This is a genomic window from Shewanella decolorationis (assembly GCF_004354305.1).
Lineage (GTDB): Bacteria > Pseudomonadota > Gammaproteobacteria > Enterobacterales > Shewanellaceae > Shewanella > Shewanella decolorationis.
In genome coordinates, this window is sequence record NZ_CP037898.1 from 1,614,802 (window position 1) to 1,671,950 (window position 57,149).

General features: G+C 47.0%; 61 protein-coding genes (2 of these 61 only partly in view). 34 read left to right on the top strand and 27 right to left on the bottom strand.

The features are described from left to right. The 12 genes from EYR25_RS07390 to EYR25_RS07450 all read left to right on the top strand — a co-directional run. Positions 1 to 1,037 carry the 3' portion of a DGQHR domain-containing protein gene (locus EYR25_RS07390; RefSeq protein ID WP_243729941.1) on the top strand. Its footprint begins 25 nt before the window's first position, so the window shows 1,037 of its 1,062 coding nt (coding positions 26-1,062); its start codon lies beyond the left edge, outside the window; the stop codon is at positions 1,035 to 1,037. After that, the gene (locus tag EYR25_RS07395) at positions 1,034 to 1,342 is read left to right on the top strand and encodes a hypothetical protein (protein WP_133179040.1); all 309 of its coding nucleotides are present in this window, start codon (positions 1,034 to 1,036) and stop codon (positions 1,340 to 1,342) included. Before EYR25_RS07390 ends, EYR25_RS07395 begins: the two co-directional genes overlap by 4 nt. After that, a complete protein-coding gene (locus EYR25_RS07400; protein ID WP_243729942.1) occupies positions 1,339 to 1,761 on the top strand; it encodes a hypothetical protein in 423 nt (140 codons plus the stop codon). Before EYR25_RS07395 ends, EYR25_RS07400 begins: the two co-directional genes overlap by 4 nt. Continuing rightward, positions 1,758 to 2,681, top strand: coding sequence for an MT-A70 family methyltransferase (locus EYR25_RS07405; RefSeq protein WP_207953682.1), 924 nt, complete (start codon positions 1,758 to 1,760; stop codon positions 2,679 to 2,681). The genes EYR25_RS07400 and EYR25_RS07405 overlap by 4 nt, the downstream gene beginning before the upstream one ends. After that, a complete protein-coding gene (locus tag EYR25_RS07415; protein ID WP_133179042.1) occupies positions 2,663 to 4,279 on the top strand; it encodes a DNA cytosine methyltransferase in 1,617 nt (538 codons plus the stop codon). The genes EYR25_RS07405 and EYR25_RS07415 overlap by 19 nt, the downstream gene beginning before the upstream one ends. Positions 4,280 to 4,287: 8 nt before the next feature. Further along, positions 4,288 to 4,413 (top strand): hypothetical protein, encoded by a 126-nt coding sequence (locus EYR25_RS21485; protein ID WP_133179044.1) that lies wholly within the window; start codon positions 4,288 to 4,290, stop codon positions 4,411 to 4,413. Between the two features lie 217 nt (positions 4,414 to 4,630). Then, positions 4,631 to 5,203: a hypothetical protein gene (locus EYR25_RS21280; protein ID WP_133179048.1), complete on the top strand. Its 573-nt coding sequence runs from the start codon at positions 4,631 to 4,633 to the stop codon at positions 5,201 to 5,203. 9 nt (positions 5,204 to 5,212) lie between these two features. Next, entirely contained in the window at positions 5,213 to 5,689 is a 477-nt protein-coding gene (locus EYR25_RS07435; protein ID WP_133179050.1) for a hypothetical protein, read from the top strand. Then, entirely contained in the window at positions 5,686 to 5,937 is a 252-nt protein-coding gene (locus EYR25_RS07440; protein WP_133179052.1) for a hypothetical protein, read from the top strand. Before EYR25_RS07435 ends, EYR25_RS07440 begins: the two co-directional genes overlap by 4 nt. Further along, positions 5,934 to 6,107 carry a hypothetical protein gene (locus tag EYR25_RS21190; protein ID WP_165953475.1) on the top strand — a complete coding sequence of 58 codons (174 nt, stop codon included), beginning with the start codon at positions 5,934 to 5,936 and terminating at the stop codon, positions 6,105 to 6,107. Before EYR25_RS07440 ends, EYR25_RS21190 begins: the two co-directional genes overlap by 4 nt. Next, entirely contained in the window at positions 6,104 to 6,292 is a 189-nt protein-coding gene (locus EYR25_RS07445) for a hypothetical protein (RefSeq protein WP_133179054.1), read from the top strand. Before EYR25_RS21190 ends, EYR25_RS07445 begins: the two co-directional genes overlap by 4 nt. A gap of 31 nt (positions 6,293 to 6,323) precedes the next feature. Then, positions 6,324 to 6,521: a helix-turn-helix transcriptional regulator gene (locus tag EYR25_RS07450; RefSeq protein WP_088213035.1), complete on the top strand. Its 198-nt coding sequence runs from the start codon at positions 6,324 to 6,326 to the stop codon at positions 6,519 to 6,521. Here EYR25_RS07450 and EYR25_RS07455 read toward each other — a convergent pair. Further along, positions 6,518 to 7,723 (bottom strand): tyrosine-type recombinase/integrase, encoded by a 1,206-nt coding sequence (locus tag EYR25_RS07455; RefSeq protein WP_133179056.1) that lies wholly within the window; start codon positions 7,721 to 7,723, stop codon positions 6,518 to 6,520. The genes EYR25_RS07450 and EYR25_RS07455 overlap by 4 nt on opposite strands. A 177-nt stretch (positions 7,724 to 7,900) precedes the next feature. Between EYR25_RS07455 and sbcB the strand changes: the two genes are divergently transcribed. Together sbcB and cdd are read left to right on the top strand one after the other, a co-directional pair. After that, a complete protein-coding gene (gene sbcB, locus EYR25_RS07460; RefSeq protein WP_133179058.1) occupies positions 7,901 to 9,319 on the top strand; it encodes an exodeoxyribonuclease I in 1,419 nt (472 codons plus the stop codon). Positions 9,320 to 9,531: 212 nt separating this feature from the next. Beyond that, complete coding sequence (gene cdd, locus EYR25_RS07465) at positions 9,532 to 10,422, top strand: cytidine deaminase (RefSeq protein ID WP_133179060.1); 891 nt, start codon at positions 9,532 to 9,534, stop codon at positions 10,420 to 10,422. Positions 10,423 to 10,514: 92 nt separating this feature from the next. Here the strand turns inward: cdd and EYR25_RS07470 are convergent, their stop codons facing one another. The 3 genes from EYR25_RS07470 to EYR25_RS07480 form a co-directional block, all read right to left on the bottom strand. Beyond that, positions 10,515 to 10,721, bottom strand: a complete 207-nt coding sequence (locus EYR25_RS07470) for a DUF1289 domain-containing protein (protein WP_133179062.1) — start codon at positions 10,719 to 10,721, stop codon at positions 10,515 to 10,517. After that, on the bottom strand, positions 10,702 to 11,049 hold the full coding sequence (locus EYR25_RS07475) for a VOC family protein (protein WP_133179064.1): 348 nt from the start codon (positions 11,047 to 11,049) through the stop codon (positions 10,702 to 10,704). Before EYR25_RS07475 ends, EYR25_RS07470 begins: the two co-directional genes overlap by 20 nt. 73 nt (positions 11,050 to 11,122) lie before the next feature. Continuing rightward, on the bottom strand, positions 11,123 to 11,827 hold the full coding sequence (locus EYR25_RS07480) for a DUF445 domain-containing protein (protein ID WP_133179066.1): 705 nt from the start codon (positions 11,825 to 11,827) through the stop codon (positions 11,123 to 11,125). Positions 11,828 to 12,179: 352 nt separating this feature from the next. Between EYR25_RS07480 and EYR25_RS07485 the strand changes: the two genes are divergently transcribed. The 3 genes from EYR25_RS07485 (at position 12,180) to EYR25_RS07495 (ending at position 16,601) form a co-directional block, all read left to right on the top strand. Then, a complete protein-coding gene (locus EYR25_RS07485; protein ID WP_023267833.1) occupies positions 12,180 to 12,560 on the top strand; it encodes a VOC family protein in 381 nt (126 codons plus the stop codon). Between the two features lie 231 nt (positions 12,561 to 12,791). Then, positions 12,792 to 16,010 (top strand): DUF748 domain-containing protein, encoded by a 3,219-nt coding sequence (locus tag EYR25_RS07490; RefSeq protein WP_133179068.1) that lies wholly within the window; start codon positions 12,792 to 12,794, stop codon positions 16,008 to 16,010. Positions 16,011 to 16,244: 234 nt separating this feature from the next. Further along, a complete protein-coding gene (locus tag EYR25_RS07495; RefSeq protein WP_133179070.1) occupies positions 16,245 to 16,601 on the top strand; it encodes a glutathione S-transferase N-terminal domain-containing protein in 357 nt (118 codons plus the stop codon). A 59-nt stretch (positions 16,602 to 16,660) separates the two neighbouring features. Here the strand turns inward: EYR25_RS07495 and EYR25_RS07500 are convergent, their stop codons facing one another. Then, positions 16,661 to 17,350 carry an energy-coupling factor ABC transporter permease gene (locus EYR25_RS07500; RefSeq protein ID WP_133179072.1) on the bottom strand — a complete coding sequence of 230 codons (690 nt, stop codon included), beginning with the start codon at positions 17,348 to 17,350 and terminating at the stop codon, positions 16,661 to 16,663. Between the two features lie 165 nt (positions 17,351 to 17,515). Here EYR25_RS07500 and EYR25_RS07505 point away from each other — a divergent pair, with 165 nt between their 5' ends. Continuing rightward, positions 17,516 to 17,980, top strand: coding sequence for a single stranded DNA-binding domain-containing protein (locus tag EYR25_RS07505; RefSeq protein WP_133179074.1), 465 nt, complete (start codon positions 17,516 to 17,518; stop codon positions 17,978 to 17,980). Between the two features lie 130 nt (positions 17,981 to 18,110). On the opposite strand, the gene EYR25_RS07510 is transcribed toward EYR25_RS07505, so the two are convergent. The 4 genes from EYR25_RS07510 to EYR25_RS07525 are packed head-to-tail and all read right to left on the bottom strand — an operon-like array spanning position 18,111 to position 23,447. Beyond that, entirely contained in the window at positions 18,111 to 18,290 is a 180-nt protein-coding gene (locus EYR25_RS07510; RefSeq protein ID WP_011623174.1) for a Trm112 family protein, read from the bottom strand. Next, complete coding sequence (gene lpxK, locus EYR25_RS07515; RefSeq protein WP_133179076.1) at positions 18,280 to 19,287, bottom strand: tetraacyldisaccharide 4'-kinase; 1,008 nt, start codon at positions 19,285 to 19,287, stop codon at positions 18,280 to 18,282. The genes EYR25_RS07510 and lpxK overlap by 11 nt, the downstream gene beginning before the upstream one ends. Then, on the bottom strand, positions 19,288 to 21,093 hold the full coding sequence (msbA, locus tag EYR25_RS07520) for a lipid A export permease/ATP-binding protein MsbA (protein WP_023267827.1): 1,806 nt from the start codon (positions 21,091 to 21,093) through the stop codon (positions 19,288 to 19,290). It abuts the gene before it with no gap. 32 nt (positions 21,094 to 21,125) lie between these two features. Then, a complete protein-coding gene (locus tag EYR25_RS07525; RefSeq protein ID WP_133179078.1) occupies positions 21,126 to 23,447 on the bottom strand; it encodes a DNA internalization-related competence protein ComEC/Rec2 in 2,322 nt (773 codons plus the stop codon). Between the two features lie 32 nt (positions 23,448 to 23,479). Here EYR25_RS07525 and EYR25_RS07530 point away from each other — a divergent pair, with 32 nt between their 5' ends. The 6 genes from EYR25_RS07530 to EYR25_RS07560 all read left to right on the top strand — a co-directional run bounded on the left by EYR25_RS07530 (position 23,480) and on the right by EYR25_RS07560 (position 27,926). Beyond that, positions 23,480 to 23,989 (top strand): DUF2062 domain-containing protein, encoded by a 510-nt coding sequence (locus EYR25_RS07530; protein ID WP_023267825.1) that lies wholly within the window; start codon positions 23,480 to 23,482, stop codon positions 23,987 to 23,989. A 404-nt stretch (positions 23,990 to 24,393) separates the two neighbouring features. Further along, on the top strand, positions 24,394 to 25,566 hold the full coding sequence (locus EYR25_RS07535) for an NnrS family protein (RefSeq protein WP_133179080.1): 1,173 nt from the start codon (positions 24,394 to 24,396) through the stop codon (positions 25,564 to 25,566). A gap of 430 nt (positions 25,567 to 25,996) precedes the next feature. Next, the gene (locus EYR25_RS07545; protein WP_011623180.1) at positions 25,997 to 26,401 is read left to right on the top strand and encodes a phosphate-starvation-inducible protein PsiE; all 405 of its coding nucleotides are present in this window, start codon (positions 25,997 to 25,999) and stop codon (positions 26,399 to 26,401) included. Between the two features lie 148 nt (positions 26,402 to 26,549). Beyond that, entirely contained in the window at positions 26,550 to 26,852 is a 303-nt protein-coding gene (locus EYR25_RS07550; protein ID WP_023267823.1) for a PilZ domain-containing protein, read from the top strand. A gap of 77 nt (positions 26,853 to 26,929) precedes the next feature. Beyond that, a complete protein-coding gene (locus tag EYR25_RS07555; protein WP_011623182.1) occupies positions 26,930 to 27,598 on the top strand; it encodes an AAA family ATPase in 669 nt (222 codons plus the stop codon). Beyond that, a complete protein-coding gene (locus EYR25_RS07560; protein WP_023267822.1) occupies positions 27,585 to 27,926 on the top strand; it encodes a hypothetical protein in 342 nt (113 codons plus the stop codon). The genes EYR25_RS07555 and EYR25_RS07560 overlap by 14 nt, the downstream gene beginning before the upstream one ends. Positions 27,927 to 28,192: 266 nt before the next feature. On the opposite strand, the gene EYR25_RS07565 is transcribed toward EYR25_RS07560, so the two are convergent. Beyond that, positions 28,193 to 28,444, bottom strand: coding sequence for a YecH family metal-binding protein (locus EYR25_RS07565; RefSeq protein WP_023267821.1), 252 nt, complete (start codon positions 28,442 to 28,444; stop codon positions 28,193 to 28,195). 127 nt (positions 28,445 to 28,571) lie between these two features. Here EYR25_RS07565 and EYR25_RS07570 point away from each other — a divergent pair, with 127 nt between their 5' ends. The 4 genes from EYR25_RS07570 (at position 28,572) to EYR25_RS07585 (ending at position 33,112) form a co-directional block, all read left to right on the top strand. Beyond that, a complete protein-coding gene (locus tag EYR25_RS07570) occupies positions 28,572 to 30,254 on the top strand; it encodes a sensor histidine kinase (protein WP_133179082.1) in 1,683 nt (560 codons plus the stop codon). Then, positions 30,251 to 30,961, top strand: a complete 711-nt coding sequence (btsR, locus tag EYR25_RS07575) for a two-component system response regulator BtsR (protein WP_133179084.1) — start codon at positions 30,251 to 30,253, stop codon at positions 30,959 to 30,961. The genes EYR25_RS07570 and btsR overlap by 4 nt, the downstream gene beginning before the upstream one ends. Positions 30,962 to 31,156: 195 nt before the next feature. Then, complete coding sequence (locus EYR25_RS07580; protein ID WP_023267818.1) at positions 31,157 to 32,605, top strand: carbon starvation CstA family protein; 1,449 nt, start codon at positions 31,157 to 31,159, stop codon at positions 32,603 to 32,605. 138 nt (positions 32,606 to 32,743) lie between these two features. Further along, a complete protein-coding gene (locus EYR25_RS07585) occupies positions 32,744 to 33,112 on the top strand; it encodes a VF530 family protein (protein WP_023267817.1) in 369 nt (122 codons plus the stop codon). Positions 33,113 to 33,243: 131 nt separating this feature from the next. Here EYR25_RS07585 and EYR25_RS07590 read toward each other — a convergent pair whose 3' ends face one another. Next, entirely contained in the window at positions 33,244 to 34,287 is a 1,044-nt protein-coding gene (locus EYR25_RS07590) for a PQQ-dependent sugar dehydrogenase (protein ID WP_425057221.1), read from the bottom strand. 412 nt (positions 34,288 to 34,699) lie between these two features. Here EYR25_RS07590 and EYR25_RS07595 point away from each other — a divergent pair, with 412 nt between their 5' ends. Continuing rightward, a complete protein-coding gene (locus EYR25_RS07595; protein ID WP_133179088.1) occupies positions 34,700 to 35,173 on the top strand; it encodes a FlxA-like family protein in 474 nt (157 codons plus the stop codon). A 63-nt stretch (positions 35,174 to 35,236) separates the two neighbouring features. Here the strand turns inward: EYR25_RS07595 and EYR25_RS07600 are convergent, their stop codons facing one another. The 7 genes from EYR25_RS07600 to rssA all read right to left on the bottom strand — a co-directional run bounded on the left by EYR25_RS07600 (position 35,237) and on the right by rssA (position 42,361). Then, positions 35,237 to 36,106 (bottom strand): hypothetical protein, encoded by an 870-nt coding sequence (locus EYR25_RS07600; protein WP_243729943.1) that lies wholly within the window; start codon positions 36,104 to 36,106, stop codon positions 35,237 to 35,239. 114 nt (positions 36,107 to 36,220) lie between these two features. After that, positions 36,221 to 36,832: a GTP cyclohydrolase II gene (gene ribA, locus EYR25_RS07605; RefSeq protein WP_023267813.1), complete on the bottom strand. Its 612-nt coding sequence runs from the start codon at positions 36,830 to 36,832 to the stop codon at positions 36,221 to 36,223. A gap of 263 nt (positions 36,833 to 37,095) precedes the next feature. Next, a complete protein-coding gene (locus EYR25_RS07610) occupies positions 37,096 to 37,452 on the bottom strand; it encodes a YibL family ribosome-associated protein (RefSeq protein ID WP_011717500.1) in 357 nt (118 codons plus the stop codon). Positions 37,453 to 37,577: 125 nt separating this feature from the next. Continuing rightward, positions 37,578 to 38,039, bottom strand: a complete 462-nt coding sequence (gene nrdG, locus EYR25_RS07615; protein WP_039978477.1) for an anaerobic ribonucleoside-triphosphate reductase-activating protein — start codon at positions 38,037 to 38,039, stop codon at positions 37,578 to 37,580. 105 nt (positions 38,040 to 38,144) lie between these two features. Further along, positions 38,145 to 40,262, bottom strand: coding sequence for an anaerobic ribonucleoside-triphosphate reductase (gene nrdD / locus EYR25_RS07620; protein ID WP_023267810.1), 2,118 nt, complete (start codon positions 40,260 to 40,262; stop codon positions 38,145 to 38,147). Positions 40,263 to 40,568: 306 nt separating this feature from the next. Beyond that, a complete protein-coding gene (locus EYR25_RS07625) occupies positions 40,569 to 41,249 on the bottom strand; it encodes a hypothetical protein (protein WP_133179093.1) in 681 nt (226 codons plus the stop codon). A 164-nt stretch (positions 41,250 to 41,413) separates the two neighbouring features. Further along, positions 41,414 to 42,361 (bottom strand): patatin-like phospholipase RssA, encoded by a 948-nt coding sequence (rssA, locus tag EYR25_RS07630; RefSeq protein ID WP_023267808.1) that lies wholly within the window; start codon positions 42,359 to 42,361, stop codon positions 41,414 to 41,416. 284 nt (positions 42,362 to 42,645) lie between these two features. Between rssA and EYR25_RS07635 the strand changes: the two genes are divergently transcribed. The 4 genes from EYR25_RS07635 to EYR25_RS07650 all read left to right on the top strand — a co-directional run bounded on the left by EYR25_RS07635 (position 42,646) and on the right by EYR25_RS07650 (position 45,684). Next, a complete protein-coding gene (locus EYR25_RS07635; RefSeq protein ID WP_133179095.1) occupies positions 42,646 to 43,995 on the top strand; it encodes a DEAD/DEAH box helicase in 1,350 nt (449 codons plus the stop codon). A gap of 98 nt (positions 43,996 to 44,093) precedes the next feature. Beyond that, positions 44,094 to 44,531: a DUF3010 family protein gene (locus EYR25_RS07640; RefSeq protein ID WP_133179097.1), complete on the top strand. Its 438-nt coding sequence runs from the start codon at positions 44,094 to 44,096 to the stop codon at positions 44,529 to 44,531. 58 nt (positions 44,532 to 44,589) lie between these two features. Beyond that, a complete protein-coding gene (locus tag EYR25_RS07645; protein WP_133179099.1) occupies positions 44,590 to 45,099 on the top strand; it encodes a M48 metallopeptidase family protein in 510 nt (169 codons plus the stop codon). 126 nt (positions 45,100 to 45,225) lie between these two features. After that, positions 45,226 to 45,684, top strand: coding sequence for a hypothetical protein (locus EYR25_RS07650; RefSeq protein WP_133179101.1), 459 nt, complete (start codon positions 45,226 to 45,228; stop codon positions 45,682 to 45,684). Positions 45,685 to 46,034: 350 nt separating this feature from the next. Here EYR25_RS07650 and EYR25_RS07655 read toward each other — a convergent pair whose 3' ends face one another. The 4 genes from EYR25_RS07655 to EYR25_RS07670 form a co-directional block, all read right to left on the bottom strand. Further along, positions 46,035 to 47,330: a peptidoglycan DD-metalloendopeptidase family protein gene (locus tag EYR25_RS07655; protein ID WP_133182788.1), complete on the bottom strand. Its 1,296-nt coding sequence runs from the start codon at positions 47,328 to 47,330 to the stop codon at positions 46,035 to 46,037. Between the two features lie 266 nt (positions 47,331 to 47,596). Then, positions 47,597 to 50,653, bottom strand: coding sequence for an SbcC/MukB-like Walker B domain-containing protein (locus tag EYR25_RS07660; protein ID WP_133179103.1), 3,057 nt, complete (start codon positions 50,651 to 50,653; stop codon positions 47,597 to 47,599). Beyond that, the gene (locus EYR25_RS07665) at positions 50,650 to 51,852 is read right to left on the bottom strand and encodes an exonuclease SbcCD subunit D (RefSeq protein ID WP_133179105.1); all 1,203 of its coding nucleotides are present in this window, start codon (positions 51,850 to 51,852) and stop codon (positions 50,650 to 50,652) included. Before EYR25_RS07665 ends, EYR25_RS07660 begins: the two co-directional genes overlap by 4 nt. Positions 51,853 to 52,134: 282 nt before the next feature. Next, a complete protein-coding gene (locus EYR25_RS07670; protein WP_165953476.1) occupies positions 52,135 to 52,905 on the bottom strand; it encodes a TSUP family transporter in 771 nt (256 codons plus the stop codon). 141 nt (positions 52,906 to 53,046) lie between these two features. Between EYR25_RS07670 and EYR25_RS07675 the strand changes: the two genes are divergently transcribed. Then, on the top strand, positions 53,047 to 53,940 hold the full coding sequence (locus tag EYR25_RS07675; protein WP_133179109.1) for a LysR family transcriptional regulator: 894 nt from the start codon (positions 53,047 to 53,049) through the stop codon (positions 53,938 to 53,940). A gap of 55 nt (positions 53,941 to 53,995) precedes the next feature. Here EYR25_RS07675 and EYR25_RS07680 read toward each other — a convergent pair whose 3' ends face one another. The 5 genes from EYR25_RS07680 to oadA all read right to left on the bottom strand — a co-directional run. Further along, positions 53,996 to 54,391 carry a hypothetical protein gene (locus EYR25_RS07680; protein ID WP_023267798.1) on the bottom strand — a complete coding sequence of 132 codons (396 nt, stop codon included), beginning with the start codon at positions 54,389 to 54,391 and terminating at the stop codon, positions 53,996 to 53,998. A gap of 35 nt (positions 54,392 to 54,426) precedes the next feature. Further along, a complete protein-coding gene (locus EYR25_RS07685) occupies positions 54,427 to 54,891 on the bottom strand; it encodes a GNAT family N-acetyltransferase (RefSeq protein ID WP_023267797.1) in 465 nt (154 codons plus the stop codon). 72 nt (positions 54,892 to 54,963) lie between these two features. After that, on the bottom strand, positions 54,964 to 55,566 hold the full coding sequence (locus tag EYR25_RS07690) for a GNAT family N-acetyltransferase (protein WP_133179111.1): 603 nt from the start codon (positions 55,564 to 55,566) through the stop codon (positions 54,964 to 54,966). Between the two features lie 337 nt (positions 55,567 to 55,903). Beyond that, positions 55,904 to 57,034 (bottom strand): sodium ion-translocating decarboxylase subunit beta, encoded by a 1,131-nt coding sequence (locus EYR25_RS07695; RefSeq protein WP_011717987.1) that lies wholly within the window; start codon positions 57,032 to 57,034, stop codon positions 55,904 to 55,906. Between the two features lie 8 nt (positions 57,035 to 57,042). Continuing rightward, positions 57,043 to 57,149 carry the 3' portion of a sodium-extruding oxaloacetate decarboxylase subunit alpha gene (gene oadA / locus EYR25_RS07700; protein ID WP_133179113.1) on the bottom strand. 1,729 nt of this gene lie beyond the right edge of the window, so the window shows 107 of its 1,836 coding nt (coding positions 1,730-1,836); its start codon lies beyond the right edge, outside the window; the stop codon is at positions 57,043 to 57,045.

Below are 57,149 nucleotides of genomic sequence, written 5' to 3' on the forward strand. Positions count from 1 at the left end.
CGGTGATGGGATCGCAAGGCGGCAAATTGATGTACACCGTGAGCATGTCAATGCGAGTGCTAGTGCGCATGTTACGTATTGACGATGCAGGCAGCGTGCTCGAACGCAGCCAACGCAAAGTCAATCCTGCTCGTGCAAAATCCATCAGCAATTACATGCTCAATAACCCTAAAGGCTACTTCTTGCCTGGCATTATCGGCGTGGTAGAAGTGCCTACAGGTGGTCAAGCTCCTAAGTTTGAAGCATCCGAAGTTAGCGGCAGCGTTGGCGTATTAAAAGTCGGCATGGATTCGATAATCAAGCTGTTCGACGGCCAGCACCGCGCCACGGGTATCGCCAAGGCGCTCGAAAAATCCCCTGAGCTGTCGCAAGACACCATCTCTATCACCCTGTACACCAGCTTATCGCTGCAAGAACGCCAACAAGCGTTTACAGATATCAACCAAAACGCCAGCAAGCCGCCTCAAGGCTTGTCAGATACCTACAATCACCGCGATGAGCTATCCACGCTCACCATGGAGTTAGTTAAAAACATCGACTGGATGCAAGGCCGCGTGGATTTTGCCACCAACAAACCCGCAGCACAGAGCGAGTTCTATTTTTCCTTTAAACAAATTAAAGACGCCACGGCCATTGTGCTCGGCACCAAGAAAAACTTTGAGCCCTACCACGCCACCATTGCCTATGACTTTTGGAGCACCATGGGTACCGCCATGGAGTTGCAATCCCTCGGCAGCAAACACCGCGAAACCAGCTTATTTACCACCACGGTAATGCTTAAAGCACTGGCGAGCGCCGCAAACGAGGCTGAATCCATCGGCCAGCGCCACTGGCGCCACGCTTACCAAAATTTGGTTTGGACCCGTAACAGCCAAGACTTCATAGGCCGTTGCATATGCCCCAAAACAGGCAAGCTACTCGCCAACGCCGATGCAGTAATGCTGGCCTCAAACCTCATCCTTAAAACCATGGGGCAAAAGCTCAACACCACACGCGCCAGCGTTGAAACAACCTACTTCCCAGAGGTGGCAGCATGAAACCACGCAGTGAAAACCAAAAAGACAAAGCAAAACTAGAACTAACAATCAAGATTTGCCAACACCTTTTGACGGGAAAAATCATTTGCTTAGATGACAGCCAAATAAATTGTTGGCCTCATACAAACTTCCCAATAATTTCTCCAACCGAAGCAAAAAAGCGCGGCCTTGTTCTTAAGAATGGTCAAACACCAGTTTGCTCATATTCGTTCACGCTATCAAACGCCAATGGCAGAGGTTCTGGTTATTACTACTTAGTCAGTCAATTTAAACCAAAACCAATTAAAAAGTCGGAGGCAGCATGAGCGCCCATAAATCATCCCGCGAAATGCTTTACTTGCTGGCAGGCTGCGAACCAGAGCCAAAACTCGACTTGCTGCTATCGCTAACGCGCATCCCCTCCGAGCCAACCATTGCCGCCTTAAAGCTGCACTACACCACAGGCTTAGATCCAGAACGCTGCGCCGCTCGCCACTTTATCGAGCTATCAAACCTGATGCGCGCCCAAACCACGCTCAACAGCACCATGGGCGTGATTGAATCCATCAAAGAACTCGACTGGGAAAAGCATCTTGACAAGCTGGCCACAGCCAACGCGCGGATCACCGAGCTTGAGCAGCTAGTTAGCCGCGCCGCCAACTATCTGTATGAAATCGGAATGAATGAAGAACTTGAGCAGCAGCTTAGCGCTGCAATCAGCAATTCAAAGGAGCATGCGGCATGAGCAAAAAATATCAGCTGATATACGCGGATCCGCCATGGGCCTTTAGCAACCAAAACACGGGCGGCTCGATGAAATACAGCGCCCAAGCCAAGTACACCGTGACTAGCACCGAGGACTTAAAACGCCTCGATGTTAACAGCATTGCCGATGACAACTGTGTACTGGTGATGTGGTATGTGGGCGCCATGCCGCAGGATGCCATTGATCTGGTTAAAAGCTGGGGCTTCACCCTTAAAAACATGAACGGCTTTGTCTGGAACAAGCTAACAGTCAATAACAATCCATTCTTTGGCATGGGCTTTTGGACCCGCGCAGGTAGCGAGTCGGCCATTATCGCCATCAAGGGCAAACCAACGCCAGCTTGTCGCAGCGTTCGCGCCGTGGGCAATTACGACCCACAAAGCCTTGATGAAGTTCTAGCCCACCTCTGCTACGTGGGCACCTATCAAAACATTCGCCACAGCCAAAAGCCCGATGAGTTTCGTGATAAATGCGTCGAGCTAATGGGTGACGTCCCTCGCCTTGAAATGTTCGCCAGAACCAAAACCAAAGGCTGGGATGTGTTTGGGAATGAGACCGTTGATTCAATCGATATTCCACTTAAATCAGCTGAGCAAAATGAGCTTCCTAAGCCCAAAAAAACTAGGAAGAAACGAAATTCAGCCGAGCAGCTCGATATCGAGGATCAAATAGCGCGGGACAGCACAGCAACAAACAGCGTATGGCCGATTGAAGTGATGAACATTGCCAAAGAAGTATTCGAGCGTTGCGGCATAACGGAAACCACTGAAATCCAGTTCCAAAAGCTGTGTGAAGAAGCTAACCGCCAGCGGTTAGAAGGTTATCCAACCGACTCAATCATTGACGACTTAGTAATGAATATGCCAACGGAGAAAAAACCATGCGCGGCTTATTTGTAGATAATTATGCGGGTGGTGGCGGTGCCTCCACTGGCATGGGCTGGGCAATTGGTCGCAGCGTTGATATTGCAATCAACCATGATCAAGATGCTATCGCTATGCACTCAGCTAACCACCCTGACACACTGCACTATTGCGAATCGGTGTTTGATGTTGACCCAGTAAAAGCCACTGCAGGTAAGCCAGTTGATGTGGCATGGTTTAGCCCTGACTGCACTCATTTTTCCAAGGCCCGTGGTAATACGCCTGTTAAAAAAGAAATACGCGGGCTGGCGTGGATCACCATTCGTTGGATCTTGAGAACCCGCCCGAAATTAATCCCATTAGAAAATGTTGAGGAATTTAAAACGTGGGGGCCGTTGATTGGTGAAGGTTCACAAAATCAACGCCCCGATCCAGCTCGCAAAGGTGAAACGTTTGAAGCCTTTAAAGCCATGCTTACTACTGGTGTTGATGCTGATCACCCTGCTTTAGCTGAATGCGTTGAAACCTTAGGGTTAAGTCATTCAGATAGAAATAAGTTGATAAAAGGGCTCGGCTATAAAGTAGAGTTTCGTGAGCTACGCGCCCGAGACTATGGCGCCCCCACTATCCGTAAACGCCTATTTATGATTGCCCGTTGCGATGGTCGGGCGATTGTGTGGCCAGAACCGACACATGGCGCCCCGCATGATCCTCGGGTTATTCGCGGCGAATTAAAGCCGTGGGTGACAACGGCTGAAAAAATTGATTTTTCTTTGCCATGCCCAAGCATTTTTATGACCAAAGAAGAAGCGAAACAGCAAGGGCTTAACGTTAAACGCCCTTTAGCTGATGCGACATTAAAACGTGTGGCCATCGGTACGATTAAGCATGTTTTAGAAAACCCTAACCCATTTATTATTGAGATCGCTAACTGGTCAGGTAAAGGCACTAAGAGCGTTAACGAGCCTATTAAAACAATCACCGCCTATCCTAAAGGCGGCGCATTCGCTCTTGCTGCGCCTATTATGGTTCAGGCTAACGGTGGATTTAATACCACCCATGCGTATTCAGTTGAAAACCCCTGCAGCACTATAACCAACACAGGCAGCCAGCAGCAAATAGTCTCGGCCTTTATGGTTCACTTGCGTAAAAACATCAAGCCGACTTCTTTAAGTGACCAGATGCCAACTATTACTGCAGGCGGTACCCACCATGCCGAGGTTAGGTTAACTCTTGTTGCACCAGGCGACAGCGGTTTAACGGCAGAGCAAGAAGCTGGCGCCGTGCAAGTCAGCGCGTTTTTAATGCGTTATTACTCAAACGGTGGCCAATGGAGTTCACTCAACGAGCCATTAGCCACTATCACCACTAAAGAGCGTATTGCGTTAGTCACCGTCACTTGGAATAACAAAACCATGGTGATTGTGGATATTGGCTTAAGGATGCTTACTGCTCGAGAGCTGTTCTGCCTGCAAGGCTTTCCTGATGACTACATCATTGATGGCTATAACGGCAAAACCAATAAAACTCAGCAGGTCGCAAGGTGTGGCAATTCGGTACCGCCGCAATTTGCCGAGGCCATTCTCCGCGCAAATCTTCCTGAGCTTTGCACACAAACCGCCGAAGCAGCATAGGAGGCAGCATGAAGCAATCAACCGCAATCCGCGAAGCGCTTAAACAGTGGTACGCCCTGCCACGCAAACAAGCATGCAGCTGCCAACAGTTTATGAAAAAACTCGCCGAAGAATTAAAGAAGGAAGGTAAGTGATGGTGAATGCACACAATTCTTGCCATCAATGCAAATACCTTGAGTGGGTTGAAGGCGAAACCGAAAGCACCACTGGATGGGCATGCGATAAAAGGCAGGACGCAATTTTTAATTCATCCCCTGACTGGCCATTAATTGAGTCGAAATTTTTATCAAAGCTTGAAGATGAAAAGTACAGGAATCGATACAAAAGATGTTTTGAACAAGGTGGTGAGTAATGACAACCAAACGCAGAGTGTTATTAGACGGCAACGGCTCAAGCCAAATCAACGTAGAAGGCCTTGGGGTTTATGTTCCTGCCAGCGAACTGGCGCAGATTAAGCAAAATCTTGGTGCCGAGATTCAACAATTGAAAGACCAAGTTCAAGCCATGCAGCTGGAACGATCAACGCATTTCGATGATATCGGCATCGACAGATTTACCAATGCTATGCGGGTAAAAATGGCCTACGCCAGAGCTAAAGGCCGCAGTGGTTGGGATGATCCAGCGCAGTGTTCAGGCGAGCAGCTAGCAACATTATTAGTAGAGCGTCTAACTAAAGGTAATGCCGGCACTTTCGAGGACGTTGCCAACTTCGCCATGATGCTGCACCAACGCAAAGAGTCACCAATGCTGTTGGTTGATGCTATCGGAAATTTAAACGCTACAGCAGGCAATAAACTAGAAGCCTTACGTGACTCAATACAAGCGTGTGAAAACCAAGGGTATAGAGTGATGTTCGGTAACTGGCAAGTTACTGGCGCCATTCTTTCTGATTCTGATGGTGTAATTGAATTAGTCCAAGAATAGGGGGGAATTATGGATATAGATATGGAAAATTTCACTTTAGAAGTGTTCATCGCACAGGCTAAAGCCGCGCAACTTAAGAAAGAGGCTAATGCCGAAAAGCTACCCGCTTTATTCGACAAAACTCTAGATGCCTTAGTTGCAGCCTGTAAAAAGCTCGAAGCAATCACCGCAGAGCGTGACCAGTTGGCTGAGAGAGTTAAACAGTTAAATAAAAATATCGAAGATTTCATCATTCATGAGTGGCGTGAAATCGGCGAATCTGAATGGTATAGCGGCACGCTTGATTTTTATTTTATGTGCAAAAACTCTCCTGAACATGACACTAGAGAACGCATTCAATCTTTAAAAGAGATAAAAGCCAAAGCTATCTGTGATTTTAAGGATGAATTATTAGCGGCGACTAGCGTTATGTTTAGGCCGCATATCGAGGGTGTTTGCGCTGTTGTTACTGAAAGAATGCAAGCCGCTAAGGATGGTGCAGCATGAAAACCACACTAACCGCAGTGCTTACCTGCTTTGTTGTATCGCTTCTAATCGCGCTAATAGTGGTGGCTTCGTTTAGCTTTAGCATCGATACGCCGCCGCTAATTTTCGCCTTTATTTGGGGGAATGGTTTTATGTCAGCTTGGTTTTCGGTATTCGCAATCACTAAAACCTGCAAGGTGATAGTGCTAGACGATAAAACCAGAGTGATTGTTGTTGACGAACAAAGCAATAAGGCAGGTGCAGCATGACTCTAACTATAGGTGAAATATACCAGTTCAAAGGTGGGCGCGAAAAAATTATCTATGTCGGTGACTATGGTAAATGGCACCAGTTCGAGCTTGAAGGTAAGGCTGGTGTTATTTGGTGCGAGCTATTAGATAGCGATTTGCATTTAATCGAAAAGGCAGGTGCAGCATGACTCTAAATGACCGCATGAATTTGCTTACCGAAGAAAACCAGCAGCTTAAAGCCAAAGTTGCAGAACTTAAGAATCAAGTGTCAATCCTCAGCCAGCGCCATAAATACGATTTATCGACAATTCAAGGCCGTGAGCAAGCTGTGATTGATAGGCTAAATATCACTTTCTCACAAGATTCTGAATAATTCTATCTAATGTCATACAAGGTAACCCATCATGAACCACCAGCAAGCAACAAACGAACCACTGTTTTTGACCACCAAAGAAGTGCTTGAGCGTTATCGCATCAAGTCAAAGGTAACTCTTTGGAAATGGCGCAAAGAAGCGGGCTTCCCTGAGCCAATCCACAACGGCCGTCATTACGCCAAAGACTCCCTCGACAAGTGGGACGAACAACAAAAGCAAGCCGCTTAAGCTCTCCTTTCTAACACCACCACACTTCTATCCCCAAGTGCCGCAAGTTTTATCTTGCTGGTCCACTGCTCATACGCTTCAGCCTGTTCTTCAAGCCAATCATGCTTGTTGTAAACAGCCATTACCCCACCCAACAAGTGCCCCAGCATCTTCTCGGTGACATGGGGCAATACTCCCGCCTCAGACATTCTGGTTGATAGCGTCCGTCTAAAATCGTGGATCCGCCAGTCAGGAATGCCAACATTATCCTTAATATGCCTCACCAACTTATTCACCGCGGCAATATTCGCCGGCTTAGATAAATCTGCTGCAGGGAAACACCAAGGCGAGCGATACAGGCTCCATTGCTCCTGCAGGATCTCAAGCAAGGCAGCACTAATAGGCCGTCTAATCGGGATATTGGTTTTACTGTACTCAATGGGTACAGTCCAAACCATTGCCTCCAAATCAAAGTCCGCTCGCTGAGATTTTAAAATTTCAGAAACCCGCGCACCAGACAACATACAGGCCTTAATCACGTTAACGACTGTCTTAGTCGCCCTTCGCTTATCCAGTTCCCGCCAAATCTTGCCGCACTCATTAAAGGTTAGTACACGTGATCCAACCTTAGAGTGCGAGCCAACATCAGTCACCCTCAGCTGCAACACATCAACAACCGATATCATTTGCCGACGCACTGCCCAGTTAAGCACCGTTTTTAAATGGCGCAATATCGCCCCCGCAGTGACTCGACTCACAGCCGCTTTTTTATCAAAGAAATCGATCCACTCGCCTAGGGTAATGCTCTCAACTTTGCGGTCGGCAAATGCGTCGCATAGATGGGCCCTAAAGTACGATTTATAGCTTTCAATCGTGCCCTTCTTTAACCCGTCTGCACGTACCTGCAAAAACTTCTCACAGCATTCCTTCACTGTTACCGTGCCACAGGCATTCCGTTGTTTCCAATAGACTCGCGGATCTATATTATTTGAAATTGACCCTCTTAATTCAGGCACCGCTTTTCGAGCGTCCGCGATTTTTAAATCAGGATAACGACCAAGTGTTAACCGACCGGGCTTGTTTTCAAACCTAAAACGATACTGCCATGTTATAGTCCCTGTTGGGGTAACTCTAACGCTTAAGCCGTCTCTGTCTGCTAACTCAGGTTTACCCGTATATGGCTTGCATAGTATTGCTCGTAACTTTGTGTCAGATAAAGACATTTTAGATACCTGTGTACATATTATTTTTGAATATTACGCCACAGAGCGTGACATGTACACAGTAGTGTACTCACATGCACTCACAACAAAATAAACCGTATTAAATAGATTTAAACCAAATTAATGCATATAAACCAATTAAAACATTGTGTTAAGTAGTATAGAGAACCATTTTTAATGAATATGAAACACAATCAAATAGAGTCTATATTCTGGCACGATTATGAAACCTTCGGAGCTAATCCCGCCAAGGATAGACCGGCCCAATTTGCCGGGATCCGCACAGACTTAGATCTCAATATCATCAGTGAACCCGAGACTTTTTACTGTAAACAATCAACGGATTATCTCCCCTCGCCCGAAGCCATTTTAATCACAGGGATCACACCACAATTAGCCAATTTAAAGGGGTTGCCTGAAACCGAGTTTATGGGCCGTATTCATACACTCTTTAGCCAACCGAATACCTGTGTCGCAGGCTATAACTCCTTACGTTTTGACGATGAAGTCACCCGCTACGGTTTCTACCGTAACTTTATCGACCCCTATGCCCGCGAGTGGCAAAATGGCAATACACGCTGGGATATCATTGATTTAGTCAGAGCTTGCTATGCGTTTAGACCAGACGGGATCCATTGGCCATTAAAAGAAGATGGCTCGCCCAGTTTTAAGTTAGAGCACCTGACGCAAGCCAATGGTTTAAGCCATGAAAAAGCCCACGATGCCATGTCCGATGTGTACGCCACCATTGCCATGGCCAAACTGATTAAAGAAAAACAACCCAAGTTATATCAATACTATTTTGAGCTGCGTCGTAAACAGGTCGTGAGTGCCCAAATCGATGTGTTGAATATGCAGCCGCTTGCCCATGTAAGCTCCAAAATCAGTGCGCAACAGGGGTGTACAACTCTTATTGCCCCCGTTGCCCACCATCCAAGCAACAAAAACGCCATTATTTGCGTTAACTTAGCCATGGATTTAAGCCCACTATTTGAGTTAGATGTCGAGCAAATAAAGACTCGCATGTATACGCCAAGAGCCGAACTTGCCGCAGATGAGTTACCTATCCCAGTCAAGCAAGTTCATCTTAACAAATGCCCTTTTATTACCTCGGCCAAGATTTTGGATGATGCCCAAGCAGAAAGACTCAATATCGATAAAGCCTTTGCGAGAGAACAATACAAACGCTTAAAGGCTCACCCAGAATTGCGGGAAAAACTGGCACAACTCTTTGAGCATGAAGGCGAAGTCACAACCACAGATCCTGACTTAATGCTGTATTCGGGTGGTTTTTTCAGCCCCGCCGATAAAGCCAAGATGGAGATCATTCGCCATACCTTGCCACAAAATTTAGCGGCGCTGGATCTGCAGTTTGATGATGGACGCATTCCCGAGATGCTGTTTCGCTATCGGGCACGTAACTATCCTGAGCTGCTGAATGATCAAGAAGCCCAGCGTTGGCGCAGCTTCTGCCAACAACGTTTGAGCGATCAAGATTATTTACTCAAACTTGAAAATCTGCTGCAAGATACCGAGGGTGATGAACACAAACAGAAGTTACTCGCGGCCCTGTGTCACTATCTACGCGGGCTCTAAAGCTACACGCACTCTACAACACTGATAGCGAATCGCTAAGCAGAGAGTTCAATCAGATAAGACAGTTATTTAACGCCAGACATTGATAACTTCTTTCAGTTGTCACTTATCTGGCGTTAAATTGAGGTATAAACGCGAACTAACTCGCATTTATACCGTAACAAAATTACTAGAATGTTCTTCCATGAACTTAACAAACAAGGAGTCGGGAAATGCAAGATAGATTTATCAAAAGCATAACCCAGCTGCCAACCCCATTGGCTGACGCATTAATTCCCCTATTACATCAAAACTTTGCGGGACATATTGATGCGCAGCAACTGGCAGAGTTAGTCCAAAGCAGCAAAATGACTGAAGCCGAAGTATTACTAGCGCTACTGCCTATTGCCGCCGCCTTAGCGAAACCGCCGATCAGCGAGTTTTATGTCGGCGCGATTGCCAAAGGGAAAAGTGGTGACATCTATATGGGCGCCAACCTAGAACTCCCCGGCGAGGCCCTGTTCCACTCTGTACATGCGGAGCAAAGCGCCATCAGTCACGCATGGTTAAGTGGCGAGAGCCAAATTGTCGACATGATAGTCAATGCCAGCCCCTGCGGTCATTGCCGTCAGTTTATGAACGAACTCGTCGAGGGTGGCCAAATCAAGATCCATTTGCCCTCGCAAGACAGCCATTTACTGTCCTATTACCTACCCTATGCGTTTGGGCCGAAGGACTTAAATGTGCAGTCCCCCTTGCTGGTCAAGCAGGAAACAGAATTTGCCCTCGATAGCAGCGATCCTATGGTGTTCGAGGCGTTAGATCATGCGGGCTTAAGCTATGCGCCTTATACCAAGAGTTACGCGGCCGTTGTATTGGAAACCGCCGATGGTGCAACCTATTGTGGTCGCTACGCTGAAAACGCGGCATTTAACCCTTCGATGCTGCCAATGCAAATGGCCCTATCGAATCTCACTCGACATAACCGTGATTTTGGCGAAATTCGCCGAGCGGTGTTGGTTGAATCATCACAGGGAAAAATCAGTTTAGTGGGCGCAGCAATGGATGCTTTACATGCCGTTGCCGCCATTGAGCTGGAACATATTGTGGTTGACCCCGTTTAACCCCCGTTTAACGAAAATCCTACGGCGCTTTAGCTTTATCCCTTCGTATTCACTAACGCGCCGTATTTTTCTCTTACTATTAAGTCACTTAGCTAACGATTAGCGCTTCGTTTTGTCTCGAATGCAACCTTTCGCTCAGCCATTCTGAAATAACAGTCATTGCGCTGCGCCTGCGTCATAGTGCGCCAAGCTAAAATCTCATCCAAATGCCTAAAGCAGCCCATACAGATATCTTGCTCATCAAGGCAGCAATTTCGCACACAGGGATGTTCGAGGTGGTTACTCTGACCAGACCGCATATTCGTTGCCAGCTGGCTCAATAAAATGAAAACGCCGTCCGCCGGGGAAGCTGAAAATACCTGTACTGATAGCGCCGCCCGCTGCCTTCACCGCTGCTTGTGTCTGTTCTAAGTCCTTGCTGTACAACACGATCAACGGACAACCTTTTTCGAGGTTAAAACTCACCTCAGCTTGATAAAAACCACCCGTGATCCCCGCATCAATAAAACAGCTGTACTGCGGGCCGTAATCCTCAAAGCGCCAACCAAATACCGTATTAAAGAAGGCCTTCGAACGACCAATATCTGTGGTGGGGATTTCTAAATAATTAATACTGTGATGATCCATAATCTTCCCTGCTCATGATTAATCAAACAAAAAGGGAGCCAATGCTCCCTTTAGTATGCTGGCTATTGCCAGATTAACCTTGTACTAAGGCGGCCACAAGTCCGATGGCGCCACCAAATACCCCGCCCCACACTACGAGCCAGCCTAAATGTGTTTGGATCATCTCCTGCACGATTTGCTTAACCATTTGCGGCGTTAATTCATTTAGGCGTTGTTCAACGATATTGGCGATCTTCGTTTGTAGATCGGCCATTACATTCGGCTGTTCAATTTCTTGTTTCAATAGGTTGCGGAACTGCTCACTCTCGGACATTTCCACCAAAGAGGCTTTCATCTTCTCGATAAAGGGTTCCTTTAACGGCATTAACGCCTCTGTACCGCCAAACATGGATAACATGCCCCCGAAGGAAGATTGTGCCACAGTGTTAACTAAGGCATCAAAGGATGGCGCTAAGTCCACTTTATCAATCACTGGCGCTAAATCGATTTGGCTAATTCCCTCTTTTTCCGACAGAAAACGGTCAATATTCTCATTGGTGAAGAACTGCTTCATCATAAGATGTGCAATCCCCGCTTTGAACTCTTCAAAACGCGATGGCACGACGCCAGAACCGTATAAACCAGGGACCTTCTCAAACAGCATATACACCGCAAGCCAGTTAGTAATGGCGCCAGATAAAGCAAATAAACCTACATTAAACAGAATGGGTTGGTTCAATCCGTATCCCAAAGTAACGCAAATGGCCGCTAGCACATTTGTCACTAAACTCTTATTCAATCTTACTCCCCTCTTAAGCTATCGATGCGATTGCAAATGGCGCTAGTTTAACAAGCGAAGGGGATGTAGGTCTAATGCTGAAAAAGGATGAGAAATGGAGCCGAATACCGATAAAACATCGCGCAAACCCAGCTAACTCAAGCACTAGCTGGGTTAGCCTTACATCGCTAACAGCGAGTGGGGTCAATGAGGTTATTTCATTAATTAACATTAACTTAGTTTAATGATTTTTAGGAAAAATAATTGCAGATTTATCGCGCAGCTTAGGAATTATTGAAAAGCATCGTCTACACTGAAAGTGACCATTGCATTACAACATGACTCAATAACTTAAAACATAAGGGCTGCGCTTATGGACTCTGCATTTAATACCGCTGGAGCTTTAGGTTGGCATGAACTCACAACCCACAATACCGAAGAAGCCATGCGTTTTTACGGTGAAGTATTTGGTTGGCAGTTTAGAACGGTAAAAATGCCCCACGGGCAGTATCATTTGATCGAAAATCAAGGCTTGGGTATTGGTGGTATTACCGATAATCTGATCCCGTCATTGCCTTCTCATTGGACTGGCTATGTTACCGTCGCCGATGTGGATTTGGTCGCAATAAATGCCAAAAAACTCGGTGGTGATATTCTCTTTGGCCCAGAGGATATTCCTAAAGTGGGCCGCTTTTGTTGGATAAAAGATCCACAGGGCGCCATTATCGCGGCGATAAGTTACCTCTCAGCCTAGAGCGCCCCTCCTGCATATAATTACGCTTAATAGGCAGATAAGGTTACTGCTGTGAGCAAAACGTTATCTTTTAATATTGATAGACGTTCAAACTCGTTACCATAAGGTAATGCTCAGATTTAATTGGAAAAACTAAAAACAACTCATGTACAGCTGAGCATTATTCGCTAGAATAGTCGCATTTATTGATAGATTTCGCGCCTACGTGCGTATTGGAGCCTTAATCTCACTATGTTGACTCAGCTATCACGGTTAAAACTGGCGTTCTTTAGCCGTCCTCGATACCAACGAGTTCTCGCCTATTTAACGATAATCTACTTAAGTTACCTGATTATCCTTGGACTGGTACTCCCCAAGGCCGTAGTGTCTTTCGCCCCAGAGAAGCTTGCAGAAGTACTGGGTCGTCCTGTGACATTACAGAATATGCGGGTCAATCCTTTTACCTTCCAAGTCAATATCGAACAGTTCGAAGTTAAAGAGAAAGATAATCAAGCTTTTGCGGGATTATCTCAGCTGCAGTTTGAAGTCAACTTTTGGCAGTCGGTATTTAATCAAGCCGTGGTGATTGATCATATCCAGCTGCAAGGTCCCTTCGCCAATATCAGTCGGTTTCAAACCCAAGGGAAAATCCAGTTTAACTTCGACGATATTATTACCACCCTCAATCAGGCTAAAACGCCGAGTGAGCCTGAAACCGCTACAGCAAATACTCACCCACCGCGAGTGATATTAGGTGAGTTCAGCTTAAGTGCGGGTAAGGTCAAATTTGATGATAAAATCACTAAGGCTTTGGTTGATTACCCCAATATCAACTTCAAACTCAGTCAGTTAGATACTGAGTATTTGATGACGGCCAATCCGGCTAGCCCTACAAATACTCAAGCGACGACATCTCAGGATAAGCCCACGGCAGATACGCCTACAACTCAGGCCAACTCTACATCGAATCCTCCTAGCATTCTGCACAACCAATTTGTCGCGCAGTTGCAGGATGCCCATGCGGGCGAAGTCAGCCTTGCCGGACAATTCCAACTCACTCCCTTTAAACTTGTCGGGGATGCACAGCTCGCCAAACTGCAACTCGCTCCCTTTTGGCCATTTGTTGCCGACCAATTCAAGGTAAAACTGGCGGCGGGTGAACTCAGTATCAACAGTCATTACCAAGTTGAGTTACCGACGGATGGTAACCTACAACTCACGGTCGATCGCGGCCAAGTGATTGTAGAGAAAGTTGATTTACTCAATGGCGACCAGTCCGTTATCGCCTTACCCTTGCTGGCGATTGATGGAATTAACCTCAACCTCGCCAAGCAGCGCGTCGACATTAAGCAAATCCACAGTGAAGGCTTAAGCCTTAAAGCTAAGCTGGATGAACAAGGCATCGATTTAGCGCAGCTGTTAATGCCAAAATCTATGGCTGCCAGCACAGATACTGCAACGCCGAACATATCAGTTGAAGCACAAACACCAGAGGCGACAGTTGAAACGAACGCGTCAGCCGCATCGGCTTCACAAGCGGTCTCGGATACGAGCGCAACCGAACAGCAAAATGCTTGGTTAGTGACTCTGGGCGGCCTGAGTATCGAAAACTACGATATTCACCTTGAGGAACATAAACTCACCCAAACCGCACAGCAATGGCGTGTTTATCCCCTTAATTTTGCAACACAAGCCATAGTGAGTGATTTAAAGGCGCCAATCGAATACGAGCTTTCCTTTGCTCTAAATGATAAAGGACGCTTTATCTCCAAGGGGCAAGTCGATGTGCCTAGCGAGTCAATTAACGCCGACCTTAAAGTCGAGCAGCTCGCCTTAGCCCAATTCCAACCCTACCTTGCACCCTATGTGAATATGCAGCTCAGCAGCGGCCTGTTCAGCAGTGATGGCAAGCTAAATGCCGACGGCAAAGGCAAAGCGATTTATCAAGGCAGTGTTGAGCTGGATGATTTGAGTATCCTCGACAACATTCGTAAAGCCCCTTTGGTAAAATGGCAAAAAATGCATATTAATCAGCTCGATTTCGACCAGCAGCTGAATAAAATTAATATCGACCATTTAAGATTTAATCAGCCCTACGCTAAGGTGGTTATCGCTAAGGATCGCACGACCAATATCAGTAATCTGATTGTGGAAACGCCTGCGACCGACGCCCCTAAGACTTCTGTGACAACGGCAAAGACAGAGGTCAAGCCGCAGATAAGCCCCGATGCAACGGCTAAGCAGCCCGAGTTAAGCTTAGATATTCAGAAAATCAGCTTTAACCAAGGCTCGGCATTTTTCGCCGATAACTCCCTCACGCCTAACTTTGCCTCTGGCATTGAGCAGCTTGAAGGCAATATCAGCCACTTATCCTCCAAACCCGGCACTACAGCATCGGTCGATATTAAAGGGAAAATCGATCGTTATGCGCCAGTGACCTTAAAAGGGGATATTAACCCACTACTGGATAAGCCTTATCTTGACTTAGACCTAGTGTTTAAGAGTGTCGAGTTAACCTCTGTCAATCCTTATTCAGGCACCTATGCAGGCTATTACATCGATAAGGGGCAATTATCCTTAGCACTCAACTACAAACTGGAGCAAAACCAACTCAAGGGCAGCAACCACTTAGTGATTGATCAGCTCAAACTAGGTAAACGCAGCAACAGTGACTTAGCCACCAGTTTGCCCGTAACCTTAGCGATTGCTCTGTTGCAGGACCGCCACGGCGTGATAGACCTTGGGATGGAAGTCTCCGGCGACTTAGACTCCCCCAGCTTTAGTGTCGGCAGCATTATCATGACGGCCATCACCAATGTGATCACCAAAGCCGTGACAGCGCCCTTCTCTTTCCTTGCGAGTCTTGTAGGTTCAGATGAAACCTTGGATAAAATCCCCTTCAATCCAGGGCAGTTTGTACTCAGCCCAACTGAGCAGGAAAGCTTAGATAAACTTGCTAAAGGCTTGGACGATCGCCCAATGCTCAAATTGAGTCTTGAGGGCAGCGTGGATGCCGTCAAGGATAGCCAAGCGATTGCCGAGCGCATGATGAAGCGCAAGCTGGCCACGCTAGCCAATCTGCCACTGACGGAATTACCCGCAGATCTCAGTCCGAGCCAATTCCCAAGCGAAGGCCCTCTGGCCGATGCGCTGGTCAAACTGTACGAGCAGGAAGTCAAAACCAATCCGGATGATGTGAAAGACACTATTGTTGCTGAGACCAAAGATACGCCACTGAGCAAAGAAGAACTCACCACTCGTTGGCATATTGCGCTGTATAACCTTACGCTCAAAGCGCAAACCGTCAGCCCCGATAGATTGGGAGATTTAGCGCAAGAAAGAGCAAAAGCGGTTAAAGCCTATCTTGTCGACAGTAAAGGGATCGCGCCAGAGCGGATTTTCCTACTCGAGAGCCGCGTCACCTTGAGCCAAGATGCGGCGCAGGTGAATATGAGTATCGACGCAAACTAAATACTCTCCGACACCAAAACACGGATAATAAAACGCCCAGTGCTCACTGGGCGTTTTTGTAACTAAAGTCAACTAACAGCCTCACTCTCAAGTGCTTGGCCTCACGCATCCCTTAGGTTACACTCTGCGGCTTTATGCGAGCGGAATCACACTTCGCCAAGTCTTTTCGACAACACAATGCCCTTTTGCACCACCCATACTGCGGCGCGCTAACACACTTTATTCGAGGTAATTATGTTTATTATTCGCTGGATTTTAGGTCGGATCATTTTGTTACTGAACTTTGTGTTCACCCCAAAGAAGCGCAAACGCCCACAGGCAGAACAACAACAGATTGACGCCCAGACCCAAGCGCTCGCCTTATACCAGTACAATGCCTGCCCTTTCTGCGTTAAAGTGCGCCGCGCCATGCGTCGTCAAGGACTGAATATTCAAACGGTGGATGCAAAACAATCCCCGTACAAAGATGAGCTCATCGCTCAGGGCGGTAAACAACAGGTTCCTTGTTTACGCATCGAAGAAAATGGCCAAGTACAATGGCTGTATGAGTCAAAAGAAATTATTAATTACTTAGTTCAACGCTTTGCCTAAATGGAATGCGCGCCCTATGGCGCGCTTTTTGTTTACGCCTTTCTTTACTTATGTCACGTTTATTTACGCCAAAGATATTCGCGATCGGAATAGTCAAACAACCATTGGGGTTGGTACACCACGAGCAACGTCACCGCCATACCATTGAGCAGCGCTTCAGGGAACGCTAATAGCGGGATTAACATCAGATAGTTATCAATCAACACGCCCCAATCATAATCCATTGACCACCACAGCCAAAATGCCCAACTAAATTGATGAAAAACCGTCGACAAGCCAGCGTTAATAAAGGCACCGACAAAAATAAACACAAAAATATGCTTAGGAAACAAATGATAACTACGGCTGTAGAGAATAAAGGCACAGAACAGCGGAATAGCGATAGCAAACAAGCTAAAAGCCCCAAACTCGGCGGGCTGTTTTAACACAAACATACTGAAAAAAGCACTCGGTAGCAGCAAGGCAACCGTGGCTAAACGCCAACCAAACATCAGTAGGCAAGTGACTATGCCTAAGAAGTGTAAATGCAATCCCACTTGAATACTGGCATTGAGCAACCACAGGGTATTCACTGCAATCAGGGTCAATAACAGCCGCCATTGTAAGCCTTTGTCCTTCAGTACTTGCTGTAGCTCCTCCTTAGGCCAGATGGCATAAATCCACAGCGCCAGTAGCAATAGACTTAGGCACTGCAATGGGCTGATATCCCATTCGATTTGTGCCAAACGATTCGCCCAAAAGTCCAACATGAAAAAGGCTCCCTCGGTACAGCGCCATTCGGCGTGATAAAGCGGTAAAGATAATCGCGGTATACGAGAGTGAGTATATCGCGAATAAAACCCATAATTGCATGATATTTCGCGGCATATTAAGGTATTCTTCGATAAGAGAATCACCTAAGAGTAATCCTTCATATGCTATTAAGATCGATAAGCCTGACACTGCTGAGCTGCTTTACCCTACTCGCCTGTAGCAGCGCCCCAATAGATCCCGCTGAGTTTGCCGGAAAATTTAAAGATAAACTCACCACAGATCTGCGCGCCGATGGCCTAAAACTCTTTACCTATCAAGCCGGTTTAGCCGAAGTCCTATCGAAAAAGGATAATGCCGAGCGCCCCTTCCCCCACGAAGAACGCATGCGCCAAGTCGCCCAAGATCCTAGAGAGCAGCGCCGCAGTCGTAAAGAGCAGGCCGACTCACTCGAGATTTGGGGCAAACAGGTGGAGCTGGGGTTAGAAAAAACCTTAGAAATGACAGGCTATTGCCGCGAGGGTTATTTCGAATTGAGTCGAAATATTGAATCGGGACGCGGTGAAATTCGTGGAGAGTGTAAAGAAGGCGCCACCGAGGAAGACAAACAAAAATTTGCGCGCTTTTAGCAAGCTTGAGTGCTTATCTTTATCAGCAAACAGATAAAAGATAAGGGCGAAGTTATCGCCCTTATTTCAACGCTTTACTTAGCTAACTCACTGAGCGCTAAATCAAAGCCTCAATTCATTTAGTCTGCAATTAAACCGCTTCGTTTAAGGGAACGGCACGGTTTTCGAGTAACACAGGGATCCCATCCGTGATTGGATAGGCTAATTTGTCTGCCTTACAAATCAATTGCTGCGTTGTTTTATCGTATTCCAATTTTCCCTTGCACACAGGGCAAGCGACTATGTCTAACAGTTTTTTATCAAACGCCATGGGATTTTCCTTGTTTAGCTGCAGCCACAGAGCGCACACGGCTCAGCAGCTGTTGATCAAATTGTGGCGATAGCTTGGCATCCACAGCCAAATACCACCAGTTTTCTTGTGCAAAATCGCGACATTTAACCGCATCTTTTTCTGTCATCATCAGCGGGCGAGATGCCGCAAGCTCGCATAACACGTGTCTATCGTAGGCTTGGTGGTCATCAAAACCATGGGATAACGCGAGTTGAATACCTTGCTGCGTTAACGTCTCAAAAAAGCGCGCCGGATGACCAATGCCCGCCATCGCCACCACGGGTTGCGTCGGGTCAAACACGGCCTCTGCCTTAGGGTTGACTGGTAACACCGCACTTGGACTCAGCTGCATCTCATATTGATTGGCCTGCGCGGGCCCACCATTGACCACCACAAAATCCACTTGATTTAGGCGCCAAGCACCTTCTCGTAGCGGCCCTGCGGGCAGCAAATGCTGATTCCCTAAACCGCGCTTTCCATCAATCACCACCAGCTCAATGTCACGGCAGAGGGCGTAATGCTGCAAGCCATCGTCACAGATAATCACATCTACCGCAAACTCTGCCAGCAACGCCTTGGCGGTATCGACACGTTTGGCTCCCACCACCATAGGCACACCTGTACGTGCGACTATCATGGCGGGCTCATCGCCTACTGCCGCCGCGCTATCTGCAGCAGTAACGACTTTGACCCCTTGGATATCCGCGCCATAACCACGGCTGATCACACCAGGGTTAAACCCCTGCTGCCGTAGCAACTCAATCAAATAGATGACTGTGGGGGTTTTACCGCTGCCGCCAACGGTAATGTTACCGACGACGATAACGGGCACGGGTAATGAGGTTTGGGATTTGAGTCCCAAGCGAAACAGGCTGCGACGAATCGCGGTGATTAAAGCGAATAGCACAGAAAACGGCAGCAAGAGCCACCGCAATGGGTGACCCTCGTACCAAATTTTATTCACCAGCGCCTGCATTTAGCTACCAAACTGCATTTGGTATAACTTGGCATACATGCCGCCAAGTTCCAGAAGGGATTTATGGGTACCGCGCTCAACGATACGACCTTGGTCGACCACTAAAATTTGATCGGCACTTTCAATGGTCGACAAACGGTGAGCAATCACAACCGAAGTACGGTTTTGACGAAGATTATCCAGCCCCTGTTGAATCGCCTTCTCAGATTCGGTATCGAGTGCCGAAGTGGCTTCATCGAGGATCAGCACTGGCGCATCACGCAGCATAGCGCGGGCAATCGCGATACGTTGTCTCTGGCCGCCCGATAATAACACGCCGTTTTCACCCACTTGGGTGTCTAAACCTTCAGGCAGTTGCTCGATAAATTCCATCGCATGGGCCAAGGTCGCCGCTTGGATAATCTGCTCGCGGGTCGCTTCACCGGGATAGGCATAGGCGATGTTGTTGGCAATGGTATCGTTAAACAGGGTCACTTGCTGCGACACAAGCGCCACTTGATTACGCAATGATTTCAATGAGTAATCATAGATGCTGACATCATCAAGCAGAATATCGCCAGATTCCAAGCCTGTATAAAAACGCGTAACCAGACTGGCGATAGTGGATTTACCCGAACCAGAACGACCGACTAAGGCCAAGGTTTGCCCTTGGGTCACCTCGAAGTCGATATTATCTAAGGCGCGGCGCTCCTGCCCGTCGTAGCTGAAGGACACATTATCGAAACGTAAGTTGCCCTTAGCACGCTTGACGGTGTAAGTACCCGTATCGGATTCAGGCAAAGTGTCTAACAGTTCAAAAACCGTGGTACAGGCCGCGATACCGCGTTGAAATTCGGCGTTCACACGCGTGAGGTTTTTGATGGGTTGCAGCATGGCCATCATAGCGCCGAGAATGGTCGCGAAGGTACCCGCGGTCAAATCGGCTTTCATGCTATCAAGGCTCGCCGCATACAGCACAAAGGCCAATGCGAAAGAGCCAATCACCATGATCAGCGGCTGGCTAATGGCCTGCGCTACGGCGAGTTTCATATTTTGATGACGGTTTCTGTCATTCACTTTGGCAAAACGCGCCGTTTCTGTTTCTTGTCCGCCGAAGGCCAAGACGTTTTTATGGCCTTTAATCATCTGCTCGGTAGCGGCACTGACATCGCCCATCGCCGTTTGGATTTGTTTCGATACCTTACGGAAACGTCGACTCACAATAGTGATCACCAATCCCATAATCGGGCCAATCACTAAAATACAGAGGGAAAGCTTCCACGAGTTATAAAACATCAACGCAAGCATACCGATAACCGTTACCCCATCGCGCACGATAGAGATCAAGGCACTGCCCGATGCACGGGCAATTTGCTCGGTATCGAAGGTGACTTTTGAAATCAAGTTCCCGGTGTTTTCTTTATCCATGTAGCTTACGGGCAAGCTCAGATAATGCTCAAACACTTGCTGACGCATATCCATGATCAAACGGGCACTCATATAAGAGATACCGTAGGTGGAGACAAAGTTCGCAAAACCGCGCAGGGAGAACATCAAAATAACTACTATCGGCGCCATTAATAACACTTGGTTATCGGCATGGAAGCCTTGGCTAGTGGGGAGTGCGATACCATTACTGATCGCAGGAGTGCTGCTAGAAAAGCCTTTATCGATAAAAGGCCCGATAAAAGAAATAAAGGCCGCGTCGACAAGCCCATATACAATCAGGCCGACAACGGAAAGCAAAAACATGCCCTTCATCGGTTTGAGATAGCACAGTAATCGCTTGAAAACTGTCCACATTTCGTCTTTAGGAGATGCTGTCATTGAAAACACTAAATTATGGCAAAGTGCTCATTCTACTCTGGATTAATCAAGTCACCAAATCTAAACAAGCGGTTATACCAAAATGGCGCCAAATCACGCCGATAGGTCTTCACCTCAAGCCGTCCAGCAGCAAAAGAAACACTGATCTGCCCTTCTCGCCCCGTTGTAAAATAATCAATATTCCGCGCTTGATAACGCGCAACCACATCGGGCTTGGGGAAGCCATAACGATTATTAAGACCTGCAGGAAACAACACTAATTCAGGAGCGACAGCATCGATAAAGGCTGGGGTTGATGAGGTGCGGCTGCCATGGTGCGGCGCAATTAATACTTGGCTTTTAAGCTCGGCGCCTTTGAGTGCTTGCTCAATCAGTACCGCTTCGGTTTCCTTTTCAATATCACCGCTCAGTAACAGACTGTGCACACCATCGTCGATACGCAACACGCAGGAGGCGTTATTCCCTCCCTTGGCCGTCTGAGGCGAGATAAAGCTTAACCTTAATTGCTGCCACTGAATTTGCTGCGGCAAACAAGGCATACCATCTAAATGAGCCACATCAGTTATCCAGTTTGCCCTAGGATAAGCTTTGGACAACACCTCGGCACCGCCGGCATGGTCGTTATCGCCATGACTCACAACAATATAATCCACCAAAGCTAAGCCTTTACTGCTAAGAAACGGGAGAATCACCCGCTCACTATAGCTAAAATCCTCACCAAAGGCGGCGCCCGTATCATAGATAAGTGCTCGCCTATCCTGCTCAATCACCACGGCTAAGCCCTGTCCGACATCGAGTAGATGCAATGTCCACTGAGGGGAAGATGGTTCAGTCATACGTGGAAAAAACACTAATGTGGCCGGAATAAACAGCAAGGTGATGGGGAAATGCCAGAGCCAATACCGACTATGATGCGGAAGGTAACGCCATAGAATCAAGGCCAACAATACGCACAGACTGGCCCCGAGCAAGGTATCTGAGACCGAATGCCAATGGACGGGCAAATTACCACTAAGTTCCAATAACTTGCCATAGGGTAACACGGTGAAATCAGCCAGATGGAACAGCCCAAACCATGCTTGACCAAAAAACGTGCCTAACCACCAGAGGATAAACGCCAACATAGATAAGGGGATGACGACAAGGCTAAACCAAGGCACCACCAGCATATTCATCCACAGACTGTGTACGCTAAGGCCGCCGAAAAACACCGCCTGCACTAACCCTAACACCAGACTTAAACGCCATTGAATCGACCAAAATTGCGCGAGTCTCCCTCTCGCTTTTGCCCTAAAGGTGGCTTTACCTTCAGCGGGCTGAATACGAGGTGCGCTTTCCAAGGTATATAAAATAATCGCCAAGGCGCAAAACGACAGCCAAAAACCTGCACTCAAACAGGCAAGCGGATCGAACAAAAGCACAATAAAGAGTGCAAACAGTAAACGGTCCCACGCACTCGAGTAGCGTCTTAATAAACTCAGCAGCATGATCAATAAAATCATCACTAACGCGCGTTGAGTTGAAACCGCAAATCCCGCTAAATAGCTATAAAATAAGGCACTACCTCCGGCGAGCGATAGCGCAATCACTAGATTTCGCCTGCTAGGATGCGCCGCGAAGCGGCTTAATAGAAACAGCGTGCATACATAAACCCAGGCGGTGATTACAGATAAATGCAGCCCAGATATCGCCACTAAATGCCCTGTTCCCGTTTGCCTTAATGCCTGCCACTTACTGGCTGGTATGAGTTGCTTATCGCCCAAAATCAGCGCGAGCAAAATATCCCCCTGCGCGAATGTCGACAACTTAGGGGACAATTGGCTAATCAGATGATTCCGTAATGAAAAATGAGTCGTGAGCAGTTGGGCATGAATGACTCGTCCTTTGCCAACAATATGCTGACTAATCAATTGTTTTTGCTCGTTGTAGCCACCTTGATTTAACACGCTTGAGATACTTTTAGGCATCAGCGTGAATGACCAAACTTGCCCCACTTGCACCGCTTCGGGGGATTGCCAAGTTAATCGTAACTTAGCCCTTGGCCAGAAGATTAAATTTGGTTTATCGACAATAATATCGAAGCTAACCCAGTCGCTGTTTTGACTAACTAGTGATATGATTTCGCCCCTCACTTGAACTGGCTGTAGTGATAAAGGAAGATCCTGCCGAGATAAAATGAAGCAAAACCCTGTGAGCCAAAACACCGCAAAGAGCGCGCCGGACAAAGTAGACGCTTTTTTGAATAAGACGAGCGCCCCAAGGCAAAGATAGGGTAAATAACTGATTGGCAGCAGCGACGGCCACAACATCGCTGACAGTAAAGTGGCACTAAAGCCAAAAATGAATCCATTCATAGTGAATTAAGTTAAGACAGCAATTTCAGCCTATGCCAAAAAAATTAATCAAAAAGTATATGCCTAAGCCTGAAACCCTGCGTGAGCACAAACACCTACGCATTTTCGGTCGCTTATTACATAACCCCAATCTGTGGGCGCTTAATCGCCGCTCTGCCCCGGGGGCCTTTGCCATAGGCTTGTTTGTCGCTTGGATCCCAATGCCGTTTCAAATGGTGGTCGCCGCCGCTTTCGCCATCCTGTTTAATGTCAATATTCCCGTCTCTGTCGCATTAGTGTGGATCACCAACCCGCTGACCATGCCGGTGATGTTTTATGGTGCCTATTTATTAGGCGCGAAAATTCTTGGCCATGCGCCGCAGGAGTTTGCCTTTGAAGCCAGCTGGCAGTGGATTGAATCTTCATTAGCCACCATTGGCCCTCCATTTTTACTTGGTTGCTTAGTGTTAGGGGTGATATTTTCCGCCTTGGGATACCTAACGATCAGTAATCTGTGGAAATACTCCATCATGTTTAAATGGCAAAAACGTAAGACCAAATAATTTGCCGAATCTTTGCCGCACCATCCCGCCGCTCGCCCGTATTTTATTTAAGTGTATCTAAGCGCATCTAATCACTTTGATTAGCGCTTAGATGCCTTGTTAGTGATTCAACTTAGATACATTCACTTAACTTATTGAATTGGATCTCGTCGTCAGGCTCACCCAAGATATTGAACAAGTTACCCCATCTCTGCATGACCTTCTCCCCTCACCTGTAACACTTGCCGCTTACTAAACTTAAATCGCTAATATCGTCTTCAATCTAAGTGCCAATCCGTCACATCTAACAGCAAAATAAACACCTTTCACGGTAATAAACCCAGCGTTACTCACAAGGAGATATATACATTCATTTTATTTGCAGCTTAAAATAAGCCCATGCTAACCACTAAAACTTCATTCTTATGTTGAACATTGATGAACCAGCCCACTTACAACCCAAAGTAGCTTTATTTCGCTTGGGTTTTAGACCCTTTTTCCTGTTTGCCAGCCTATTTAGTCTCTTAAGTTTGGGTATATGGGGCGGTTTGCTCTCCGGCAAGTCGTTACTGCCAAGTACACTCAATCCACTCTGGTGGCATGGCCATGAGATGATTTTTGGCTTTGTCTGCGCAGTGGTTGCAGGCTTTTTACTGACGGCCGTTCAAAACTGGACGGGACGCCCTGGCATTAAAGGTTTGCCTTTAGCTGGACTATTTTTAGTCTGGCTACTACCTCGGTTGCTGTTCATATTGCCCTTCAACATTCCGCTGGTTGTCATAATGGTCATCGATCTGCTGTTTTTACCCTTAACGGCGGTCTTATTAGCCATTTCAGTGATTGAGATTCGCCAGTGGCGCAACTTTGTGTTTATCCCCATTCTGAGTTTACTCACCGTCTTCAACGGCGTGAGTTATTACGGCTTAATGACTAATCAATTGAATTGGATGAATAACGGACTATACGCCGCGGTGATATTGGTCGCGGTTATTGTTGCGCTGCTCGGTGGACGGGTGATCCCATTTTTCACTGAGCGTGCAACTAAGTGGCAAAAAAAGTCGCCAATCCCAGTGATAGAGTATTTAAGTTTCGCGAGTCTATTAGCCCTAGTGATAAGTCTCTTTTTAACAGAAACATTATTCACCCGAGTACTTGCAGGCATCGCAGGCTTAGTAATCTTGATACGTTGGTCTCGCTGGGGATGGAATGCAAGTTTTCCTGTGCCACTGCTATGGTCATTGCATTTTAGTTACTTGTGTATCCCTATCGGCCTAGGGTTGATTGCAGCAGGACTACCACTTTCCGTTGGCATGCATGCTATTACTGTTGGGGGATTAGGCGGAATGATCCTTGCGATGATGTCACGGGTATCACTAGGGCATACTGGGCGCCCACTTTCGCCACCTCGCCCTATGGTGCTCGCTTTTGGCTTAATGCTGTTAGCCACTGTACTTCGCGTCTTGGCAGGAGTACTCAGCGCTTGGTTTATCGAACTCATGCTTGCAGCGATTACCTGCTGGATATTCGCGTTTGGCTGTTTTAGCTACTGCTATGCACCTATGCTTTGCCGGATAAGAGCAGATGGTCGCCCTGGCTAGGGCGTGTTGACGTTTCAGGGGTGTTTTTACAGCAATTTGGTTGGCTTTTATGCAAGGCAACGTCCGTGCAGTGTAGTCATTCTACATAAACGGACGATAATGCGGCAGAAACGTCAGCCAAATGCTGCCCGAAGGGTTCGTTCAGGCAAGCCCTTACGCCGACTTTCTGTCATAAGAGCCGCTCGTCATTTGAGTAGAATAACGACACATCATTCCTCGTTTCGCGAACACGAACTTGCCAGAACGAACAAAATCTAATCTCGAAACGTCAACACGCCCTAGAAAAACGCTAATATCATTGTGCCTTGAGCCTGTGACTAAATAAGCAATTGTTATCTTGTGAATTGAGTCACAGAGAATCGCACCCCTTTTCCCTATCCAAGATATTTTTACTGTTACTATTTACAAAAATATTCAGTAGGGAGTAACTATGCCATTTTATCGTCAGTATGGTGCTAAAGGCTTAAAGGCCGTTGAACACCTAGTATTAATCATCATCGCGATTGCAACGGTTGTCGCTATTGGCCAAGAAATTGTTCATGTTTTCAATGTAGGTGCCGTTGCCCTCGCCGATTTGCTGTTACTATTTATTTACCTCGAAGTACTCGCCATGGTCGCGAACTATGCAGAATCAGGCAAATTACCCGTGCGTATGCCACTTTATATCGCCATTGTCGCCCTTGCGCGATATTTGATTTTAGATATGAAAAGCATGGACGACTGGCGAATTGCAGCCATCTCACTCTCCACCTTGATCTTAGCGGCAACAGTTATCGTGATCCGTTGGGGTCAATTAAAAATGCCTTATCCCAAAAATCAAGAATACGACAATTAAATACTGCAATGCGCCATTACCACCCACAGTAATGGCGCGACTCCCCACATAAAAACCCCACTAAAGACCGCTTGTTCACATTGGTATTCTGGCAAAAAGCAATTATGCTAGTTTTACTGAGATCAATTATTTACGGGGCAATTGAGTTATGGGTGAACATCCTGTTGGATTTACAGAAAAACGCAGCTCGCTTCGCGTCGATATGGAAGCCGAGCGCGTCCTACTGCATTGGACAGATAGTGAAGGAATTGAACACTCTGACGAAGGTGTTTGTATTGATTTAGCCCGTCGAGGCATTCTATTCGATTATAAAAAACCATTTGCCCTTGGCGAATTAGTGAAGGTGACATTTAATCCTGAAACCTCCCAGCAAAATTGTGTAAAAGGCCAAGTTTGTCGCTGCTCAAAACGGCATGATCAAAGTTACCATGTCGCCATGCAGTTGCTTTAATTTTGATCGAGTTACGCAGGGTCGATTGAGCTGTTCTACACTGAATTAGTTGGACTATTCATTCAAGGGACATAGCTATGATATTGCTGGTGGGTGGAGAAAAAGGTGGCAGTGGCAAGAGTTGTCTCGCACAAAATCTTGCGGTTTACATAAAACAAAAATTCGCTGCTAACGTATTAATGGTTGATTGCGATCCACAACGTACCACATCCGACTGGATCCAAGCTCGAAATAACGACCCTAGCCTCCCAGCCATCAACTGTATTCAGCTCTACGGCAAAATTCGTAACGATCTGCTCAGTCTGAATGAACGATTCGACTACGTTATCGTTGACTGCGGTGGTCAGGATAACCTTGCAATGCGCGCCGCCATGTCGGTAGCAACTTATGTTGTTATTCCCCTTAGGCCCAAACGTCGCGATCTAAAAACTTTACCCCATATGGAAGACATGCTCAGCACCTGTAAGATGGTTAACCCCAAAATGGTGGCCACCATAGTGCTCACCCAATGCCCCGCCCTACCAACACAGGTCAAACGTATTTTAGAGGCCAAAGAAGTGGTGCAATCCTTCGGCCTGCGAGTACTCAACTCAGTCACTTTCTGCCGCAATATTTATGATGACAGTGAAGAAAAGGGATCGTCCGTAATGGAAATTGAGCCAGATGGAAAAGCGGCCGACGAGATCCGCGCAATTGTGGATGAGCTGTTCACCTTACCTCCAGAAAATAGTTATGAGCTTAACTGATCTTAAACGTAAGCAACCCAAACAGGCCATTAAGGCAGTTTCGGTTGATGATTTTATTGAAGATGCTAATAACTACGCTTTAGGTAAAGCGAGTATTCTCAAGGTTGACTCAACACAACCTAAGGGCTTAGATAAAAAGTCCGCTAAAATTTACCGTCACGCCACTTTTACCTTGACCGAAACCAGTATTTCCCAGCTAGATTACCTTGCAAAGGAAACCAAGATCGCCAAGTCCCGTTTACTACGTATTCTGATTGATGAGTTCAGTCACAGAACGGCTGAAGAACAACTCAAAGTAGTCAATAAAAGTAAGAAAAATGAGGGTTAACCCTACTCTTTATACATTGTTATTAACGGTTCTCGTGAGTGATAACGGCTTAAGTTTTCTACAATAAAACTGCCGCGATGCAAACAGCTATAAAATCCCGCTTTAGAGAGATTTAATTGGCCGCAACCTAATGCAGCCAATGGTTCTAAACTGGACTGATGCTATATCAACTAAGGTTAATTAGCCTAGGCTCATATGAACCTAGACTGCAATTAGCCCCACTTCAATTAGCTAAGCTTCGATTAGCAAGAGTACTTTGAATCATCTCAGTGGTGTGAATGATTACACTGCCGCCCAGCCACCAGAGTCAAACCTTGCTCCGATTCCAGCATTTTTCCTTTGCTTAACAACAAACTAATTAACTCTTCTGCGGTAAGATCTTCGGCACTGCAAGTGTGGTAACGCGCATTGTCGCCAAAGGTTTGTGCCATCAAGGCGATAAACTCAGGCTTTAAAAGCGGATTTTCTTGCGCTACCATCAGCGCCATAACGTCATGACCGTGAATAGAATCGGACATAGCCTCTCCAAAAGATGCAAATAAGATTAGGCTTTATATCCGAACTGTTGAATGTTAACCCTGATCTTGCGCACATTCTGCGATTTCAATACTCGCGCTGACCGCTGTGACAATAAAGTGAGCCACTATGTCTTTAATCCTGCTCCTAACCCAACAGATGTCACTCTACTTAGTGATAGTGTATTTAGTCAGTAAAACACCGCTTTTTAAATTATTCGCCGAAACTTCGCCGCGCCTGCCCCACAAAATTTTTATTTATCTCGTATTTTCTAGTTTTTGTATCATGGCGACCTATTTTGGCGAGCAAACCTCGGGCGCTATTGCCAATACTCGCGCAATGGGCGCCGTATTAGGTGGTTTACTCGGTGGACCTGTCACTGGCTTATTAGTCGGACTCACCGGTGGTTTACACCGCTATAGTATGGGTGGCTTTACCGATGTAGCCTGCGCTATCTCCACCACCCTTGAGGGGCTCTCAGCAGGAATGATCAGTTTTTACTTGCGCCGCGCAGGTAAGAGCGAGCTTATCTACAATCCACTGTTAGTTTGCCTAGTCACCTTTTACGCCGAAATGATGCAGATGAGCATTATTTTACTGATCGCTCGCCCCTTCGATGATGCTTGGGAATTAGTTCGGCAAATTGCGCCGCCTATGCTCTTGGTTAACTCCATCGGTGCGGCGCTGTTTATGAGCATGATCCGTGACCAAAAAACCATGTTCGATAAACTATCCTCCAGCTTCTCGACCAAGGCGCTAAAGATTGCCGAGCGCAGCGTTGGTCTACTTTCAAAAGGCTTTAACGAAGAAAGTAGCGGTAAGGTCGCGCAAATTGTGATCCAAGAGACCAACGTCGGTGCTGTGGCCATTACCGACCGCGAAAAACTCTTGGCTTTTATTGGCATAGGCGCCGACCATCATATTCCCGGCACACCGATTTCCTCAAAAATAACCCTTGAGGCCATTAACCAGAATAAAGTGATGTTCGCCGATGGCGTAGAGATGCCCTATTCCTGCTCGATTTCGAGCCAGTGTAAACTCGGCTCTAGCCTAGTGATCCCGCTTCGCAGCGACACCGAAGTCATTGGCACCATCAAGTTATATGAGCCTAAAAATAAGCTGTTCCTGAACATTAACCGCACCTTAGGGGAAGGGATTGCGCGGCTATTGTCGAACCAGATCCTCTATGGCCGCTTTGAGCAGCAACAAAATCTGCTGACCCAAGCCGAGCTCAAATTACTGCAAGCTCAAGTGAATCCGCATTTTTTATTTAATGCACTCAATACCATCAGCGCGATTATCAAGCGCGATCCTGATATGTCGAAGCAACTGTTACAGCAATTGTCGCAGTTTTTACGGATCAATTTAAAACGCACTACGGGTTTAGTCACTCTCGGTGATGAGCTGGATCACATCGCCTCCTATCTCACCATTGAGAAAGCCCGATTTATTGATAAATTACAGGTCAATATCGCTATCCCTGAGTCACTCTATCACTGCAAAGTACCTGCGTTTACCCTGCAGCCGATTATTGAAAATGCCGTCAAACACGGCACTTCCCATATGATTGATCAAGGCCAAATCAAGGTCACAGGACGTATGGATGAACATATATTGGCCTTAGAAGTCACTGATAATGCGGGACTTTATCAGCCTCCAAGGGGCTCTGAGGGGCTAGGCATGAACTTAGTCCATAAACGGATCCAAAACCTGTTTGGCGAGCAGTATGGCATTCAGGTGGAGTGCGAGCAGGATGAGTACACCAAAGTCACCATCCGCTTACCCATAGAACAGACGGAAACCAACACGTGATTACTTGTTTAATTGTCGATGATGAATTGTTTGCCCGCGAAGAGCTTGCCGATCTGCTTGGTCAAGAAGCCGATATAGAGATTATCGGCCAATGCTCCAATGCGATTGAAGCGCTGCAAACTATTGCCAAAGTAAAACCTCAATTAATTTTTCTCGACATCCAAATGCCGCGGATTTCAGGCATGGAGCTGATTGCCATGCTTGATCCCGACACTTTGCCCAAAATCGTGTTTGTGACCGCGTTCGATGAGTTTGCAGTCAAAGCCTTTGATAATCATGCCTTTGATTATCTACTCAAACCTATAGATGCCGAGCGCCTTAGCCAAACCTTGAAACGAGTGCGTAAGGATCTTACGCCACAAGCCGTAAATCTTATCGCGCCAACGACGCTGGAGCATTTACCCTGTTACAGCGGCAGTAAGTTAAAAGTGATCCCCATTCAAGATGTTGAATATGTGTTTAGCGATTTAAGCGGTATCCATGTCGCCTGTACCAAAGGCAAGGTCCACACTCAGCTCACACTAAAGGTGTTAGAGGAAAAAACGCCGCTAGTGCGCTGTCATCGCCAGTATCTGATTTCACCCAAAGCCATTGCCGAGATAGAACTGCTCGATACTGGCGCCGAAGTCACCACCCTACTTGGTGACAAAGTACCTGTGTCTCGCCGCTATCTCAAAAGTCTTAAGCAATTGTTTGGCTTTCAATAGCCAGATTGTTAACCGCGTATGCTCATATCCTAACCTCTCGGGGCGTTCAATACTTATGAATGACATACGAATGCAACCGCTCGCCCCATTCTATTGCCGCTGAGTCAGCGTTATCGACCTCTCACCCAGTTAGCGCTGTTTTGTGTAAACAACTTGTTTACACTCTGCACAACTCAAAATGGGGAGATAACTAAAATGATGTGGTTCCTACTCTGCGTCGGTCTATTGATCGGCGGTTACTTTATCTACGGTACCTTTGTTGAAAAGGTATTTGGTATCAACGAAAAACGTCAAACACCGGCTTTTAGCCAAACCGACGGCGTAGACTATGTGCCTATGTCGAAAGGCAAAGTGTACTTAATCCAACTATTGAATATCGCGGGTGTTGGTCCAATCTTCGGCCCAATCCTAGGTGCGCTTTACGGTCCAGCAGCCATGCTGTGGATTGTGATCGGTTGTATTTTCGCGGGTGCAGTGCACGATTACTTCTCGGGGATGCTGTCGGTCCGTAACGGCGGCCAATCTGTGCCAAACCTTGCGGGTAAATACTTAGGTAAGAGCGCCAAACACTTTATGAACGTGTTTGCCATTATCCTGCTACTACTTGTGGGTGTAGTATTTATCTCTGCGCCTGCGGGTCTGTTAGGCAAGCTAACTGGTTGGGATGTCAGCATTTTCGTTGCGATTATCTTCGTTTACTACCTGATTGCGACTGTGGTACCCGTCGATAAAATTATCGGCCGCTTATATCCTTTCTTCGGTGCGCTGTTGTTCTTTATGTCCTTTGGTTTAGCCTTCGCAATCATGCTATCGAGTGAGCATTCTTTGCTACCAAACGTACAAGCGGGCGACTTCTTCCAAAACTTAAACCCTAAAGATATGCCTCTGTGGCCAGCGCTGTTTATCACCATCGCTTGTGGCGCGATTTCAGGCTTCCACGCCACACAATCACCGCTAATGGCTCGTTGCGTTGAAAACGAAAAGAATGGCCGTTTCGTGTTCTTTGGTGCCATGATCGGTGAAGGTATCATCGCCCTACTCTGGTGTGCGATTGCGCTGTCTTACTTCCACGGTGTTGAAGGATTAAGCACTGGCATGGCGGGCAACCCTGCAAACGTAGTATACGAAGCCTCTACCGGTCTATTAGGTGCTGTAGGTGGCTTTATGGCCATCCTTGGGGTAATCATTCTGCCAATTACCTCAGGCGACACCGCTTTCCGCTCAGCCCGTTTGATCTTGGCTGAGTTCTTTAAAATGCCACAGGTTGCGTTACCAAAACGTTTAGTCCTGGCCATCCCATTATTTGTGATTGGTGGTTTACTGACTCAAGTCGACTTCGGCGTGATCTGGCGCTACTTCGGTGTTGCTAACCAAGCGACCGCAGTATTAATGCTCTGGACAGCCTCAGCTTACCTACTGCGTCACAATAAACTGCACTGGATCACCACTATTCCAGCGATGTTTATGACGACCGTGGTTATTACCTTCCTACTCAACTCGGCAACCTTAGGCGCGGGCTTACCTATGACCCTGTCTACCATTGCTGGAAGCATTTCAACCTTAGTAATCACAGCGTTATTGATTGTGAAAACCAAAGGTAAAGGTGAAGTCGATAGCGACGGCGAATTACCCGATGAAGCCTAATTTCGAGCAAAACCACTAGAAATATCGCAACTCAAATTAAACGGGCACTCATCAGTGCCCGTTTTTTTATCCATCACCTTAAGCCTAAGCCCATAATACTGGTATAATCCCGCCATTGTTCACGGCAGTTTATTCAAGATGACTCAAACAAATAACCCATTACACGGCATCACACTCGAAGCCATAGTCACCCAACTGGTGGAACACTATGGTTGGGAAGAACTCGGCGCGCGCATCAAAATCCGTTGTTTTACTGAAGATCCGAGTATCAAATCGAGCCTGCGCTTTTTAAGAAAAACCGACTGGGCGCGGGAAAAAGTGGAATATTTGTATTTAAAAACCAATAAACTGCCGCTGCCCGCCGCAAAATCATCTAACGCTCCGGCGAAAACAGCGGCCAAGAAGCCTACCAAACCAGCACAAAAATCTGCTCAGGCAAATACGGCCACATCGTCACCTGCAACGGATGGCCAGATCAATAGCCATATCTGGGGCAAGCGCGACTAATTTCGCGAGAATATTCAAAAGCGCATTCACAAGAACAGACAAAAATGCGCGGGATAATTCACTCGATTATCCCGCGCATTATCTTTTAAGCAGTTTATCTGTAGGATTTACGTTTAAGCCTTAGCTATCGGCTACTTTGACTGCGGATAAGTCACACGGTAAATAGCTCCAGCATAATCATCCGAGACGAGTAAACTGCCATCGGCTAATTCAGCAAAGGCCACAGGACGACCAAAGGTTTGTTCATCCTGCATAAAGCCGGTTAAAAATGGGGTGTATTTAACCACCTTACCTTGTTCTATCGTCGCCACGGCCACTTTATAACCCGCTTTTTTAGTGCGATTCCACGAACCATGCTCAGCCACAAACAATTGCTGTTGATAGTCGCTAGGGAACTGTTTACCCAAATAAAAATGAATGCCGAGCGGCGCCACATGGGCCCCTAGGGAGAGTGCAGGTGCAGTGTATTTGGCTGGATCTTTACCTTGGCCAAACTCAGGGTCAAGAATCGTACCTGCATGCACATAAGGGAAGCCAAAATGTTCACCCAAGTAACTGACCTTATTGATTTCGCAGGGAGGAATATCATCGCCCATCATGTCGCGGCCATTATCGCTAAACCAAAGAGTTTGAGTGCCGGGCTGAAAATCAAACCCGACAGAATTACGAACGCCTTGGGCGATAGTGGTTAATTTTTTGGTCTCAAGATTAAGCGAGAAAATACGCCCATAGCGTTCATTCTCCGCGCACACATTGCAGGGTACGCCTACTGGAATGATTAACTCGCCTGTCGGGGAAACCCCTAACACCTTCCAGCCATGATGGGTTTCACTTGGAAAGCCATCGAACACCACCTCAAATTTGGGTGAGTTTAAGTTGTTATCTATATCCTTGAATCGAATGATACGCTCCACTTCGGAGACATACAGATCGCCATCTTTGATGACCACCCCCGAGGGTAGTTTAAGCCCTGAGGCAACCAGGATTTTCTCATCGGCAACGCCGTCTTGGTTACGGTCGATAAGAGCATAAACATTCCCCGCCTTCATTGAGCCCGCATAAACAATACCTTTATCGGATACGGCAATTTCGCGCGCATTTTCAACATCATCAGCGAATAAACTTACGTTAAAACCTTCTGCAACCGTCAGTTTATCTAAAATATTCTTGGCCATTACCGGCGCAGAAATGCTACTCAAGATACTGAGGGATAAGAGGGAAACCACCTTAAAACTGGTTGTCGTGAGTAGTACGGCGCGTTTTTTATGATCCATTGACTCGCATCCTAGTAGGGTAAAATTATTGTCGTACAATTAATTGGCCTACGTTACCTTAGATATACCGTATTACCAAATACCCTGATTTAGCATGTCAATCCGACGTGGAAGTTTCCTTAACAAATAACTCACGGCCAATTTGTCCTGTTCTCAATCCCACATATCGCGTCCTTTACAAAATTAAGGGTAAAAATCTGCTTGAGTTTTTTATCCATCTGCCGATAACTCACTAAAGCACACTTGGCACTCACATCTGTTAATCTATTGAACATAGTTGAGCGGCCACATTGAAGTATTAAAGGAATCTATCGTGAACATTAATGGATTAAATACGACTGCAAATAGCAACGCCTTCAAATCTGTTTCCAGTGCTTATATCACTAGCACTGCAACAGCTAGCTCAGCCGCTGAGAATTCGTCGGCAGAGACCGATACACAAGAAACTGTCAATATTTCCAATGCTGGAAGACAAGCCCTCGCAACCGAGGTAGGCGCATCTCTCAGAGGTCAAACAGCAGAAAAACTGCAACAGACGGAAAGTACTGAGAATGAAGAGCCCAAATCTATCATTGATGAACAAATTAAACGTTTGAAAGAGCAAATCAAAGCATTGCAGGAGATGCTTAAGAAACTTGAAGGAGATGATTCCGAGGCGACGGCTGAGCAACGTAAGCTATTGCAAGAACAAATTAACCAACTAAGTAGCCAACTCAACACGTTAATGGATTTAAAAATGCGCGACGAACAGAAAAAAATGCTTGATGCACAAAAAGCCGCAGGCTAATACTTAGCATCAATATGCTATAAATGTTTGCATATCAACCCTTCATGATCTTAGTGATGCAAACTAAATAGGGAAACTAAATAATAAACGCCAGATATTTAATCCATCACCAGTTCGATAACTGATGCCAATTCTATCTATGCCGAGGAGATCGCCCCCCAAAGGCTTAGAAAATGCTAGCGTAGCGCCAAACTCGTAGCTACCCGAGACTATGGTTTCATCTTCAGCATTTTGGCTAAAGTCCAGCTCGTTGAAGTACCAATAACCGACTGCAAAGACTCTCGGTTGCATCTGAATATTCAACCATTGCCAGCGGGGTGACAGGCCAATATCGACCCCGCTTTGCAATACCGCAAATTGGTCGGTTAATTTCCCAACCCGCTCACTGTAGCCAGCAAACCTTAACCTCGATACCCAAACGCTGTCTTCACCCGCGAGGCTGAAACTATACAGGCTACTCACGCCCGAGGCTAAAATAGCCACGTTTGCATCGGTTTCAAAATTCGTCCCGAAACCCACATCCAGATAGGCTTCCATCCGCGTGTTTGCCGTTGCCTGCCAATGGTGCTCAATGCCCGGCGTCATCGTCATTGTCCCGACCGAGGAAGGCAATTCACCATCGGTAATATCTTTGGCTAAGTAGTCAAAAAAGCCGAAGGACAAGGGTAAACGCAGCCAGGTTTGACTACTTTCGTCCTTTAAGAAATCAAAGCTTAAGGGAATGCTCACCACTGTGGCATTTTGATCGGCGGCCCGATACACACCCGTACCTAGATAACTGCCAAAGGCATAAACAGAGTTGGGATTATTTTGGCCATCAATCGGTGATTCAGGGCTCATTTGAGCAAACGACTGAGATGGCTGTGCGGTCAGCGATGGAGTTTGGCTTGCAATGGCAGCAGTCGACGCCAACAGTGGGAAGACACATCCCATTGATAGCGCCGAACAGCAACAGCATTTAACGAGTAACCGGCTAAAAATGGTCTTCAATTTATGCAAACAGATCCTGATTTGCTAAGCCTAATCGGTTATCGCTTTGGTTAAAGATTACTCTTCATCCGTAAAATGATACTCAGACATCATATGCCCAAGTTCGGTGGATTTGGTCTTTAAGTAAGCCTCATTGTAGCGGTTCTTACCGACTTGCAGGGGAACACGCTCAACCACTTCGATGCCGATTTCCTTCATTGCTTTGACTTTGCGAGGGTTATTGGTCATTAAGCGTACATGCTTCACGCCAATTTGTTCAAGCATAGGTTGGATCATATCGTATTTACGCATGTCCGCCGGGAAACCTAATTGCTCATTTGCCTCAACCGTATTGGCGCCTTTATCCTGCAATTCATAGGCACGGATCTTATTGAGCAGACCGATACCGCGGCCTTCTTGGCGCAAATATAAGATAAACCCACTGCCGGTTTCGGCAATGTTTTGCATCGCAGTTTGCAGCTGGAAGCCACAGTCACAGCGTAAGCTGAACAAGGCATCGCCCGTGAGACACTCAGAGTGAATACGGCCTAATACGGGGGCATCGCTACTTAGGGTGCCAAATGTGAGGGCAACATGCTCTTTACCGGTTTCGGTATCTTCAAAACCGTGCATGGCAAAAACGCCCCAGGGAGTGGGTAATTTTGACGTCGCGACATATTTTATCGACATGACTTAACCTTAACGACTACTCTCATTCCATGAGACGGAAGGAACATCCATAAACAAAACGATGATTGGGCTCTTCGCCTACTGAGCGCCTATTCTAAAGCGTTTTCCGTAATCACGAAATACTTTAGTAATTTAATCAACTATAAATCGAAACCTGTGGCGCTATCACGGGTATAGCTCAATCTGTCGAACAACCATTCAAGGCGCTGCAAAATAAGCATGTGCCTTATTTTGCAACTCAATGAATAACTTGCCAATAAAACTTAAAACTTAGCAGGAGCAAAACCCGTCACTTCGGTTAAGCCCATTTCTCGCCCGAGAGCCGTCATCGGATGCACAACCACTAGGCCTTTGACTGACTTTTTCAGTTGACCCATGTCGGCTTGCTCAGCTTTGGTGAGGGCGCGGTGGAATGGCAAGTGTTGAATATCTGTACCTTGCTTTTGTAAAAGGCGCGACTGCTGCGTTTTTACACTATTGATTTGCTTAGTGACCGCCGCAATCTCGCGTTTAAATTGCGCCACAATCACGGCATCGCCACGTTGCTCTGCTGCCGCCAGTTTACGACGAAACTTATCTAACTTATCGTTAAGCTGCTGCAGTTCTTGCTTTAAATTCATCATGTTACCTTAAATTACTTAAGTGAATCCCAGTCGATATTTACCCCATTTTGGGCCTGAATGTCTGGGTCACTGTGTCAAGGTGTGGGATTATAACAGCAAGTTAGCGATCCTCGTTACCGCTTTTATAAGAAACGGATCACCTGATTGCTGCTGCCACGGTATGGCAAACTCGGATCGGCAAGGCTCTGTTCGAATTTACCATCCACCAGCACGTCCACATATTCCAGTACCGCACGCTGCTTATCCGTTAGCGCATCCCAGGTATAACCTGTCCAGAGCCAAATATCTTTACCCGGACATTCGGTTTTCACCCGCTTCACTAACGCGAGGATACTCTCAAGGTTGGCGGGTAAGAGTGGATCGCCCCCAGAGAGTGACAAGCCGCGGCGCACAATGCGCTCATCCTGTAGATCGGCAATAAGCGTATCTTCCATTGCCTTATCAAACAAATGGCCTGAGCGCACATCCCAAGTACTTTGATTATAGCAACCTCGGCATTGGTGCTCACAACCTGACACAAATAGAGTGACCCGAGTGCCAGGACCGTTTACCACGTCAACGGGATAATATTGGTGATAGTTCATTGCTGCATCCGCGCTAAAGCCCAATATGGTTAGGGGCTAAAGATCAAAGCACAGTCGCCACCAGTGCGACTGTGCCAGTGTAACAAAACAAACAAGGCAAAAGTGTTACAAGTGTTTGATCCTGCGTTTCACTTCTTCTTGCTTGCCATGGTTGAATGGTCTGGCGTCGGGGCTACCTAAGTAACCGCACACTCGGCGGGTGACAGATACACGGCTTGGCTCGTGGTTACCGCATTTAGGGCAAGTAAAACCTTTACTGGTACAACTAAACTCACCGGTAAAACCGCAGTCGTAGCATTCATCAATCGGCGTGTTAGTGCCGTAGTAAGGCACGCGGCTATAGCTGTAATCCCACACATTTTCGAGCGCTTCGATATTGTGCTGCATGTTGGGATACTCGCCGTAGCAAATAAATCCGCCATTGGCGATCGCAGGATATGGCTGCTCAAAATCAATTTTATCGTAGGGATTCACCCGCTTTTCCACATCCAAATGGAAGCTATTGGTGTAGTAACCCTTATCGGTTACGCCCGCAACCACGCCGAATTGGCGCGCATCGAGCTTGCAGAAACGGCTGCAGAGGCTCTCACTCGGGGTGCTATAAAGGCTAAAGCCATAACCGGTTTCGGCCTTCCATGCATCGGTAGCCGCTTTAAGGTGCGCGACAATCGCCAGCGCTTTTTCACGCAGCTTGGCATCATCAAACACATGGGTTTCGGTGCCATAGAGCGCATTGATGGTTTCATGTAAACCGATATAGCCTAATGAAATCGATGCCCGACCATTTTTAAAGATTTGGGCGATATCATCATCGGCGCGCAGGCGCACACCACAGGCGCCTTCCATATACAGAATCGGCGCAACTCTTGCTTTAACGCCATTTAAGCGTTCGATGCGAGTATCTAATGCACGGCGGGCAAGTTGTAAACGCTCATCTAAAATACGATAAAACTCAGCCTCATCGCCATTGGCCTCGAGGGCCACTCGGGGCAAGTTTAAGCTCACCACCCCAAGATTATTGCGCCCTTCATGGACCAGCTCGCCATTTTCTTTGTAGGAGCCTAAAAAGCTGCGACAGCCCATTGGGGTTTTAAATGATCCCGTGACTCTTTCCACTTGCTCGTAGTTCAAAATATCAGGATACATGCGCATGCTGGCGCATTTTAGGGCCATTTGTTTGACATCGTAGTTGCAATCACCGGCCTTGTGGTTAATGCCATCACGAATCGCAAACACCAGTTTAGGGAACACGGCAGTCTTACGATTTTTACCTAGGCCCGTCATACGCACTTTCAACATGGATTGCTGAATTAAACGCGACTCCCACGAAGTGCCAAGACCAAAACCAAAGGTGACAAAGGGCGTTTGTCCATTGGCGGTATGTAAGGTATTCACTTCATATTCAAGGGATTGGAAAGCATCATGACATTCTTTTTCTGTCAGCGCCGTCGCATAGGCCTTGGCATCTTTAATCTGCCAATTGAGTGCCACTTGGTAGTGCTTGTCATAGCTCTTCGCCACAAAAGGCGCAAGCACTTCATCGATACGGTTAATCGTAGTGCCACCATAAATATGGCTCGCCACTTGGGCAATAATCTGCGCCGTAACAGCAGTAGCGGTGGAGATGGATTTTGGGGTCTCAATTTCGGCGTTGCCCATTTTAAAACCGTGGGTCAACATGCCTGCCAAATCAATCAACATGCAGTTAAACATCGGGAAAAACGGCGAATAATCGAGATCGTGGTAATGGATCTCGCCAAGTTCATGGGCGGCCACTACATCCTTAGGCAGAATATGGCTCTTGGCGTAATGCTTCGCGACAATACCCGCGAGCAGATCCCGCTGGGTTGGGATCACTTTAGAGTCTTTATTGGCGTTTTCATTTAACAGCGCGGCATTGCTTTGCTCGACTAAACCACGGATTTCGAGATTGAGTTTACTGGTCGCATCGCGGCAAATGTCTCTGTCGTGCCGATACTCGATATAGACCCGCGCCAAGGATTTGTAAGGGCCTTCCATTAAGAGATTTTCAACCGCATCCTGTAAATGGTGGATCTCGACTTCTGCCAGATTCGCCACTCGCTCCCTCACACAGGCGGCAACCGTCGCGGCATAGTCAGCATCCTCTATCCCAACCGAGTTTGCAGCCGCTATCACTGCATCTCTTATCCTTGTTTCATCAAAAGGTGTGCGGCAACCATCCCGCTTGATCACGACTGGCATTGTTTAGTTCCTCTCCATTTCGATTAAATTTAACACTACATATAGTGCTTCAATAATCAACAAACACAATATGTAGGCAATTAAGCGGGATCGACACCTAAAAATCCATGATCCAGATCATGATTTATCGGATGGATAAAAAGAACAAAGAAGAACTGTAGCCAAGCCCAATGATCTCAGTTTTAAGCCTTGACCTCAGCAGTAAAGCAAGATAGTGAACGCTAAAAAGATGCTAAATACAGCAAAGGACTGTGACAAAAAATCAAAGTCCTTTGTTTTTAAAAGATTATTGCTGTTTGATTAAGATTAACGCTTGGCTAAGGCAAGATAGCTACTCAGTTGCCCCGATGCCGATTGCTGCATCCCCATGGAGGAAGCCACTTGCATAGTCGATTTAAGCCCCTGCCATAACTGCTTTTGGCTGTCGCTCAGTGTTGGGTTGCTATTTAGATAATCGGTCAACTGGCCAAAGACCTTGGTGGCTTTTTGTGCCAGCACAGGGGATTGCGCATCATCCATATTCGACAACACGTTTTTAGCATCGACTAAGGTGTTGATCATCGGACTGTTTGGTGACTTTTCCGCTAAAGACTTGAGCTCGTCGTCGATAAAGTCCTGCAGGGATTGCTTGCTCGGCTTTTGACTCGGCAAATTAATGCCGTTTTGTGACAGGCGTTCAACCTGTGCATCGGACAAAATACCGTCTTTTTGCAGCCGAGACACTAGGGCCGGAATATCGGACACACTAAACTTGCCATCGGCAAAAAAATCCTTCGACATGGCTTGGATTTTTTGTGCCCTAAGCGCACGGGGTGACAAGGCAATCTCATCACTCGGTTTCGTCTCAGTTTTAGGCGTATCCTTGGTGGATGAGTTGGCATCCGTCAAGGATTCTGTCTTACTCGTGTCCGTCTTCTTGCTGTTCAGGCCATAGGCATCGGCAACACTGCTACGATTCAGATTTAAGGCATTTAAAAGAGAATTCATCGTCAATAATTCGGCATCTAACACTGTGTGATGAAGTTAAAGCAAAAAATAAGCCAATCAAACAGTCACTTGCCTAAATTATTATTCGTTTCGCGGGCACGAGCTTGCCAGAACGAACAAAATTTAATCTCGAAACGTCAATACGCCCTGAGTATTCTCACAACTTAGCCTTTCCAAATTGCAGCTTCAATCAAATGCGCCACTTTAGCGACAGCCGCCTCCCCCGCCGCAATCGCCTCGTCGGCACGGTGAAATTCCATGGTGCCAATGTTGGCCACTTCAGGCACTACGAGGATATCGGGCGGATCTCCCATCAAACGCGCCCGCTTATGGCGCTGCTCTAAAATCCCCATCGACTGAGACATCACCGCAATCATACCGGGGTTAGATTTAGTGCCGAGGGAAAACTTATCGGTTAAGCTGCTGACATACTCCCGCCCCCGAGCAAACAAATCCATAAAGCCAGTTTCTTGGCGCGCGGGCATTTCGGTTTCTTCCTTCGGCGCCTTATGGCTGGTCATATTGACGGGTAATACTTGCAGTCGCCCAGAATGAAACCCTTGCAAATCAACGGCTATCACAATATCGACGCCCATGGCACGGCTCACTGACACAGGTACAGGGTTCACCACTGCACCATCGACTAACCAGCGCTCTCCTTGACGCACGGGGGCTAATATCCCCGGCATGGAGCAAGAAGCTCGAACGGCTTGACGTAAATCGCCATGGCGAAACCAGATTTCTTGTCCCGAATACAAGTCAGTCGCGATGGCCGCAAAGGGGCGCTCTAAGTCTTCAATATTGATATCACCAATGCGAGATTGCAGCACATCAAAGACTTTCTCACCACCGATCAAACCACCCTTGCGCCAACGAATATCCATTAACCCGAGGACATCCCAGCTCGAAAAACTGCGTACCCATTCCTCAAGTTCGGTTAAATGATTATGGGCATAGGCCGCCCCCACCAGAGCACCAACTGAACACCCAGCTACTTTATCAGGTTTGATCCCCATATTAGCAAGCCCATTAAGCACACCAATATGAGCCCATCCCTTAGCGGCTCCGCTGCCTAAAGCAATACCGATAGTCGGTGAAACCCCTTTGCCCATAATTTGTATCCTTTAACAACTCCATGAAATGAATAAGCTAAATTCAGCCCAGATCACTGTCAATCACTAATAATTTATTATTCAGTTAGTCCAGCTCAAGGGTTGCATTAAAGAGCATTTAAACAATCAACATATGTTCCACAAAGTGAGTGTCAAGAATCAATGGCGGCTAGCCATATCTGCGGCGATTTAACGGTTCCAGTAAGATAATGACCAATCAAGATAGCTGAGCATAGTGATTTAAGGCTATAATCTGCCCTCACTCAGATTTAGGGGATATACCTTTGCAGTTTACTGATTTTTCTCTGGACCAGCGTCTGTTACAAAGCTTAAAGCATATGGGGATTGCGACCCCAACCGCCATCCAGGAACAAGCACTGCCTATCGCATTGGCAGGTAAAGATTTAATGGCGTCATCAAAAACAGGCTCAGGTAAGACCTTAGCGTTTTTGTTGCCAGCGATGCAAAGGGTTATCTCCACCCGCGCCTTAACCAAGCGCGATCCTAGAGTACTTATTTTATTACCAACCCGCGAATTGGCCCACCAAGTGTATAGCCAGCTACGTTTGCTGGTTGCCAACACTCAATACAAAGCCATTAGCGTATTAGGCGGTGAAAACTTTAACGATCAAGCCAAAGCGCTGGCAAAAGAGCCGCATTTTATTGTGGCAACGCCGGGACGTATCGCCGATCATTTAGAGCAAAAAAACCTCTTCCTCAATGGATTGGAACTGCTTGTCCTCGATGAAGCCGACCGTATGCTGGATCTGGGGTTTGCACCGCAATTAAAAGCGATTAACGCTGCGGCCGATCATAAGCGTCGTCAAACCTTAATGTTTTCGGCCACCTTAGATCACAGTGAAATCAATGAGATTGCCGCGGCATTACTCAAAAATCCTTCGCATGTGGCGATTGGAGCAGCCCACACTGAGCATCAGGACATTACCCAGCGGATTTATCTGTGTGATCATTTAGATCACAAAGAAGCCCTGCTCACACGTTTGCTCAGCGATGAAACCCACAAACAAGTAATTATTTTTACCGCCACCCGCGCCGATACCGAGCGCTTAGCCAGCAAACTTTCGGCGCAAGGTTTTGCCACAGCAGCCCTAAGCGGCGAGCTGAAGCAGGCGGCCCGTAATCAAATCATGGACCAATTTGCCCGCGGTCAGCAGCAGATTCTGGTGACCACAGATGTAGCATCCCGTGGTTTAGACTTACTTAATGTCTCCCTTGTCATTAACTTCGATATGCCCAAATTTGCCGAAGAATATGTCCACCGCATCGGTCGTACTGGCCGCGCGGGCGCCAAAGGTGATGCAATCTCCCTCGTTGGCCCTAAGGATTGGGATAACTTTAAGAAAGTACAACTCTTCCTTAGAAAGACCTTTGAGATCAGTGTCATTCAGGGCCTCGAAGCTAAATTTAGTGGTTTAAAAGACAAGCCAAAGACCGCCGCAACTAAAGCGGTCACTAAGGCTGGTATAAAAGCCAAAGCGAAAACCAAGTCAAAAACGGTTAAAACGGCCGCCTCCCGTGACAAACGCTTTATCACTGGGGTTGATGTGGGTGATGCGCCCATGCGTAAAAAACCTGCGGCGCCATTGCTGCAGGATAATGACGACGAGCGTTAATGATTTACTCGCGAGGGTCCATAGTGCAGACTCTCGACATTACGGGTGGGAATATGCTCCTGCCATATGTAAGAAATGTTGATATTTAAAGGTGTAACATGCGAATTTGTGGTGTTGAATTAAAAGGCGGCGAAGCCATTATCAGTCTGCTGAGCTACGAAGGTGAAACCTTCAACGTACCAAGCTGCCGTAAAGTGTCTTTTAGCGTCGCTCAATCAGCCTCAGCGGAAGCTATCCGTGAATTTCACTTCGCTTTCCATAAGTTAATGGAAGATTATAAGGTCGATGAAATCGTCGTTATCGAGCGCGAGCAAAAGGGCAAACTGGCTGGCTCTGCCACCAGCTTTAAACTTGAAGCCGCAATTCAACTCGGCGATCTGCCAGTGACCTTGTTATCACCAGTCGCAATCAAGGAACAAAACAAACGTAATCCGCCGCAGGTTGATTTTGACAGCTTAGATCTCAAACGCTTCCAACAACCCGCCTTTGAAGCCGCCTACGCTCAGCAAAATCGCCGTATTTTCGGTAAAGCTTAAAGCCCTGTGAGCTTAGCGCAACTGTAGCGCTAAGCTCGTTTCTCCACAGCTCAAAACAATGCAGACCTTAAAATATTTAAGCGGTTATAGTCCGGATATCCAACGACAAGTCCAGCAACTACTCGAAGGTGGGAAGCTTGCGGATGTTTTGCTGCGTCGTCATCCCACGGTCCACGAGATCCGCAGCGACAAAGCCCTCTATGACTATACCCAAGGGATAAAAAATCAGTTTTTACGCCAATCCTCTCCCCTGTCGAAAGTGATCTTCGATGACAAAATTAGCATGAGTCATCATGCACTTGGCTTACATTCTTACGTATCCAGAGTGCAAGGGAATAAAATCAAGGCTAAGAACGAAATCCGTATCTCTTCACGTTTAAAGCGCGTCCCCGAACCCTTGCTCAGAATGGTGGTTATACACGAACTCGCCCACTTAAAAGAGAAGGATCATAATAAAGCTTTCTATAAGTTGTGTACTTATATGGAGCCCGATTACCACCAATTCGAATTCGATCTGCGTTTACTGCTAACCTGTATCGACGCTAATCAATCGCCCTACTCAAACTAAACAAGCTTATTCGACTAGGCTCGCATTTTACTCGTCGATTTATCACGCACAGTTGACTGATAATAATTTTCATTTAGAATGAATCTGTCTTGTCCGTTACCGAACTACAGCCGTGTAAAAAGTCGTATGAAAAAGCAAAAGATTGGAAAAAAGCTAGAAAAGTGGTGTAACAAACAGGCCAAGAAACTGCAAAAACAGCTGGCAAAATCCAATCGCCCAGTCGAATTGCAAAACTTTTATTCGGCAAATACGCCAATAATGCATGCGACTCATGCTCAAAGTAAAAAACAGCAGCGTAAACACTTAAGCCAATTATTGTCCGAATATCTGGTGAAACAACAGATCCAAACCCTCGATAAGACCGCCCGCAAGAAACAACTAAAATTGGCTAAAGCCCATTTTAGTGCCGCGAATGATGCTAAATTTTTATCATCCGCCGTTATTAAGCGTATTCGTCCGTTACCCACTGAACGCAGTTTTGCACTTCGTCCCTTTAAAAAATCCCCCTGCGGAGGCTGCCCAGCTTTAAAAGGTCGTCTGTGTAAATGTGCGTTAAAGGCAATGCAGAAACGTCAGGCCAGTTAATTCATTTGACTTAACGACTTATTAGCCGTAATCCATCAAACTCAATACACGCTAGCTAGGGCAAGCCATGAGAATCGCTTATTTCGGCGCTGGTACATCTATAAGCCGATATCTACTTTTATCCTTTCAGTTGTATATGCGTGTTAATTTGGCCTACTTCACTCTCTCAATCACTTATTAAAGCAGTAAAGCTCAATCCTTATTCGCCCCAATACCAACCCTATTAAGCTTGTATGTTGATGAATACCGCGCTTTCCAGCGGTTATACTAAACGCAGCGCAAATAAAAACGCCGATGACATCAGATTCATCGGCGTTTTTATATTCGGTTCGCTCAGATTAATGAATGGCTTAGCCTAAATTCATTAACGCTTGGCGGCTCTTCACTATATTAGTGAAGGTACGTAATTCTTGATTCGCTAATTGGCTTGCCATCGGGATATCGGCTCTCATTGGGTCCACTGGCTTGCCGTTAACGTGGAATTCATAATGTAAATGTGGACCAGTAGAACGTCCGGTATTACCTGATAAAGCAATCACTTGGCCACGAGTGACTCTCTGACCTTTGCGTACTAATGCCTTAGAAAGGTGTAAATAACGTGTACGGTACTTACCACCGTGTTCAATCACAATATATTTACCCGCGAATTGGTGATCGGTGACTAAGCTTACTACACCATCGCCAGGGGCAATAACTTTAGTACCAATAGGCACTGAAAAGTCGGTACCGTTATGGGGTGAAATACGGCCAGTAATAGGATGTTTACGCGTCGGGTTAAAACGAGAACTCATGCGTGGTTGTTTGGCCAATGGAATACGTTGGAAGGCACGCACTAAGCTTTGGCCTTTCGCATCGTAATAACTACCATCGGTATGTTGGAATGCACTAATTTCAGAGCGGCCCGTTTTAATGCTCACGCCTAATATTTGGCTGCTTCCGGTTGCTTCGCCCTCAACATATTGATCATTTACCAAAACAGAAAACTTATCACCCGCACGTAAATCCCGAGCAAAATTCACTTTCTCTTTGAGTAAATCTTCAATCCGCTGAATATCGGCCGCGGCTAAACCCATTTTTTGCGCCGAAACGTAGAATGAGCCTTTAATATCGCCAGTAACAATACGGTTTTGCCATACGCCTTCAACGTTAATTTCTTCAACGTTAAAGCTGCCATCTTCGTAACGGGTAAATACGACTTGGCGGGCAGCGTTGAAATACAGTTCTAACTTTTGCAGTTGACCTTCATTATCCAGCCAAAATTGAATACGGTTACCGGGTAATAAGGTATCGAGCGCTAGAATGTTTAAGTCAGCCTCTAATACTTTATACATGGTTTGCTGATCAACACCGGCTTTAGAAAATAAAGCACTTAAGGTATCGCCTGGCGCAATAACACGTTCAAAATGGGGGGTATTATCGACAACTGGTGCCGTTTCAACAGGCTCAGAAACCTGTGGCAAAATCGTCTCAAGATCGAGCGCGACGGGAATACGTTGAGCAGTAGGAACCACATGGTTGGCATTCGGCATTAACATCGCCGCACCGATTAATAAACCACCAACTAGGAGAATATTTTTATGGGCTGAAGATAAATTCTGCAAACGAATTTGCGGAAAATTAGCCAAATTGGGTTTACCTGTCTGCAACGCTTTCACCTTTTGTTATCGTTATTGCGTTATATTTTTGAACCAGTCCCACAGGGGGAAGCCCGAATTTTCCCAACTTATCCCAAAAAACCGATTATGACAAACGCTATTTTGCACTTTTATAGCACTATTTACTAAAAACATGCGTCAGTTAGCACTTTAAACCGATTGTGTGTTCTGTATATAGATGTTAAATAGCGCAAAATAGCATTTATCATTTCAATAAAAACAAAGTGTTAAGCCAATACTTCTTCACTTAAGTCATACTAAGGCAAAATCACCTTGATTTCACTCCCATGGGAGGTTTTCAAGATATCAATTCGGGTGCCTATCTGCTCTTTCATTTCAGACACATGGGAAATCACCCCAATCATCCTGCCCGCCGACTGCAAATCCATCAGAGTTCGAATGGCAAGTTCGAGTGAGTCCTGATCTAGGCTGCCAAAGCCCTCATCAATAAATAAGGTATCGAGTTTTATCCCCCCTGCGTAGGCTTGAACCACATCCGATAAACCTAAGGCCATAGACAAGGCCGCCATAAAACTCTCACCACCACTTAAGGTCGCCACGGGACGCACTTTAGAGGTGTAGGCATCCTCGACTTCAAGCTCCAGCCCTGAGGCCTTATTGCCCTTCGCTCTGTCTTCCTTGCGCAATAACCGGTAGCGTCCCTTACTCATTAAATGCAGCCTCTGCGTAGCAGCAAGCAGCACATCGTCGAGCAATACGCTGAGCACAAAGCGTTGCAGGGAAATTTTGTTGCCCGTATTACCGTTGGCAACATCGGCCAAGGTGCCAATCACAGCGTATTCATCCTCGAGGGATTTGGCCTTTTGATCGACAATCGCCAGCTGAGTTTGGGTATTATTCAGCAACATGAGCCGAGTGTTGAGTTGACTCCATACCTCTTCCGCCGTTTTAAGCTGCGCGAGTCGCTCCGTGAGCAAGGCCTCTAAGGCATCAAGATCGGGTGATGTCGACTCGCTCAACTTGGTTTTAAGCTCAGTCAATTGCGACTGATTTAGGGCGCAGTGCCTATGATAGTTCTCTATGCCCTCAGCCAGCACCTGCATTTGCTCATCCGTTAATAAGGCCTCGCGCAATGCATCTCTATCGGTAAAAGCTGCGTTATCCAGCGCCTTAAGTAGCGCCTGCTGTGCTTGCGCCTGCAGGTCTGCGGTAGCATTACAACGCTCTATTGCCGCCGATAATGCCGTTTGCGCCGCCACACTCTGCTGCGTTGCCTGCTGCTGCGCGGTTCTGAGCACATCAATCTGACGTTTTATCTGCTCGAGTTGCTGCTGGTTATTCGCAATCGCTTGATTCAACACATCCAGTTCTCGGTATTCTTCTGGGATCCTCAGCGCTTTTTCCGCAAATTGACCCGATAACCGCTCGACTTTGCCTTCTTGCTCACGGTAACGCTCACGCTCAAGTTCTAATTGCTGCGTCAACGTCAACTCTTGTTGCTGCAAGGTTTTAATCTGTTGCTGTAACTGCTGTAGCGCTTGCGCCGCAGCGTCCGCCTGTTTCGCTTGCTGCATGAGCTTTTCTAGCGTTTGGCTATGGGATTCGAGTGACAATTCAACCTTATCGCCAAGGGCGGCTGCCAGCTCATTCGCCTGCTGTTGCTGTGTTTCTAATTGTTTTTGCAGCCCGCGATATTCAGCCCGCGCTTTATTGAGATTATCGAGCGCCAAGGCCTCGGCATCCTGCGCCGCCTGCAATTGTAGATCCGTTGGCAACTCCTCATGGCTCACCGCGGGTTGAGGATGGGCCGAACTGCCACAAACTGGGCATGGCTCATGGGGTTTTAGCTCTCTAGCTAAAATGGCTGCCTGACCTTGGAACCACTTCAGTTGCAAAGACTTATAAGCCGTTGTGGCTTCTTGATATTGGGTATTAAGTGCTTTTCCTTGTGAGCCAACCTGCTCAAGCAATCCTTGAGTGTGCGCGACTTTAACGCAGATCTGCTGCCACTGCTTGAACTGCTCGAGCATATGACGGTACTGCTGCAGTGCCTGTGCGGTGGCAAGTTGCTGCTCGCTTTGCTGCTGCAAGGCTGGCAGTTGAGCCTCACAATGGCTGCGCTGCTCCACTAGCGTTGCAAGCGTATTTTTACTCTCCTGCCCCTGCAATTTGGTGTTTTGTAGTATCTCTTTTGCTTGCGCTAAAGCTTGTTCAAGGCTGGCAAACTCAGCCAGCTGCGGCACTAACGCACTGAGATGACTATGTTGCTGCTCAACCTCACGCAGCTTATGTTCGAGGGGAATGATTTCCTGCGCCGCGGTTTCAGCTTGAGCGAGTGCAAGCTTAGCGGCATCGAGTGTCGACTGCGCGCTATCGCGCTGAGTGGCGGCGAGACTCGCTTCTTGCTCCCGCGACAAGGCGTTATCTAATAAGGGTTTTATACGCAGTGCTTGCTTGGCGATGTCAAGCCGTGCCGTCTGCGTTGCAATGTTCCCTTGTTGCTCATTCAGGCGAGATAACTCAGCCTGCAATTCCTCTAATCGAGTAAATTCAGCAAAGAGTTGCTGCGCGCTATCACGCTGTTTTAATGCCGCTAAATGCGCCGCAACGCTCAGATCCTTTGCCGCCGTCGCCGCCGCGAATTCGGGTTCAATGCGACTCAACTCTGCGGCAAGTTCATCATCGGATGTGAGTGCCGCCGTTTGCAAAATACCGTCACGGCGCGCGCGCTGCTCTTTGACAAGGTTGCGAATATCCGCCGCCTTGGCTTTTAGGGTATCTTCGATGCGTTTATAAATATGAGTTTGAAATAGCTGGCTAAAAATTTGCTCACGCGCCTTAGAATCGGCCATCAGCAATTCACGAAATTTCCCCTGCGGGAGCACCATCACTTGGCGGAACTGCTCCACATCTAGGCCAGTTAGGGCCTCGATTTCGGCCGTGGCATCTGACACTTTACTGGCGACGATAAGGGTTTCACTGCCGTCAGTGGCAATCTTATACAGCTGTGCTTCACTCTTTTGTACCGTTGAGCCATCACCGCTTTTCTTTAATCTTTCCTGCTCGGGGACGCGGCGAATACGATAACTCGTACTGCCTAATTGAAAACTAAAAGTCACCTCGGTGAGCAAGCTATCATCGGCCATATCGCAGCGCATCTGGCTGCCTTCGCGCTCGTTACCAGTGGTTTTGCCATAAAGTGCAAAACAAATTCCGTCGAGCAGCGTGGTTTTGCCCGCGCCAGTTGGCCCGTTGATCAGGAATAAGGGGTTATCCCCCAGTTCGGTAAAATCAATGGTTTGAGTCGAAGCAAAGGGGCCAAAGGCCGACATTGACAGCGTGAGTGGCTTCATGCGGATTGCTCCCCTTTTGCTGCAACGCGAGTAGATCCAACGCTATCCCCTTCATCCCTGTGAAGCTTAGTTAAAATCTCATCCATAACCGCTTGCTGTGCATCACTCAATTCCTCGCCAGAGACTTGGCTGAAAAAATCACGGAACATGGCCATCTCGCCTTTTTTGATATGGTCACGGTTGAGTGCAACGGCCTGTTCGCCCGCCATTAATCCTGTACGTTCTAGATGCAGCACATTGGGATAGACACTGCGCAGTTTGCCCATGGCATCTAAAATAGCGTGCTTATCGAGGAGTCTCACCATCAGATAATCCTCACGCTTGGCATCGGTTATCCCAAGGTCTAACAAATGCGCCAATTCCCCTTCGATAATCCGCACATCGCGTAGTGCGGTTAAGGGCAAGAGTTGGATCTGCGCCGGAGTTTGCGCAGCAACGTCCACTAAAGTGACTGACTTGTGTTGATGCTGTTCGCTAAAGGAGTATTTCAAAATCGAGCCGGAATAACGCACATGCTCGCAACCTTTATATTGCGGTCCGTGTAAGTGGCCGAGGGCAACATAGTCAAACTCACTAAAAAGCCGTGGGGAAATTTTATCGGCGCCACCAATACTCAATGGCCGCTCGGATTCAGACTCACTGCCACCATCTAAAAAGCAATGACTAACAACGACTTTAGGTAACCCTTGGCTGTCGTGGGAGTGGACTTGTTCTAACAGTAGCGCCATCGCCTCTTCATGGCTGGATACGCTGAGTCCCTTAGCATCCGCCTCAAATACTTGGCGCACGGTTGCAGGTTCAGCGTAAGGCAGCGGATAAAAGTAAGCATCGCCACTTGGGCTAGCTAAGCGGATCGGCGTTAAATCAGCCTGAAGCGGCCCAATAATGTGCAAGCCACTTGCCGCCATTTGTTTAGCCGCAAAGCCTAAGCGTTCGTGCCCGTCGTGGTTACCGGCAATCATCAGCACTTGTACTCCTAACTCTGTGATGAGGCGATTAAGCACCGCATCGAGCAAAGCCACGGCACTGGCAGGAGGAATCGACCTATCGTAAATATCCCCGGCAATAATCACCGCATCGACAGCATGCTCTTGTGCCAATGTCACAATTTGATCAAGCACATAGGCTTGGTCTTCTAAGAGTGATTGATTATGTAACTGGCGACCAATGTGCCAGTCCGAGGTATGGATAAATCTCATCGTTGCTAAACCTTAATGGATACTAAGCCGATTCTATCGCGTGGGCGCTTACCATTTAACTTGCGAAGTTTCGGCGCAAACGCTTGGCAATAACACAGTCTATTGGCCGTAAAAACGCTTTAAAAATGCTAGGTTATCCTAAACATGACTGCGGAGTATAGCGAATACCAAGGGAGTGAAGAGATTTACAGCAATAAGGCCGAAAACGGTGCTCATGGGACTATGCAGCACAAATAGGCAATCGGCCTTATCAAGGGAGAGGCAAATACGATAGCGGCTATATCAAAACAGGTGATATTGGCTCGCTAACAGTTTCACACTCATGGCTAAGGACATAGTCACCACTAAAGGCTTAATGATCTTAGTGCCCTTGGTCACGACTAAGCGCGAACCTAAGGTCGCACCGATTGCCTGCCCGGCAAGCATCACTAAACCAAGTACCCAAATCACTTTGCAGCCTAAGGTAAAGAAGATAAGCGAAGCGATATTGGTCGAGAAGTTTAACACCTTGGCGTGTGCAGTCGCTTTTGCCAGACCAAAACCGGCCAAGGTCACAAAGGCCAGCGCGAAGAAACTCCCTGTGCCTGGGCCAAAAAAGCCATCGTACAGACCCACACCGAGTGCGGCGGTAAAGGCAAAGGCAGTAGGCGTTAACACTTGGTGACGGTCATCTTCCGAAATCTTTTTCGAAAACAGGAAATAACAACCAATCGCGAGAATTAAAAAGGGTAAGACTAATTCCAATACTTTGGCATCGACCAACTGCACCAGAATCGTGCCTAAGGCGGCGCCCGCAAAGGCACAGATAAGAGACAGTTTAACGGCCTTCAAATCGACCAACCCCTTACGCACAAAGTACAAGCTCGCAAAAAAGCTGCCACCGCAGGCCTGTAATTTGTTAGTACCAAGAGCCACCGCTGGCGGTAAACCCGCCCACATTAACGCAGGGATAGTCAGCAATCCCCCACCGCCGGCGATAGAGTCGATAAACCCCGCCACCATAGCCACGCCAAAGAGTAATGCCGCAATTTGTAAAGTTAGTTCAAATTCCATGATTGTTATTATTGAGTAATAGGAGCTAAGGCTTCGCATTAGACTGCGTTTGCCTTATAAACGCAAAGGAGTTATTGTCGCGATAGCGTGAGCAAAGCTCACACTAAATACTCTTATCATTTACTCGATTCGGATACGCCTATGTTTACTTCCTTGCCGCCCCTCAATGCATTACGGGCATTCGAGTCTGCCGCCCGCTTGCAAAGCATGACTCTTGCAAGCAAAGAGTTACATGTCACCCACGGCGCCATCAGTAAACAAATCCGTGTATTAGAAGAATTCTTAGGTTTTGCCCTCTTTGTGCGCCTGCATAAAAAAGTCGCACTCACGGACGAAGCCAAACGCTACTTGCCCCATGTGCAAGCGGCTCTGCAAACCTTATCAAGCGCCACCGCCGATTTACGCAGCCAAGGTTCACGACCACAAACCTTAGCCATCAATGTGTTACCCAGTTTAACCATCAACTGGTTAATCCCCCGGATGGAGCAATTTAAATCTCGGCATCCGCATTTGTATGTGGATCTTTCGATTGGTGACTTTGCCGTCGATTTCAGCCAAGGCCGTTATGACATTGCCATTCGCAGTAGCACTCAACTCCCCAGAGGGGTTAATTACATCAAGCTGATGGATGAAGACTTGTGCTTAGTGTGCGCACCGTCACTCGCGCCTAAGCTCAAAAGCATCGAAGACATCAATCAAGTTACGCTGCTGAAACACACCACACGGCCAGAGCTTTGGGAATATTGGGCGGATAAAGTGGGACTGGTGCTCACGCAGGCGCAAACTTTTGGCGTCGAGCATTTTTATATGTTGAGTCAAGCCGCTGCCAGTGGCATGGGCGCTGCGCTGATCCCACGTTTTTTTATCGAAGAACAATTGGCCAATGGCAGCTTGGTGATCCCGTTTGAAGCGCCTTTTACCAGCCCATACGCCTATTACTTACTCACGCCCAAATCCCCTAGCCTACCGCTAAAAGTTCAAGCCTTTATCGATTGGATGCTCGATCTGTTCGCGGCCTATCGAAACCAAGCCTGAACTTAAAATTCAAAAACCACCCGAAGGTGGTTTTTGTGCTTGGATTCTAACGGCCTTACATGGTCGCCATGGTCCAATAGTCGAGGCGTTTTTGAGGATCGGCTAACAGGTTTTTACACTCTTCTTTATATTTACCCATTAAGGCACCTAAATTACTAGAACCGCCTAAGCTCTTAATTTGACGCTCTTTAGCCTCAGCAACGCCTTTAGTAACCTCAGCCTCTGACTGATATTTCTTCGCTAAATTTTCTGCTTCAACTTTAGAGGTTTTTAAGCGCTCACCAACAGCCTGCATTTGCGGTGCATTCATAGCACCAATCGCTTCAGAGCTAATTTGATAATAGGCTGCACATTCAATGGCTTCTTTAGCCAAAGCCTTTTCTGCTTCATCGGCCAAGGCACTGTGGCTCACGGTCAACATAAGGCCTGCAATAGCAAAAGCTTTCAACATTGATATCGTCCTTTTTATTGGTAATTTAGAATAAACTACTTAAGCTGCGAGTTTAGCTCAAGTTCATAGGTTAAAAATTTATTTTCACGGATAAATCCAAGTGCTTCGTATAGCCCTTGTGCACGAATATTTTCTTTTTGAGTCTCCAGTACCAAATAACTCGCCCCATGGGTGCGCGCATAATCTGCTGCTCGCTGTACTAGAGCCCTCCCCAGCCCAACACAACGTGCATGTTGAGTCACAAACACATCATTAAGAATAAAAATGGGCGCTAATCGAAGTGATGAAAAACTCGGATATAACTGCACAAAACCTAATCCCATTCCTTGGGGAGAGCGTGCAAAAAAGATCACCGATGAACCTTCATCCAAACGAGCCTGAATAAACAGTCTTGCCGCATCTAAGTCAGCCTGACAACCGTAAAACTGCCGATATTCATTAAATAACACGGCAATATCAGCACTGTGGGATACATCAGCTCGAGTAATAATGTTTGCCATCGGCCTTTGAACCTCAAATGAATTTGTGTCGACGTTTCACTCACAGCATCGAGCGAACTTCATCGGTTGATATCAAACTAACGGTCGCTGTTGTAAGCGAAATATTAGGTTTTGCTTCACGGTCATCCACTCTGAATCGATAATGGAATACACAACCGTGTCACGAATAGTGCCATCCTTAAGAATTTTATTATTACGCAACACACCATCTTGCTTAGCTCCTAAACGGGCAATGGCCTGACGCGAGGCTTGATTGTGCCAATGCGTTCGAAACTCCACCGCTATCGCATTAAGGGATTCAAATGCAAAGGTGAGCAGCAATAATTTAGCTTCAGTATTGATCCCTGTGCGCTGAGCACGTTTAGCGTACCAAGTGTAGCCAATCTCTACGTGGCGATGTTCTTTCTCCCAATGGCAGAGACGAGTACAACCAACGACTTCCCCTGATACTCTATCGCGCACTGCGAAGGGGAAACTTTCTCCGCGCGCTTTTTCTTCTAAGGCTTTTAACACGTAGGCTTTCATCGCACTCGGCTCTGGTACGCTGGTAAACCATAATTGCCATAGTTCACCATCCATCACGGCTAAGCTCAGTGCCGCCACATGGGACAAAGATAAAGGCTCGAGAACAACATGCTCACCTGTTAAACAATTCGAAAGTTCACTATTGTCCATTATTTCATCCTTATGCCATCTCAGATTAAAAGTGTGTTCTTGCGCACATTTTTTATTAGCCTAACATTTATAGAAAATAAAAAAACCCACAATTTCAACGTGATTTGATAAAAATTCTATTAGGACCATTGCTAAGATTTTCTTAAGCTTCGTATTTGAAAATGACAGGTTAATGAATATGGCAAAGCGCTTTAACCGTTAAGAAAACGACAAAGGCGGCAAACATCCGCCTTTATTTGAATCATTTAAACATAAGGCCTGCCAATACATTCACGTACTTGGCAAGCCTTTATGGCTATTATGGATGAACTAACATAGTGATGTTTAGCTCATCGAGTTAACCAAGTACCGCAAGGAGGATCCCTGCCGCAACCGCAGAGCCTAATACTCCAGCAACATTTGGCCCCATGGCGTGCATCAGCAAAAAGTTATGGTGATTAGCTTCTAACCCCACCTTATTCACCACCCTTGCCGCCATGGGCACTGCCGATACGCCCGCCGCGCCAATTAACGGGTTGACCTTACCGCCGGTTAATTTGCACATCAGTTTTGCCATCAGCACCCCTGCAGCGGTACCAATCCCGAACGCCAACGCACCCAAAACCAAGATCCCTAAGGTTTCGACGCGCAAGAATTGCTCCGCAGAAAGTTTAGAACCGACGGCCAAGCCTAAGAAAATCGTGACGATATTAATCAGCTCGTTTTGCGCCGTTTTCGATAATCTATCTACCACACCCGACTCACGCATTAGGTTGCCAAGGCAAAACATGCCAACCAGAGGAGTCGCTGCGGGTAAGAATAGAATCGTTAAGCCCAATACCATCAGCGGGAAAATGATCTTCTCCTTTTTACTCACCTCCCTAAGCTGCTCCATCTTTATCTCACGCTCGGCTTGGGTCGTGAGTAAACGCATGATCGGCGGCTGGATAATTGGCACCAGCGCCATATAGGAATAGGCCGCCACAGCAATCGCTCCCAACAACTCAGGCGCAAGCTTAGAGGCAAGGAAAATCGCCGTTGGTCCATCCGCGCCACCGATAATGGCAATGGCAGCGGCATCCTGCATGGTAAATTCAAAACCAGGCACCAGATTTAGCGCTATCGCCCCAATTAAGGTTGCGAAAATCCCAAACTGCGCCGCTGCGCCAAGTAGCAAGGTCTTTGGATTGGCAATCAGCGCACTAAAATCTGTTAGCGCTCCTACCCCCATAAAGATCAGCAGCGGAAACACCCCAGTTTCAATCCCAACATGGTAGGCGTAATACAGCATACCGCCCTCTTCGGTAAAGCCCGCATTGGGGATATTTGCCAGTACGGCGCCAAAACCAATGGGCAACAGCAGTAGGGGCTCAAAGCCACGCACGATCGCAAGATATAACAGCAAGGCGCCAACAGCCATCATTAGCGCTTGCCCTGCAGTAAAATGGGCGATGCCCGTTTCGGCCCAGAAAGCCAGTAAACCATCCATAACAACTCCTAGGCTAAGGCCAATAATTGAGAACCCACTGCAACCGAATCCCCTTCTTTCACAAAGAGATGGGTAATAATACCATCCCCCTGTGCGCGGATTTCGGTCTCCATTT

Coding starts and splice junctions, on each gene's coding strand:
- EYR25_RS07395 (WP_133179040.1), top strand. CDS start 1,034: ATGAAACCACGCAGTGAAAACCAAAAAGACAAAGCAAAACTAGAACTA.
- EYR25_RS07400 (WP_243729942.1), top strand. CDS start 1,339: ATGAGCGCCCATAAATCATCCCGCGAAATGCTTTACTTGCTGGCAGGC.
- EYR25_RS07405 (WP_207953682.1), top strand. CDS start 1,758: ATGAGCAAAAAATATCAGCTGATATACGCGGATCCGCCATGGGCCTTT.
- EYR25_RS07415 (WP_133179042.1), top strand. CDS start 2,663: ATGCGCGGCTTATTTGTAGATAATTATGCGGGTGGTGGCGGTGCCTCC.
- EYR25_RS21485 (WP_133179044.1), top strand. CDS start 4,288: ATGAAGCAATCAACCGCAATCCGCGAAGCGCTTAAACAGTGGTACGCC.
- EYR25_RS21280 (WP_133179048.1), top strand. CDS start 4,631: ATGACAACCAAACGCAGAGTGTTATTAGACGGCAACGGCTCAAGCCAA.
- EYR25_RS07435 (WP_133179050.1), top strand. CDS start 5,213: ATGGATATAGATATGGAAAATTTCACTTTAGAAGTGTTCATCGCACAG.
- EYR25_RS07440 (WP_133179052.1), top strand. CDS start 5,686: ATGAAAACCACACTAACCGCAGTGCTTACCTGCTTTGTTGTATCGCTT.
- EYR25_RS21190 (WP_165953475.1), top strand. CDS start 5,934: ATGACTCTAACTATAGGTGAAATATACCAGTTCAAAGGTGGGCGCGAA.
- EYR25_RS07445 (WP_133179054.1), top strand. CDS start 6,104: ATGACTCTAAATGACCGCATGAATTTGCTTACCGAAGAAAACCAGCAG.
- EYR25_RS07450 (WP_088213035.1), top strand. CDS start 6,324: ATGAACCACCAGCAAGCAACAAACGAACCACTGTTTTTGACCACCAAA.
- EYR25_RS07455 (WP_133179056.1), bottom strand. CDS start 7,723: ATGTCTTTATCTGACACAAAGTTACGAGCAATACTATGCAAGCCATAT.
- sbcB (WP_133179058.1), top strand. CDS start 7,901: ATGAATATGAAACACAATCAAATAGAGTCTATATTCTGGCACGATTAT.
- cdd (WP_133179060.1), top strand. CDS start 9,532: ATGCAAGATAGATTTATCAAAAGCATAACCCAGCTGCCAACCCCATTG.
- EYR25_RS07470 (WP_133179062.1), bottom strand. CDS start 10,721: ATGCGGTCTGGTCAGAGTAACCACCTCGAACATCCCTGTGTGCGAAAT.
- EYR25_RS07475 (WP_133179064.1), bottom strand. CDS start 11,049: ATGGATCATCACAGTATTAATTATTTAGAAATCCCCACCACAGATATT.
- EYR25_RS07485 (WP_023267833.1), top strand. CDS start 12,180: ATGGACTCTGCATTTAATACCGCTGGAGCTTTAGGTTGGCATGAACTC.
- EYR25_RS07490 (WP_133179068.1), top strand. CDS start 12,792: ATGTTGACTCAGCTATCACGGTTAAAACTGGCGTTCTTTAGCCGTCCT.
- EYR25_RS07495 (WP_133179070.1), top strand. CDS start 16,245: ATGTTTATTATTCGCTGGATTTTAGGTCGGATCATTTTGTTACTGAAC.
- EYR25_RS07500 (WP_133179072.1), bottom strand. CDS start 17,350: ATGTTGGACTTTTGGGCGAATCGTTTGGCACAAATCGAATGGGATATC.
- EYR25_RS07505 (WP_133179074.1), top strand. CDS start 17,516: ATGCTATTAAGATCGATAAGCCTGACACTGCTGAGCTGCTTTACCCTA.
- EYR25_RS07510 (WP_011623174.1), bottom strand. CDS start 18,290: ATGGCGTTTGATAAAAAACTGTTAGACATAGTCGCTTGCCCTGTGTGC.
- lpxK (WP_133179076.1), bottom strand. CDS start 19,287: ATGCAGGCGCTGGTGAATAAAATTTGGTACGAGGGTCACCCATTGCGG.
- msbA (WP_023267827.1), bottom strand. CDS start 21,093: ATGACAGCATCTCCTAAAGACGAAATGTGGACAGTTTTCAAGCGATTA.
- EYR25_RS07525 (WP_133179078.1), bottom strand. CDS start 23,447: ATGAATGGATTCATTTTTGGCTTTAGTGCCACTTTACTGTCAGCGATG.
- EYR25_RS07530 (WP_023267825.1), top strand. CDS start 23,480: ATGCCAAAAAAATTAATCAAAAAGTATATGCCTAAGCCTGAAACCCTG.
- EYR25_RS07535 (WP_133179080.1), top strand. CDS start 24,394: ATGTTGAACATTGATGAACCAGCCCACTTACAACCCAAAGTAGCTTTA.
- EYR25_RS07545 (WP_011623180.1), top strand. CDS start 25,997: ATGCCATTTTATCGTCAGTATGGTGCTAAAGGCTTAAAGGCCGTTGAA.
- EYR25_RS07550 (WP_023267823.1), top strand. CDS start 26,550: ATGGGTGAACATCCTGTTGGATTTACAGAAAAACGCAGCTCGCTTCGC.
- EYR25_RS07555 (WP_011623182.1), top strand. CDS start 26,930: ATGATATTGCTGGTGGGTGGAGAAAAAGGTGGCAGTGGCAAGAGTTGT.
- EYR25_RS07560 (WP_023267822.1), top strand. CDS start 27,585: ATGAGCTTAACTGATCTTAAACGTAAGCAACCCAAACAGGCCATTAAG.
- EYR25_RS07565 (WP_023267821.1), bottom strand. CDS start 28,444: ATGTCCGATTCTATTCACGGTCATGACGTTATGGCGCTGATGGTAGCG.
- EYR25_RS07570 (WP_133179082.1), top strand. CDS start 28,572: ATGTCTTTAATCCTGCTCCTAACCCAACAGATGTCACTCTACTTAGTG.
- EYR25_RS07580 (WP_023267818.1), top strand. CDS start 31,157: ATGATGTGGTTCCTACTCTGCGTCGGTCTATTGATCGGCGGTTACTTT.
- EYR25_RS07585 (WP_023267817.1), top strand. CDS start 32,744: ATGACTCAAACAAATAACCCATTACACGGCATCACACTCGAAGCCATA.
- EYR25_RS07590 (WP_425057221.1), bottom strand. CDS start 34,287: ATGGCCAAGAATATTTTAGATAAACTGACGGTTGCAGAAGGTTTTAAC.
- EYR25_RS07600 (WP_243729943.1), bottom strand. CDS start 36,106: ATGGGATGTGTCTTCCCACTGTTGGCGTCGACTGCTGCCATTGCAAGC.
- ribA (WP_023267813.1), bottom strand. CDS start 36,832: ATGTCGATAAAATATGTCGCGACGTCAAAATTACCCACTCCCTGGGGC.
- EYR25_RS07610 (WP_011717500.1), bottom strand. CDS start 37,452: ATGAATTTAAAGCAAGAACTGCAGCAGCTTAACGATAAGTTAGATAAG.
- nrdG (WP_039978477.1), bottom strand. CDS start 38,039: ATGAACTATCACCAATATTATCCCGTTGACGTGGTAAACGGTCCTGGC.
- nrdD (WP_023267810.1), bottom strand. CDS start 40,262: ATGCCAGTCGTGATCAAGCGGGATGGTTGCCGCACACCTTTTGATGAA.
- EYR25_RS07625 (WP_133179093.1), bottom strand. CDS start 41,249: ATGAATTCTCTTTTAAATGCCTTAAATCTGAATCGTAGCAGTGTTGCC.
- rssA (WP_023267808.1), bottom strand. CDS start 42,361: ATGGGCAAAGGGGTTTCACCGACTATCGGTATTGCTTTAGGCAGCGGA.
- EYR25_RS07640 (WP_133179097.1), top strand. CDS start 44,094: ATGCGAATTTGTGGTGTTGAATTAAAAGGCGGCGAAGCCATTATCAGT.
- EYR25_RS07645 (WP_133179099.1), top strand. CDS start 44,590: ATGCAGACCTTAAAATATTTAAGCGGTTATAGTCCGGATATCCAACGA.
- EYR25_RS07650 (WP_133179101.1), top strand. CDS start 45,226: ATGAAAAAGCAAAAGATTGGAAAAAAGCTAGAAAAGTGGTGTAACAAA.
- EYR25_RS07660 (WP_133179103.1), bottom strand. CDS start 50,653: ATGAAGCCACTCACGCTGTCAATGTCGGCCTTTGGCCCCTTTGCTTCG.
- EYR25_RS07665 (WP_133179105.1), bottom strand. CDS start 51,852: ATGAGATTTATCCATACCTCGGACTGGCACATTGGTCGCCAGTTACAT.
- EYR25_RS07670 (WP_165953476.1), bottom strand. CDS start 52,905: ATGGAATTTGAACTAACTTTACAAATTGCGGCATTACTCTTTGGCGTG.
- EYR25_RS07675 (WP_133179109.1), top strand. CDS start 53,047: ATGTTTACTTCCTTGCCGCCCCTCAATGCATTACGGGCATTCGAGTCT.
- EYR25_RS07680 (WP_023267798.1), bottom strand. CDS start 54,391: ATGTTGAAAGCTTTTGCTATTGCAGGCCTTATGTTGACCGTGAGCCAC.
- EYR25_RS07685 (WP_023267797.1), bottom strand. CDS start 54,891: ATGGCAAACATTATTACTCGAGCTGATGTATCCCACAGTGCTGATATT.
- EYR25_RS07690 (WP_133179111.1), bottom strand. CDS start 55,566: ATGGACAATAGTGAACTTTCGAATTGTTTAACAGGTGAGCATGTTGTT.
- EYR25_RS07695 (WP_011717987.1), bottom strand. CDS start 57,034: ATGGATGGTTTACTGGCTTTCTGGGCCGAAACGGGCATCGCCCATTTT.